The following is a 57,671-nucleotide window of genomic DNA, read 5'->3' as shown; positions in this document are numbered from 1 at the left end:
CCTCATCACACAAAAGTATTTTTGGATTACCTGCCAATGCACGTGCAATCCCTACTCTTTGCTTTTGTCCACCAGAAAGTTGTGATGGATAATTATTCTTTCTATCTTCCAATCCTACTAATTTTACTAATTCATCTACTCTTTTTTCTCTCTCATTTTTAGGAACACCTAATATCTCTAGTGGAAAAGCAATATTCTCTGCAACTGTCCTACTCCATAATAAATTAAAATGTTGGAATATCATACCTATACTTTGTCGTTTTATTCTTCTACGCTCATTATTTATTTTTCCAAAATCTTCGTCCAAAACAACAACTTCTCCGGTAGTAGCAGTTTCTAAACCATTTAACAAACGTATTAAAGTTGATTTACCAGCACCAGAATATCCTATTATTCCATAAATATCCCCTTCTTCAACTGACAAATCAATATCTTTTAGTGCGTGGACATTATTGTTATAAATTTTGTTTACTTTGTTTAACTTTATTATAGCCATAATTTCTTCTCCTTCTTCATATAAAATAAAAAAACCTTATTGCAAAAATTGCAATAAGGGCGTTAGACGCGGTACCACCTTAAATTTCACTCACAGTTACTTACATAACCTTGCCTATAACGTGGCATCACGAATAAAGTTTACTTAATTTTGCTCACTCTATTAATCATCATAACACAAACCATATTCATATATTTCATAATATGTACTTTCAGCATACGTACACTCTCTAAAAATAATCCATATACTACTCATAAGTGCTTTTATATTAAAAAGAGTATATCACTATAAAATATAATTGTCAATATAATTACAAATATTTTTTGATAATTTTAAAATGTCATTAACATAAAAAAGAAGATAATAATTAATTTACTATCTTCTTTTTATAATTTTTACTAAACTAAAACTTTATCATTTTTATTTCTTTCTGTACTAGATGATGGTTGTTTTACTACTATTTTTTTATTTTTCTTCAACTCTCGTAATTTTAATAATACCCAAAGTTGTGTAGCTATAAATAGAGAAGAATACAATCCAAATATTAACCCTATAAGCAATGTAACATTGAATGTATATATTGCTTTACTTCCTAAGACTAACATTACGACTACAGTTATTATAACTGTAATTACTGTATTGAATGATCTAGTTAACGTTTGTCTTAATGATACATCTACTATTTTATAAAGTTGTTCTTTTGAATTGATAACTTTCTCATAACGCATATGCTCTCTTATTCTATCAAATGTAACTATAGTATCATTTATTGAATATCCTACTATAGTCAGAATAGCAGCAATAAATGTAATATCTATTTCTAACCTTAGAATACTAGACATAAATATTATAACTAGTACGTCGTGAAGCAGAGCTATAATACTAGTTACACCCATTTGCCACTCAAATCTAAATGCTACATATATAATTATTCCTATAGAAGCATACGCTAATGCATAAAGAGCATTTTTAGCAAGCTCTTTTCCTATTATAGGAGAGACTACGCTTATATTTGCATCTTTACTATATTTATTACTAAAATACTCTTTTACTTTCAACGTTTTTTCTTGATTAAAGCTATCTTTTGAATGAACTGTAGCTTGCTTGTTATCTGGTGTAAATACTATTTTTTCTTCTGTAATTTGTAAGCTATCTAAATCAGATTTAATCTGTTCTTGAGTTATTTCTGAATTAGACATTACATCTATTCTAGTACCACTAGAGAAATCTATTCCTAAATTTAATTTAAATGTACTTAACGAAACAGCACCAGCTATTAAAATAGCTATACTTAAAGCAAAGAATTTCTTCATATGCTTTGTAAAATTAAGTTTATCAAATTTTGTTGGTAAGCTAAGAGAATTTATAGGCTTTTTATCAGAACTTATATCTTTCTTGCTAACTCCAAACAACCAAAGACTATTATTAAAGAAGTTTGATTTAACAATTAAGCTAAGTAATATTCTAGTTCCAAAAACAGCAGTAATAAAACTAACCAAAATAGTTAATAACAACATAGTTGCAAAACCTTTTACACTACTTGTTCCGAAAATAAATAACACTACTGCAGCTATTACTGTCGTTAATTGCGAGTCAAAGATAGTCCATAGAGATTGCTTTGCTCCATCTTTATAAGATTTCTCCAACGTATATCCTGCTCTAAGCTCTTCTTTTATACGTTCATACATAATTATATTAGCATCTACCGCCATACCTACTCCGAGAATCAAAGCGGCAATACCCGGCAATGTCAATACTCCTGATATTAAATTAAAGAATAGTATAGTAATATAAACATAAGCTATTAGCATAATACTAGCTATTAATCCTGGCAATCTGTAAAATACTAGCATAAATAGACAAATAATACCCAATGATACAATACCAGCAAACACAGTTTGATTTAAAGCTTCCGTTCCAAATTGAGCACCAACAGCATTTGAATAAATCTCTGTAAGTTTCACTGGTAATGATCCAGAGTTTAGTAAAGCTGCCATATCCTTAGCTTCATCTAAAGTAAAGTTCCCAGATATTTGTACATCTTTAGAATTAATTGTTTGTGTTACTTGTGGAGCAGAAATAAACTTATGATTACTTTTTTTAGCTTCTTCTACGTAACTATCTCCTTCTTGGTAATCCATCCAAATTATCATTAAATTTTTTCCAGCTTCACGTTTACTTATTTCTGATGTAATATTACCAAATTTTTCTCCGTCTTTTAATTTTAGAGTTACTATTGGTTTAGAATATTCATCATATCCTTGTGCAGCACCATTTTCTTGCAAGTCTGATCCATCTAACAAAACTTTATCATCTGTATCTCTAATTGTTAAATTAGCTTGTGTTGACAAGACTCTCCTAGCAGTTTCTTGATCTTTTACTCCGGCTAGCTCTACACGTATTCTATTTCCTGATTCAACAGTTATAACAGGTTCACTAACTCCCAAAATATTTATACGACGACTTATCGTATCAGAAGTTGCTTTCACAATATTTTCATCAATCTTATCCCCTTCTTTTATCGGTTCAACTTGATAAAGTACTTCAAAGCCTCCCTGCAAATCAAGACCTAAATTAACTTTTGACACATTGGGTTTATATGTCAAAAATATACTCGTTAATACTATAATTATTAAAGAAAATGCTGTAAACAATCTACCAAATTTTCTTTTATCTTTTCTTCTTCTCATTGTATTCTCCTATTTTTCTAATGAATTAACATAATTTTCAATATAGTTTAGTACTGAGAAATCATTATTATTTCCTATAACTTTATCGCACATTTTTTTTATTTCTTCTTTAGCATTACTTGGACATACACTAGTTCCAGCAACTTTTAACATATCAATATCATTAAAATTATCACCAAAAACTACTGAATCCTCTATATCTATATTATAATACTCGGCAACTCTCTTGATACCTTCTCCTTTGCTACAACCAGCAGGCATAATATCAAAAAAATTGGTAGCAGAAAATGTGGATTCTATATCAAATTTTTTACTTACTTCAGTTGCTATTTTTCTTAATAAATTATGATTTTCTGAAGTCATCATTACCTTATAACTTTTATCATTATTTCTTTTTATTTCTCCAAGTATATCCTCATTAATATTCATCGGAGTTTTTATATTATCAGGCAAATTTTTCTCAACACGCCTAATTCTAGCTAAACTAAAAGACAATGTATCGCTATATATATAATTAGCACTATATATATGAAATTCTATACTTCCATCTGTCAACTCCTTATATTTTTCATAAATATAAGTAATTTCTTCTTCGTTAAAAGATTTCTCATATATAACTTCTCCAGTCTTCAAATTCCTTATAAAACTGCCATTACAAGAAATAACTGCATCATTGAGATCCATTAAATTATAATAACTTCTTACAGCTAAATCTACTCTACCTGTCGCTATAAAAAATTTAATATTGTTATTCTGTAATTTCTTCATTACATCTTTAGCATGAGGACTTATTTCTCTATTATCATTTAAAAAAGTTCCGTCCATATCAGTTACAAACCATTTACTCATAACTACCTCCTACTTCTTGAACACTATATATTGACTAATAAAGTAATTAGCTACAATAACTATAAACTGTGTTATTATCTTACTAATAAAATCTTCAATTCCAATAAATACCAGAACCTCAACACCTACTATTTCGATAAACATAGTAAATAATCTTGACGTAAAAAATTTTGATAATTCATAAAAGACTTTCTTTATACCATATACCTTAGAAGAAAATACATATCTTGCATTTACTACATAAGCAAATAATATTGATAAAGTTATAGCCAAAAAATTTGATGGAATTCTTCCTAAACCAAGTTTAGTCAATATATAATAAGAAACTAAATTTACTAACGTTGTACAAACTCCAAAAAATAAATAATTAACTATCTTTCTATATGTTGGATTATTATAATAAAATTTTAATTTATCAACTAATGACTTCATAAACACCTCTTATAATAAACTATATAGCTCTATTTCTGGATATTTATCATTAAACCATCGCATCGCAAAATCATTTTCAAATAAAAATACATAATTATCTTGCAAGTCTTTCACTAAAACACTACGAGAAGACGACGTACTCTCTTTTACTAAATCTTCATTTTTTATCCAACGAGTAGTTTTTTGACCTATATGCTCCATAACTACTTCTGTATTATATTCATTTTTCATACGATGCTCAAAAACTTCAAATTGAAGTTGTCCAACTGCTCCTAGTATTATTTGATTAGTATGCAATGTTTTATAATATTGAATAGCTCCTTCTTGTACCAACTGTTCAACTCCCTTATGGAAATGTTTTTGTTTCAAGACGTTTTTGGCAGAAACTTTGACAAATATTTCCGGAGTAAATGATGGCAATTTTTCAAACTCTATTTTCTTGTTTTGATATAATGTATCTCCTATTTGATAATTCCCACTATCATACAATCCTATTATATCTCCGGGATAAGCTATATCTATAGTAGCTTTGTCGTCAGCCATAAAATTCGTAGAACGTGAAATCTTCATTTTCTTACTAGTTCTAGTTAACGTTACGTCCATACCTCTATTAAACACTCCCGAACATACTCTCAAGAATGCTATTCTATCTCTATGTCTTGGATCCATATTAGCTTGTATTTTGAAAATAAAACCAGAAAAATCTTCATCCATAGGATTAACTTTTTCTCCATCAACTGTATTTCTCTCCATAGGAGTAGGAGCATTGTCAACATAATAATTCAAGAAGCTAGCAACGCCAAATGAAGATAGTGCAGAACCGAAGAATACAGGTGTTTGCTCTCCATTAAGCTGCTTTTCATAATCATAATCATTCCCTGCTTCAGAAATTAAAATCATATCTTCTACACATTTTTGATACATTTGATCATTTTTTAAATTATTTTCACCAATAATATTATATTCTTCGTCAAGTTCAATAAATTCTTCATTTTCTTTAAATGGTTCTATATAATATTTTTTTCTATCCATTATTCCAAAGAAATTTTGCCCCATTCCAACTGGGAGATTCATAGGGTACGTTTCTATTTCCAATTTTTCTTCTATTTCTTCTAACAGCTCTAGGGGATCTTTTGTTTCTCTGTCGAGTTTATTTATAAATGTAAAGATGGGGATTCCTCTCATTTTACAAACTTTAAAAAGTTTCAAAGTTTGAGCCTCTATCCCTTTCGCTCCATCAATAACCATTACTGCACTATCAACAGCCATTAATGTTCGATAAGTATCTTCCGAAAAATCTTCGTGTCCTGGTGTATCCAAAATATTAATAATTTTATTATCATATTCAAATTGCATTACCGAAGAAGTTACAGATATACCTCTTTGCTTTTCTATTTCCATCCAATCACTTTTTGCGAATTTACCAGTTTTCTTCCCCTTTACTGTTCCAGCTTCTCTAATTGCTCCACCAAATAGCAACAATTTCTCAGTTAACGTCGTCTTACCAGCATCAGGGTGTGATATTATCGCAAAAGTACGACGTTTTTTTACTTGTTCTTGTATACTCACTAGTTATTTCCTTTCAATTTTTTATATTTTTTATTCGCTTCTTCTAAACATACAATAGGATCAGAATGCCAAACTTTTTTACCATTTTGTAAGATTTCATAATCTTCTCTCCCTTTTGATGCCAAAATTATAACATCACCCGGTTCAGAAATCTCTACTATTCTCCTTACTGCATCTCCTCTAAACCATACTTTCTCGTAATTTTTATGAGTTAAACCTTGTTCTATTGCTGACATCAAAACTTCAACATCTTCATCTCTAGGACTATCAGTAGTTACAATAACATAGTCCGCTTCTGAAATAATTTCTCCGATGAGAGGACCTTTTGATATATCTCTTCCTCCTCCCATACCGGTTAACAATAATGTTCTCTTCCCTTTACGTATTTCTCTAGTAGCCTCTAGTAATTTAGCATAGCCATCAGGTGTATGAGCAAAATCACTAATTATATCTATTGGCAAATCTTCTCCCAAAATTTCCATACGTCCATATAGGGGAGATAGTTTGGGCAACACATTAACTATATCTATTATTTTATAACCTTTCAACCAAATAGATATTAATGCAGCAAGAATATTACTTACCATAAAATCTCCAATAAAAGGAATCTTACAATCAAACTTTCCTTCAGGACTATGTAAGACAAAATATGTCATTAATTTGTTATTAACTTTTTTATGATTAATGTCTGTTGCATAAAAATCTGCTGAATCATCTCTTATTGAATAGGTAATTTCTTGTTGATACAGAGTTTTGGATATTAATTTGTAATAACTATCATCTTTATTAAGCACTCCAAATTTAACTTCTGACAAATTATTCCCTAAAGTAGCAAATAATAACGATTTATCATAAGCATAAGTTTGCATATCTCCGTGAAAATCCAAGTGTTCATAAGTTAAATTACTAAATACAGCTACGTCTATTGGGATATTATAAATCCTTCCTAAAACCATAGCGTGCGATGAAGCTTCAAATGTAAAATGTTCTATATTATCTTTTCGCAAATCCCCCAACTTATTATGCAAAGTTACAACATCAGGTGTAGTATTTCCTAAATAATGGGGAGTTTCATCGTTTTTACAAAATCCGTTAGTTCCCAAATACGCGCTTGTAGTATTTAATAATCTTAATATATTATGAATCAAAGATGTTATACTAGTCTTTCCATTAGTTCCTGTTACCGCAACTATATGTGGTACCTTATTAATATTATTTATTTCGTATGCAATCATGCTAGCAAGTTTAGAAACTTCTCTTTCTTTCACAACTACTACTGCACAATTTTCATAATTATATTCTCTATCTTCACTAGCAATAACCAAAGTTACTCCATTTTTTACTGCATTTTCTATATAATCATGACCATTAACAGTATAGCCAACATTTGCTACAAAGACAAAATTTTCTCTAGCTTCTTTTGAGTTAGATGTAATTCCACAAACATTACTTGGAATTTTTCCATAAACTTTCTTTATTTTTATTCTATTTATAATTTCTGCTATATTCATAAATATATCTACTTTCAAAAAATTTGCTACCTTTCATTATACTACAATATCAGCATTAGTGCTATAAATAGTTCAACATATTTTAAATTGGTATAATATAATCGTATTAAACATTTGATATAACAACGTTTCTACACTAATAAAACACTTTATATATAGTATATTTAGCGACAATTTTTTAATATTTTTCAAAAAATAATAGACACTTTTTAGTTACCAAAAAAGCCCACTGGGCTGTGGGCTTTAAAATAATCTAGTAAAATTCAATTATCATACAAGATTAGTAAAATGTTCCGAAATAAACTACCTTCTTCATTAAAAAATTTATCCATTATTTATAAATGTGCTTTTTATCTTTCCGTAGCAGTTCTAAAAACTAGAATTTGGTTAATCGAAAATTTTAATAAACCTCTTTTGCGTTTTATCGCATATATATCCAATATTTTCATAGAATTTATGTGCCGATATCCTTGTTTCTGCTGAGTTTAATCTAATAAATTGAACTGAATTTTTTTTGGCATTCACTTCTAAGTAATCCATCAGTTTCTTTCCAATACCTTTTCCTTGAAACTCTGGCAAAACAGCTAATCCCATAACATTTAAACCACAATCCGAATAAAGACTCTCATAAGTTTCAGCATGTATAAAACCAACAACTTTATGCGAATCCTCATCCTCATAAACATAAATCCAATGATTATTTATATCATTAGATAGTCGAACTATTTGCCTAAGCACTAACTCAGTAGAAGCTTTATATCCTAAAGAAATATGGCATATTTCTTGTATGGCTTGAGCATCTTCTTTTTTTATATTTCTAATCATTTTATCGCCTCATAATTTCAAATTTATATTTCCATAGCAGTTATACAAATCAGGATTTTTATAACTCTTATCTCAATAACGACTACACAATCCTTTTTTTATTTTTCTCATAAACAAACTCTCTAATTATTGTTTGATTTTTTCAAAATATAGTTTATTTTATCATATCTTTAGTATAAAAATCTACACTTTCACTACTCTAAAACGTGATGCATACAATAAACAGTAAATCTAATGATTTACTAATACACTATTAAGTATATAATTATATTTCCACTTAAAGTACACTTTAATTCAAGTACTTTTTTATTTAATAATACAAAAATACTCAAATATTACCAAAATTTGATAATAATTGAGTATAATACATTTATTTTTATTTTAGTAAATTAAAATCAACAAACTTACTTAATTTACAATAATCACAATCTTCTTTTTGACATCCTGAATTAAAATTAGCTGTTCTTACTGTGTCCCAAAATTCTTTTATTTGTGATTTTACTTTTTCTATATCTTCTTCAGTAACTTCAATGTCATGAACAGAATAACCAGAAGTGTTAGTAGTATCGTCTAAGAATACGTATCTAGTTTGAATAGTTTTATTTTCAATATCTATTGAAATAATTTTATTTCCGATAGATACTTGAGGATTTTCTTTTAACATTATGTTATAAAATACAGCTTGTCGCCAATAGTCTCTATCATATTCTAATTCTTCCACACCTCTTAACTCTGAGCCAGTTTTATAATCTACAATTCTTATAACATCTCCATCAAATTCTATTTTATCAATAATTCCATTAATTGCATACTTATCATCCAAAGTGGCATTAATTTTTCCTTCTAGCAAAACATCTTTACGACTGTTAGGAATATATTCTTCAAAAAGATTATTTATTAAATGATGTCCATAACTTCTTAAATCGTCAGCAGACATTATATCAATAATCTCCGTTTCGTGAATGTTAAGCGAATTATCAAATACTTTTATTGCATCTTCAAGATTAAGATTATCTCTATAAATTGCTTCCATTGTTTCGTGCATAACTGTTCCAAAAACTGCTCCTGTTGGTGCATGATTAACTTTTATTTTTTCCTTATGCTCTTTCTTCCCTGATGATAATCCAGCAGCTTCTGTAAGTTTTAAAACATTATCAAAATAGAAGCAATTATTACAATTTAAAAATTTATTTAAGCTACTAACACTCAAGCTATCTAGCTTATCTACCGTTTCTTTAAATGTAGCTATCTCTACTTTATTAAGATCATCATAAATAATATTAGCGTTTAACAAATATTTGCCACAATACTCACAATCATATTCATTATTAGCATGATCCCCATTACAATTAAAATCACCATTTGTTAATTTTTCAAGACAATATATAATTTGCCTTAATACTATTGCAACATCATTAGCTGTTACTTCTATAACTTCTTCTTTAATATCTCCGGGTTTCTTCCTTTCTCCTTCAACAAAAATATAATTAACTTTAATATTCTTATCTGTCGTGTCAATTTCTGAATTTGTTAATAGGATATGATAAAAAACAGCTTGCCTCCAATAATTTCCTCCTATATCCTCATTATTTTCAGGTTTATTTATTTTCTTTTTGACTTTATTGTCATGATTTCCTGTTTTATAGTCTGTAATTGTAATATTATTATCTTCTAACTCTATTTTGTCAATCTTACCAGTTATTTTAAAATCCTTAAATTTTAACAATCCTTGCCTAATGTCTTCAATATCTTTATCTTTAAAAATATCTAGGTTAATATCCCCTAATCTAATATTTGGTATTTTTTTCTCAACTGCGATTATTCCAGAATTAATATATCCTTTCTCATAAAAGTTATTAATAATATTAATTCCCCTTAACTTATTATCTCTACGTATACGCTCTGTCAAAAAGTTTTTTGATTCTTTTTCGTATATTTCTTTAAATAATTGTAATGTTTTTTCTTTTGATAATACATCTTTGTAAGATAACTCAGTTGCGTCACCACTATTAAAGCCATAAATTTCTTCGAATATTCTATGAACAATATTTCCAAAGCTCATTGACTCATTACTTTGTGCTTCGTGAGAAAGACCTTTATTAAAGTAGAAACTTAATGGACAACTCAAAAAACTGTTTAAAAGACTTGCACTTATATTAATATCTTTAACAATATCATCAACTATTTCCTGTGGAATTTTAGGTAGCATATACCCTGTATTAGCAACGTACTCATTGTCTTTTGTGTATTCGTCTATATTACTTAAATATCCTTCTAAGTCATCAATAAAACGAGTTCTTTTGTCTTCTGATATTTTTCCATCAGATTTTTTGCTATAGGATAAATGTAATTCTTTTTTAGCTCTTGTCATCGCTACATAAAACAAACGACGATCTTCAGCTTCTTTAAGTTCCTTTTCATTATCTTCATTACCAGATATGCTAGGAGGATATTTAAATGTAGTACTATTATTTTCTCCTCCAGGCCATTTACTTTTTTTTCCTGTTTTGTTTGTTCCATCTTGACATTTTAACATAAACACATAATCAAACTCACGACCTTTTGATCCGTGGGCAGTCATAAGTTGAACACATTTGTCAGATGATACTCCGGCTTGTTCGATAGGTAATTTTATCTCCATAACATTTAACATATCTACATTCACTAAACATTCACCTAAAGTAATTGTAGGTTTTATAGCCATTTCTAATGACATTATATTATAAAGTTCTCTCCAAACAGCCACTAAATGATATTTATTTTTTGACTGCATTACATAGCTATCAATATCAAATTCTCTCATTACACTTTGTAATATATACGTTATTGGCAAATGTTTTTTAGATTTTATTAACTTTATACGTAACTTCTCTAATTTTTTATCTATATTTTTTATTCGACTAATATTAATATCTTTATATTCTTTTATATCTCTAATCGCAAGAAGATCTTCTAAAGAAAGTTCAAAAAAGTCAAAATAAAGAATATTTCTTAATTGATTTATATTTCTACTAGGTTTAGCGATATAACGCAAAATAGCTAATATTTTCTGAGCAAAAGGATCTTCAAATAAATTACTATCTTTATTAACGTCAACATATATACCGTTTTCTAATAATACTTTTGCAAAATTTTCTCCGTAATTATTACGTCCATATATTACCCCTATTTCATTAGGTGATACATCATTAGCAATAAGTTCTTTAATACGAGCTAACGTTCCTAACATCTCTTCACTTTCAGTTTCATATTCGGTTAAAGTAACATTATCTCCCACATAATCTTTATTTTGACCTGATGCGATTAAGTTTTTATCTTCTCTGTTTTTATTTTTACGAATTATTGCAGTGGCTGCATCTATAATATGTTGAGCAGAACGATAATTTGCTTCCAAAACTATTTTTTTAGGATTATATTTAGTATCAAAATCAATGATATTAGTTTCACTCACATTTTGGAAACGATAAATACTTTGATCATCATCACCAACTACAAATATATTTTTAGATTGATTTTCTGACATTAATAAATCTAGCAATTCATTTTGTATAATTGAAGTATCTTGAAACTCATCAACAAAAAGATATTTTATGTCGTTAGATATTTCTTTTAAAAATTGTTTATCTTCCTTAAATACATCTATCGTCCATCTTATCATATCATCAAAATCAAAATAATTTTTCTCTTCGATAATATTTTGGTATATTTCGGCAATATCTGTTGCGGATAATAAAACGTTAAACTTATCTTCTAAATCAAAAAAATCTACTTTAAAATCTCCTTTTTTATTCTCCCCTCTGCTTATTCTATATTTATATGTTTTATAAAGTTCTTCGCCAGGCTCAGAAAATTCAATTTCTTTAATATGTTCATTAACTTCATTTCTTATATCATCTTTACTTAAGTCTTCTCTTTTCATTTTTTCAAATAAACTTAGTATACGATCTCTATCATTATATCTCTTACCAGAACTTCTATATAATTTATGTCCTTCTCTTATGTACTCATCCATAACTTCCCTTAGAATTTCATATTTTTCTATATAAGAAATAATTTTTGGTCTATCTCCGAATTTATTTGGATTAGCTAAGATTATATCGTTACAAAAAGAATGAATAGTTGACACTCGAACATTTCTTCCTTGTTCTCCAATTAAGTTGCTTAAACGATCAAGCATCTCAGATGCACCTGCTTCTGTATACGTAAGACAAACTATTTCTTCAGGTTTAGCATTATGATTTACCATAAGATTAGCAACTCTTCTTGATAATATCTGAGTCTTACCTGTTCCCGGCCCTGCAATTACCATTACAGGACCTTCAACACTATCTACGGCTTCCTTTTGTAAATCATTTAACTTGTTGTATTCTTCATTAAAATTTAAGTTATTCATCTTAAATCCTCCTATTTATTTTATTGACTAATTTTAAAATCTAAATTTCCATATTTAACGCCAACTTTTATTCTATCTCCTTTTTTTATCAGACCTTTAATTATTTTTTCTGATAATGGATTTTCTATCAACTTAGTAATTTCACGTCTAATTGGTCTAGCTCCATTTATAGGATCATAAGTTAAATTAGAGATTAACTCTATCGCCTTGTTGCTAAAATCTACTTTGTATCCTTGCTCTTCTATCAATTCTTTTTCTTTTTGCAACAATAGACTCGTAATTTTTTTAATTTCTTCCTTAGTGAACGATTTGAATGATACAATATTATCAATTCTATTTAACAATTCTGGCCTAAAAAATTCTTTAACAGCTTTCATAGTCGCATTATGAATAAGTTTATCATCTGTTGCTATATTATTAGATCGTTCAAATCCAGCATTACTGTTTTGAGCAATACCTTTAAGTCCTAAATTAGAAGTTAAAATAATTATTGTATTTGTAAAATCAACTTTATTACCCTGACTATCTGTCAAATGTCCATCATCAAAAACTTGTAACATAAGATCATAAATTTTAGGATGAGCTTTTTCAATCTCGTCAAATAAAATAACTGCATTTGGATTACTACTAACTGCTGACGTTAAAAGTCCTCCTTGATAATAACCAGCATATCCTGGAGGGGCTCCAATTAATTTTGAAACTTCATGTGGCTGCTGATACTCGGACATATCAAACCTTATGAGATCTCTTTCTGAACCACTCAATTCTTTAGATAGTACTTTAGCAGTTTCAGTTTTTCCTACCCCACTAGTACCTAAGAAAAGAAATACTCCTATCGGACGATTTGGATTTCTAAATCCAGTTTTAGCTCTTATAACTGCTTCTGAAACAGTGTTAATTGCTTCTTCCTGACCTATTACTCTCTTTGATAATGTATCTTTTAGATTAACAAGTCTAATTTTTTCTAACTCCTGTGCTTTCTCTCCTACATTTAAATCATCCGAACTAACTTCTGTTTTAGATTTTTGCTCTACTACTTTTTTTATCATATTGTCATTAACTTTTAATGAATACTCTTTAGTAGTAAAATCATTTCTAGACTTATCGAAAGTGATTACTAAATCATTTATTTTCTTTCTAATTTTATCAACCTCTACTTCATTATACTCAATTTTCTCTGCTTCTTTTAAATCTTGTTTAAGCTTATTAATTTGTTTTTGATAAGCAGAAAGCAGCTCAACTTCCTGTTTTGCTTCAATTCGTATTAATGCTCCAGCATTATCTAGGATAGTTAGTGCAGAATCAGGCAATTTTTCGTTTTTTAAATATTTTTTAGCCAAGCGTACAGAAAGTTCTATTGAATTTTCTATAAAATTAACATGGTGATAGTTTTCATAAACTGGTGATACATTTTTGACAATTTCTATTGCTTCTTCTATATTGGGTTCATCAACTACAATTTGTTCAAAACGTCTTACTAATGCTTTATCATGTGAAATTTTATCTCTCCATTCATTAGGTGTAGTTGCACCGATAATTCTAAAGTCTCCTCTAGCCATAATAGGTTTAAATGCATCTGTTAATGATTTATTATTACCTAACATATGAATTTCATCAACAAATAATACTATATCTTTCTCACGTTTAATTTCCTCAATAAATCTCAAAATAGCTCTATCATTACTTCCACGAGTAACACTATATAAACTATTCATACTAAACTGCAATATTCTTTTCCCTCTTAGTGACGGTACTTCTTCACTAACAATTTTATTGGCTAAACCATCAACAATAGCTGATTTACCTACACCACCTTCTCCTAATAACACAACATTATTTTTATCACGCCTAGTTAATGCAATTTCAATCTTGCGAATTTCCTCATCTCTTCCTATAACTTTCATTAATTCAGAATTTCTGGCTCTAAGAGTTAAATCTGTTGAAATATCTTCAAGAATAGAATAGTTTGGATTATTAAGTTTATTAAAAATTTGGGAATCTTGTATAGCTTTCTCTTCTCTTTCGTTTTCTAATTTTCCATCACAAGTTCTTCTGTGTCTATAACCAAATGTTGAAAAAGTTTCTTTTAAAGTATCTTCTGAACAATAATTCCCATTCGCTATATATTGTTTAGTAATGACACTATGAGCGTTAGAAATCGGTTCTTGTGCCATACCAATCAATAACCAATAAGAATCAATTACGCCGTCTGGAGTATTCTGTACCCTCATTTCTTCTGCAAAATCAAAAATTTGTTTTGATAATTCTGATAAAGGATATTTTTCGCATTCTGCTAAAAAATTATTAGTTTCTTGTTCTTTAATTAGTGTAATAGGCGAAGATACTATCTTATCTCTAACACGTCTTCTCCCTATTAAGCTAGCATTATATAATTCATTAATCTTATCACTAGCTTCAATATCATAATTTCTCTCACTTTTATCCAACTCCGCTTGCAACTGACTTCTAGTAATTGAATAGTTACCAAGTGCATATCCTATACCAGTATCCTGTACAGACAATACTGCCATCAAAATATCTTGAGTTTCTATTACCTTATAATCTTTATTAGCAACAATATTTTCTAAATTAAACATAGCTTCTTTTAATTGTCTACTTACTTTATAATTCTCATTAATTTTTTTTACTGACATTGGACATATCTCCTTTTTTAATTTTGTAATGTAATTATAAGCCCAATTCCCGTTTCACGTAAATAGCTAGATTGAAAATTTTTTTAAAAAATATTTAATTATTTATTAAAACCTTGAAGTAATCTATGTTTATAACAAGTATAAAAAATATCATACATCTTTTCATTGATGTATGATATTTTGAATTTATTATAAATGAGTAAAAAACTCTAAATATTTGATGTTTTTGTTTGTAATACTACAAACTAAGGTTGTAAGTAAAATTTCTATGACTAAGTAAGTTTTATTATTTATCATAGCATTGTTAAATAATTTTATATGATTTATAAATTTAAAATATGAATCACAGCAAACTTCAATTGCTAATATTCCTAATAACATATTTCAAAATATACAAAATTTTTAAAGAAACTACACTACATACGAACTGTAAGTTAACTGCAAATATTGTATATTAATTGATACAATCACCTTAGTTAGTAAAATACAACGAACATATCGTTACTAAAATTATAAATATTATTTTATATATAGATATTTTTTAATATATTTTGATGCAATAGAGTGTTGTTTATTAGGTAGGATTATTTTATTACTCTTTAAATTTTGTATTAACTATTCTAGAGAAAATAAATTCATTGATAACCCTATCTATTTCTATTACATTCTTTAAATTTTTAGAACAATTTTTTATTACAGATAAATAATTTTCTTTATATATTTATATTATCTTTAAAAATAGAATGTTTAATTTGTTTCCTTTATCCAAATACAATATATCTACTATTTAGTTAATATTAAAAAATATTATAATTTTTTTATTAATTCATCTACTGATTTTTCAAACTCATCAATTTTCTTTTCTTTGTTAAAAAATGGAAAGCCTATTATTCTATAATTATTATCAAATAGTCCATTTGTTGTTGCCTGCTTTTCTAATTCTAAAGAAAAACTTTCTTTCCATACATCTTGTTTTAACAAATGTTTTCCTTTAGTCTCAACATACCCTTGATATGTCAAATGACCATCAATTTGTTTTTTTCTAACGAACAATAAAAAGTCTGGCTCAAACCTTTCTCCAGCTTCAAATGAATAGATAGCAAGTTCGGGTATTCTTTCATTTCTGACGACATAATATTCTAAATCTTTTTCTTTTAGTTTAGGCTTTATACTGGTTTTAAAATACTTGATAAATAATTTTTCTTCACTTGTTCCATAGTTATCATTAAACACATACCAACTTTCTTTTGTTAAATCTAGTCTATATTTTTCTTTAGAACAATTGTTTTGTGAATCACCTTTGCCTCCGTTAAAATCAATTTTTTCCATATATATTTTTTTATCTTTTAATACATCTTTTAACATTCTAGGTGTAAATTCTGGAGATCCAACAAATTCCTGTTTTAAAGAACTCACATGAGAAGATATCGAAACTAATGCTTTTTTCACAGCTAAAAATATATCTTTACCTTTTAGCTCATCATTAAAATAAGTTATTTCAAGATTAGAATTTCCTATATAATTATCCGAAGTAAAAAATTCTACTTTAGATTTTAAATTTGGATATTTTTGTTTTAAAACATCAAATCTTAATTCTTCAAAGTATTCGCTAGCTCCCATCAAAATATTTAAATTTATTTCTTTGAATTTAATACTTTCAGTTTTATCACCTATTGCATTAACATGTTTAGCTTCATCTCCAAATAAATTGATGATATTCCCTCTGCCGGAAACAGCTGTATAATAATAAGTGTTTTTTTTCATACTAGGTTCAATTGACGTAATATTATCTCGTCCTTTAGGTATCCTTTTATTTGAGTATACATAACCTTTTTTGTAAAATTCACTATCTTTAAAATCTGCTTTTAAATTACACTCTAATGTAATTGGAGCTGGTGCTTGAAGTCCTGTTTCAATTAATGCCTGTTTTAATTCTGAAATATATTTAGAATCATTTTTACTATGGAAATACATCGTTTCTAAAATACGATTTTTATTTGCTAAATCTACATCATACTTACGCTTAAACTTTAATTCCTCATCTCCATCAACAAACGGACAATACCTAGCACCTCTACCAATTAATTGTGCTTCCTTAATTGTATATGTACCAATTTTACCTGCTTTTCCACTTCCTTGTCTTGTATCATAAAGACGAACAATATCAAAAAGATTTAATACATCCCAACCCTCATTTAGCATATCAACTGCAAAAATTAATCGAATGGGATTATCTTTATCTTCAAGAGAGTTAACCAACAATTGATTTTCTTTATTATTATCAGATGAACCATTCATAATAATAGAAGTATCTTCTGTAAATGAACTTTTAATAGAATGTTCTAATATTCCTAAAGAAGCATCTTTTTCTTCAAAATATTCGATAGCCTTATTTAAAACCTCAACGCCTACTAATCCTAAACTTTTAATTTCATCTGTAGTTAAATTTTTAATCCTTTTGAAAAAATCAGCATAAAAAGCTTCTGATTCTGCAATTTTTTGAGATTTTAACATTATTACAGGCTTTATATTTAACTTAAGATCTGCAAATAAAAATTTTCTATATTCACTCATAACTAAAGCAATTAAAGTTCTAGTCCATAAATCAGTATCCGTTGCAAAATTTTGAAAATCTTTCGTATAACCACTTTCTCTAAATGAGATTAAAGGATAATTAAAGACAATCTTATCTTCATATTTTTTAAGAACATTTGCATCTTTTAAATCACAAGTTGCTGTAAATTCGAGCATAATATTATTATCTTTATTTCTTTTAAAAGCTTTCATTACAGAGTTTTCCCAACTTTCTTTAACTTCCTCTTCAGCCTTAGTAGGTTTTTTAGTTAAAGAATTAATGTGATGACTCTCGTCTGATATAAACACAACTTTATTATTTTCAAAATCTTCATATGTTATAGAATTTTCTTTTGGTTCGGATAAATCTTTGTGAAGTTTTTGTATTGTTGTAAAAACAATTTCAATATCATTGTCTAATACGTTTCCACTGAAATTTTCAACTTTTTTTATTTTAATTTTATTTCCTAAATGTTCAATTACTTCATTAAACAAATACTTATTTGAAAGTGTGTTTGTAAAATTATCAATTGTTTTTTCAAGTACATTTGTCTGGTTTACAAAAAACAAAAATTTTCTATATCCCTTTGTGTATAAATAAAGAATAAGACCTGCCATTATTACTGTTTTACCACTTCCTGTTGCCATATGAAATAAGGTATATAATTCATCCTTCTTTATTTTCTCATTTTCCAAATATAAAATAAAATTTTTAAGAGCGTTTAATTGATACTTACGTAATACTATTTTTTTAGACAATCCTGTATTAATTATTTCAGGAATATCAATGTCATTTCCATATTCTCTAAGGTTATCTACTGTTTCATATAAAAATGTTCTATTCATACTAAGCCTCCTTATAGAAAGACTTTGTAAAGTTTGTATCACTTTCGCTAACTTTAAAAGTGCTATCTTCCATATCGGAGTAGTTAACATACAATTTATTTTTGTCTATTAACTTGATGAGTGCTTTTTTCTTTTCTTCAAGTGCTAGGCTTTCAAACTCTTCATCTACATTTATTAATTCATCTCTGGTAATATAGGGTACAATTTTATCGTCAGAATAAATTAATTCTTTTAATTCAGATATATTTTCTTCTGTTGCTTTATGTACTTTTTCAATTAAAGAATTTGCATTTTCTAACAGTTCACAGTATACAAATGAACCTCCACCTTGCCAATTTACAGATTTAGATATGCCTCCTTGTTCTCCTTCAAGAACCTTTTTCATTCTTTCAACTGTTATATCTTCGATATAATCCATTTGTTCAACACCAATATATCTACGTCCCATTTTATGAGCAACAGCACAAGTTGTTCCACTTCCAAGATTAAAATCTAGAATGAGATCATTTTCTTTAGTGGCAATATTTAATATATGTTCTAATAATTCTTCAGATTTAGGATTATTAAATATTTTTTTACCAAACAATTCTTTTAAAAAAGTTGTTCCTTTTTTGTTGTTTATTTCTATAACACTTTTAGCAGGTAATATATTTTCTTTAATGTAATATTTTTTATTTCCAATTTCTTTTATTTCACTATTATTCACTATTTCTTTTTTTATGACATTCTTATTACTTTTTATTAAAACTTCATCATTATTCCAATATTTTTTAAATTTTTCCAAACTCCAAGTCCAACGCCCTAAAACATTATCATCCCTTTTAGGAGGTCTTATAGGTATATATCCTAAACTAATTAAATATTCATCACTTTTATAAATTTCTTCTTCTAATGATTCCGCACTTAAGTTTTCAATATCATAATCTTCTAATGCTATTGCATGTACTACCTTATTTTCTTTTTCAAAAATTTTAAATTCTGTATATCCTAGATTTTTTATGTCTATTAATCTATTATTATTTCCTGTTATACCATTTCCTGTTCCTTCATAATAATATATTGTATATCCTAGATTTTTTCTGTCTATTAATCTATTATTATTTCCTGTTATACCATTTCCTGTTCCTTCATAATAATATATTGTATATCCTAGATTTTTTATGTCTATTAGCTTGTCATGACCTGAAGAGGCACCAGTATCCCTACCTAGATAATACTTATCTTCAAATACTTCTTTTTTTACATAATTTTTGTATGTAACCTTCAAGTCATGCCAACGTTTTATGTAGCATAAAACATATTCGTGATTTTTTTGAATACTCTTACTATCATTTTGAGTATTTCCTTTTAATTGAATTAATGTTCCATAATTATTCTCTCTACCAAATATATCATCCATTAATACTTTTAAATATGCTTGTTCGTTTTCATCGCAATGTACAAAAATTAATCCATCATCACTCAATAATTTTTTAGCTAGCTCTAGTCTGTTTTTCATAAATACAAGCCATGTTGAATGATTAAATGAATCATTATAATTAAAAGAATCATTTCCTGTATTATATGGTGGGTCTATATAAATACATTTAACTTTTCCTTCGTATCTTTTAAGGAGGCTAGATAAAGCTATAAGGTTATTACCTTTAATTATTAAATTATCTTCTTCGCTAAAAGTAATGTTCTCTTCTACACCATCTTTTGTATATCTTTTTGCATTAGTTAAGACTTTAGGGGCTAACATTCTGCTAATTTCATCGCTTGCGATAATTTCGTTATAAAAAATTTCTTTTCGTTTTTGATCATCTTTGTCTTGACCACCCTCAAGCACACAATCTTTATATGGAAAATCTAGTACTACATCATTTGACTTAGAGATAAATTCTCCGTTATGCGTTAAACCTATTTTATTCGCATATTTGGTATAAGAATCAGGTAAAAACTCTTTTGATTCAATAAACCATAAAAATTGTTGTTTATCAAAAATTAATGTTCCGTTTATATTCTTAAAAAATCTTTTTTTTACAGTTTCATCACTCAATAGTAAAGCTAGTAATGTTTCATCCATAGTCATTACATCACTATAAATCTTTGCTTTTAATAGCTTTTTATTATCTGATGAGTACCCCCCCCCCCGATTTTTTCTATCAATAATTTCTCTAATATTTCATAAATATTATTTTTCATGTATCCTCCTAATTAAAAATTAAAATATAATTTGTATTATAATTAAAAAATTTTTTATTTAATTATATCATAATTTTATATTAATTTCTCTATAGAAAATAAAGAAAATTATAATGTTATAATATACATATGACAAAGAATAAAAATAGAAAATTCCTGTATAATTGAAACAAACAAAATCAACGAAAAGGAACTCTCTCTACGTATAACATTATACTACAAAATCAAAAATATTTACCGCATACAATACAAACAAGTTTTTTCATTATTAAAACACCTATCTGTAATTAGATTTTAAAAATGAAACTTTATTTTTCTTCATATTTTTCCACTCATCTTTTAATTGCTGTTCTCCTAAACACTCATATACAAAAAGCCAATATTGATCTATTTCATCTTCTTCCAACTTTTTAGCAGCATATTCTTTCTAAATTTTCTCCTCTGATTTAAGATTATGTTTTTTTGCAATAAATAAATGTCATCAGTAGCAATATACAATCTTGTGATTCTTTAATTCTTTCAACATCAATTTCATTAATTTCAATATCTGGATCATCTGGATCACCTGAATCAATTGCATATAATAAAGCATACGAGCAAGCTTCATAGTTGTTTCTACTAATATATTTTTCATAAATCATATTTACATACTTTTTAATTTCTTCTTTATCTATCGTATACTTTTTAAAAATATGTTCACCTAGTATTGGTACAATGTATGGGTATAATAATGATAAAGACACAATAGACTTAACTAAATATTCTTGTGCAGATTTTGTTAAATTATAATCTTTAAGCAATTTTATTGCATACAATATTATTGAATTATTATCAGCATTTTCTGATACTAACTTTATTGCTAAATCTATGAAACCTTGAACTTCTCTATAATCAACATAATCTTTAAATTTTTGAAATGTTACAGTATAATTATTAATTTTATGAATCCATGTCTCAACAACACAAATTGGAAGTTCACATATTTCTGTCTTTTTATGATTAATCAATAAACCATATTCTCTCAATTCTCTATTTAAATCTAGTATAAAATTATCGGCTTCTTCCTTCGTATCAACATAACACGTATAATCATCTATGTGTCTTATGTAAGAAGAATATTTTTCTGCTAGTTTTTCATCTACTGCACATAAAATTATTTCTGATAATATATTATACGAATAATTCTCGAATTTTCTTCTGTTGATGAGTAATTTTAGAATTCTTTCTCACTATTGATTTGACCTTCTTTCTAGAAATATATATTGACTACTATTTTCTAAATTAGAATATGAAAAATGACCTAACCAAAAATTAGGTCATTTATACATGTAAATTATTCTTGGAACTTATACTACTCCTCAACGTGTAAATGATTCCTCCCATATAGAATCTATATAATATGTACTAATTTCTAAATCTTCAACATCTTCAAAGAAGTAATTATATTACTCTTTAATAGCTTTCCTGTCCAACTTTGGTGAAAAACATATGATAAATTTCATAAGTTCAACTGTTCTATCATCATAACCAGCTAAAACAATTTACACTTTCTCTACAAAGGACTCTATATCCAGAACAACTTGAATTTTATATTCACTAAGATTAGCTACCACAGAAATAAAAAGGCAGATTTGCATACAAAGCACATCACCATTACAATCAGCAAAGTACTGAATAATTGTTTTTATCCTTCATCTACTAATGTTGGATAATCAATTAACATCTTATTCTTACAGTGATAACAAGTAAACTTAAAGAAATATCAGTCAAAAATAGCATAAATAATCTCTGGAGTCTTCAAATCATAAACTCCATCAAATCTTCAAATATGTATTGTTCTCTACAATTAGTGCACTCTATTTTTGTAAAAAAGATTGTTGTCATACTACATTTCCTCATCAAAATAAATAAGTAAGCTATTTGCTTCTACTTATTTATTCGTAAAAGAATGTAAAAAATCAGCAAAAATCTTGGAAAATTGTAAAAGTTTTAAACTATCGCTCATCAGTAATAAAAACATGGATATCACTTTTTTCTTCATTAAACCAATGAATAAATATTCTTCTTCCTAGCCCTAGATTATCGATAGTTAGCTCTTCAATTTCAAAATACACCTTACCATCAGTTGATTTTTTTAAGTAATCAGATATTTGTAGTTCAAATTTAGATTGACCTGTAAATTCTTTGGAATTACGGTTAGCTGTTGGAGATTGAGGAGTAATATTCGCTTTATTTTTTTTACCAAAAAAAATATTCACTTCGTTTTTAAATTTATTCAATTCATCTGCAGTCAATAAGAAATCTTTGAATGAATCAGCAATAAGGTGACCTCGATCTTTACCTTTTACATGTGGTTTTCCATCATGGTGAACTTCAATTAAAGACTTTATAAAATAATTAGAATTTGGATTTTTCCTCAAAATTACTACTCTTTTAGAATACCCATCATAAAAAGGTAGTCGTTCTACTTCTGTATCAATCTCCCATTTATTAAGAACATTGAAATATTTTCCACTTTGAACAATTTCTAAATCTAAATTCATAATATCACTTCAATCTTAACATAGTATATCATAATTTGTATCAATTTCTATACTCATACTTTTATCTACCGTATAAGCGATTATTGAGGTGTTGCATTTCTGTTTCTACAAAATTATTGTCAATGGAAATTAAAACGTACCTATGGTTTATGGGAATAAATTATCCTACCACAAAAGCTTTCAAAACTACACCCTCATCAAAATTTCTTATCCTGATACTTCCCCACCATATAAGAAAAAGATTTACAAGCAAGAATTTTAATTATCTTTTTAATTCAAAAAGATTTTTAGGCTTTTATAAAGAACCACACACTCTACGTGTAACGAAAGCTTACTTCTATATTAATGAACTAAATTTTGTAAAGTTTATCGTCTAATGATACTACATAATAAAACTATCTACTGATATCAATAACAAATTAGTTATTATATTCCATTGTAAAAATTAACTTTGATTTTCATGCCATATTAATCTTCTTTTATTTTCCTTAAAAGTGCCTTTGCTATATGTTCTCTATCAGGGTATATAAACCCATCATCTATTCCAAACGTCCTCAATTCCTTTAATATATCACCCTTTTTATCTTTAGGAATTCTATAACAAATTAAATCGTTATCCTCTACAACCTGATATTGTCTTATTGAATAATTAATTTTCTTCTGAATCAATTCTAAATCTTGTGATTTAGTCTCAATAAATGCTGGAAAAATAAAGAGTCCTTTCTGATTAACAATTCTCTGATGATTTTTGGAAGATTCAATAATTTGTGATTCTACAATATCCTTGTAAATTGCGTTTGGATATTCCAATCGTTCCCTAGTTTTTGCTTTTTGATTTATAATTTCCATAAAATCTTGTAAGAAAACTTTTAATTCATTCAATAAATACTCCTGATAAAAATCTAACCTAAATCCAGAATTATTATCATACTCCTCATTATTTTTTTCTATATCTCTTTTCAATATATATTCAACGTAATGTGGATCACTTGTAAATTCATTTAAAAAATCAACTATTTCTTTTTTTACTTCAGTAACCTTGTCTGATTTTGATATAGTTCTTACTTTCCCTTCTTTATCAACTTCCTTCCCATCTATAGTATTCTGTAATTTAAATACTACTTTCCCTTTAGCTCTATCTTCATCTGAAGCATAATGAGTATCCATAATATGTTCTTTTAAATTTTTAGATAGCCTTTCTATTAACATTAAAACTGTTATCCTACTATCTAATAGAATTTTTTGGGTGCTCATATCGCCTATATTTTCATGTAAATATGACATAACAAATAAAAATTTATTAATTTTTGTTTGCTCTATCAAATTAAGGGCTGTTTTCACCGCGGCAGTATGACTACTACTGTACTTCACATCTCCATTATTTTTATACACATAAACTATTCCATCTTCACACCCTGTATCATCTGCATCCTCACATGCAAAAAATAGTGCTACTAATGGATTGGAAGTAATATCTAAAACTCTTGTCGGAATTCCATGATGTTGTAGATCAACAAACGTTTCAAACAAAGTAAAATTGTCAAAAATACCTGAATACCCTATTTCATGAAGAAGCTTTTCATAATATTTTTCTGATCCCTCTAATACCAACTTCTTATTTCTATAAAGACTTGGAATTCTATTGGTATACTCCTTCGTTTCCCCTCTAAAGTAATATACTCCGTTTCTAAATTTTTCATGGACAGATGTTACAAATTCAGCTATTGATTTTACTTTTATCTCTAGAGTTTGTCTATGTACTAATCGTTGTTTACATTTAAACTTTATCATTATTTTCCCCCTTACTTCTTCCATTTACTCCAATCAACTCATATTTATATTATACCTTATCACCCTTGTCATTTGTCACATTGATAACTACTTTGTGTTTCATAGGCTTACTCCTTTCTATAAGGCTTTCTCCCTTACACATCACAGGCAAAGAAAAAGGACGAGTTTTTAACCCCGCCCTAAACTTTTTTAGAAATTATTTTTTATTATCTCTTTTGCCTTGTCTAAATGTTTCTTGACTGCTGCCGATGAGATGTTCATTAAATCTGCGATTTCTGATTGCTTATATCCCTCTACATACATCAAATTAATTACTAATCTTTGTTTCTCTGTTAATAAGGAAAGAACCTCTTCCATACGTTCTGACCATTCAAACTTTTCATCTGATTCTTTATCTGCTATAGAAGCAATCATCATTTTATCCGGCTCAATAGTCCCGTCAGCATCAAAATCAAGTGATAAATTATAGTTTCTTGGAAAAGCATCATTAACTGCATCTTCTATGATGTACTTGTTAGGCTCATATCCATGTCTTTCTGTAAAGTCGCTGACAAATTTCTGTTTCCACTTTTCTATCTCAACTTTTTCTTCCTTTGTTCTTTCTGGTCGAGCATTCTTAAGGTTGTAATAAACCTCACTATCATCCAGAGAATGTAGCATTTTAATATCCAACTCTGTTACTCCATCTTCTCCTGGTTTGATAATGACTGTCTTTTCAACATACTCTCCATCTTTTGTTAACTCAGTTGTTGTGTACTTGTAGACCCCGCGGTCCTTTTGATTTGTTTTATGAATACTCATTAGAAATCCCTGTCCTTTCTGCTGATTGCAGTCAGGGCAAGGGATACAAAGAGAGCCGATACCATATGAAGTACCGACTCTTAGTCCCAAATTTAGCCATAGGAAAATAGAGGTACTTCACATAGCACCTCACAGATAAAATCCATGAGTGCTTTATGATGTATCCCATTGCCCTATAGCTAATCAGGCTTTGTGATAATTTAGTTTTGTATTATTTAATACTCTTAAATCTTATCAAACCAGTGATTTCTGTCCGTTGAAGCTTCTTCAACATAAAAAAAGTCTAATTCCCCTATATCAAGGAGAATTAGACTTTTAAAACTTAGCAATTTCTCATTTTAAATGTTGAACATACTTCAACAAAAATATTTTATTTTTTCTTGTATATTAATTTTTTGTAATAAAATAGGGCTGAAAATAATTGCAGCCCTTTAAATCATCTATATTTTTGGTTGTTTTATTAGGTATTCAAGTTTCTGATTAACCAACTCGTCATAGACATCAGAATAATCTGTTGCCCATTTAAGATGAATCATCATATCATAGGTATTGTTCTCAATACCTTTATTTCCAGGTAAATCTAAGTCCAAAGTAATCTCCGCTAACTTCAACATTTTTTTACTAACTCTAGAAGGGATATGTATCCCAAGACAAGCAGATACAACGTTAAGTTTAGTCAAATTATTGCCTTTTCTCATATTACTAATGGTTCCTTTATCTAGTCCAGTTGTATCTTCTAGAAGTCTAAATGAATAATTGCAGATACTTTTACTCATTAGTTTTTTTAACGCTTCTCCAAACTCAAGATTATTAATTGCCTTCAACATTTCTAAAGACATTTGATTTACCAGTCCATATTGGGATAATAAGTCTTCAGATATATGATCATAATAGTTAAATGTTTTATTTGCTAAAGCTGATGGCAAAGATACATATTTAAGGTTCCCATTATTGTCCGTTATAAATTGTAAGAAACATTCTTCTTCATTATTTTTAGCATAATCTGTTAGAGAAAGACCACCTGATGGTTTCTTTTCCACATAGTCATCTGTATTTAAACACAAATGATTCTCTACATAGGCAAAAGCATCACTCTCGATAATAGATGCAACAGCATCACTTTCCTTATACCATGAACTTAGCTGTGCCGTCGCTATATTAGTAACTACTTTTTTATCTTTTAAGTCTTCTTTAGTTAGAACAACGTCAATTTGCTTATAATCTTTACTTTTATAATTTTCTTTTAATGCTTCTTCATAATCTAGTTCTATAAATTGGTCGTTCCCATTATTTAAAAGAAAATGTCTTAAATATCCATCTATATACATGAATAGACGATTATTAGAATAGCTTTCTCCATATGACTCCTCGAAGAATTTCTTAGATTTCTCTTTATCGCAACTTCCTTTTAACTCATCAAATGTTCCATATTCAGAAATAGTATTCTCAGTAACTTCTTTCTTAAACAGATATCTTAAAAGTTCTTCAGAACACCCTAAATTTTTAACAACTCTTTTTATTTTATTATTTTCGAGCTTGCTAAGCATTTCATTGATATAATCATTAAAAGTTTTATTTGGATTCAGCTTAATATTTCCAGATTGAATATCATAAAGTAATATTCTTGCGAGCTTTTGCTTATCCTGTGGGAGCATTGAAAATGAACTATGAAGTTCTTTTCTTAACTTTTCGACTTCTTCTCTTGAAACATCCTCAGCTAATAACTTTATATATTTTTCGAATCTAGAATTCATGTAATCTTTATCAATTTTTTCACTGTCGTGTTCTATAATTCTAGTATCAATATCAAAAGGAACATCATCTTTGCCAAAACCTCCACCACTCTTAGGCAATTCATTATATCTAGATAAAAGTTTCAAATAATCTTCTTCTGAAAAGATTATAACAATAGTAGAACCCTCGTTTTCATATTCCTTAATTCTCCACTCAAATCCCTGAATTAAAGCAGCATCCAAATGTTTTGAGAATTTATTAAACTCCTTCGCAAATTTTGCCTTTACACTGTTTTCTCCAGGTAGTTTTTCAAAATTTTCAATTCCAGCATTTTCAAATATGCCCCTCATATCCTCAAAGCTATTATTCATATTTCTAATATTACCAGGTAATTTATCAACAAATAATCCTAGTGGGATATCTCCAGAATAGGCTTTAACAGCTTCTTTTAGATTTTTCTCCATTGTATTAGGTCTTCTATACCATTTTATAATTCCAAATGGTTTTTCTTTTTTGTTGTAAATCCTATTAGTCCTTGAAATAGCTTGAATTAAATTTTCATATTGAAGCATTTTATCAAGATATAATGTATTAACTCTCTTAGAATCAAATCCTGTCAACATTTGATTTACAACAATTAAAATATCAATGTGCTCATCTCTATTGATATTTTCGTATGGCTCCTTATGAGAAAGTCTCCTACTAACATCTTTTCTAAATTTATCATAAGTTGGAATTGTAAATGACATATCATATTTTGTATTATAATCTTCCAGCATTTCTACAATGCCGTCCTCTTTATCCAAAGATGTTTGTCCTTCATTATCAATACTAGGATCAAACATGGCCGTAATATTAAGCTCTGGCATTTCTATTTTCATAAGCCTATAATAGGCTACTGCTTCAGGAATACTGGAAGTTGCAAAAATAGCATGAAACTTATTATTGTTACTATATAAAGGCCACTTACTCTTTATATCATTAATTACACCCTGTCTGTATTCTTCAGTTTCATATTGTTCATTTGGCACATAATCTTCTATGCCCTTGACACACTTATTATTTATTAATTCTTCACACATTCCTACTTTAGAAGAATCCATAAATTTCATAAATACTTTCTTTTTCTTTTCATCAGACATAGCTTCAGTAATGGACTCCGCTTTTGCCTGATGTAAAGCAACACTTTGTCTTATATCTGAATCAGGATAAACTTTAACCATATATGGATCAAATCCCAACACATTTCCGTCTCTAATACCATCAGATAAAGTGTATCTATGAATTTCATCTCCAAAAATTGTTGGCGTAGTACTATCTTTCTTTATATTAACTTCTTGAATAGGTGTTCCAGTAAATCCAAATATAAGTGCATTTCTAAAAGTTTTCTTTATTGTTGTTAGCATCTCTCCAAATGTAGATCTGTGGCACTCATCTACAATAATGACTAATCTCTTTTTAGCAATATACTTAATATCATCGACTTTTAATGCATTTGTGTCCTCGCTAATATTGGATAATTTTTGAATTGATGTAACTATAAGTGTATTATCATAGTCATCACTTTTCAGCTTGCTAATTAATACATTTGTATTTTCTGTAGCTTGCACCGATTCATCATCACTCTTAAAAGCTCTATATTCATTTAAAGATTGAGTAGCAAGTTCTTTTCTATCTACAAGAAAGACAACTTTATCAGCATCATTTGAAGATGCAATAAGCTGTGCAGACTTAAAACTAGTCATAGTTTTCCCAGATCCAGTTGTATGCCATATATGTCCACCTAATTGTTTTCCATCAAACCACGTGTTTTTAGCCACTTTCTCGGCTATACCATTTGCAGCATAATATTGATAGGATCTCATAACTTTTAAAATACCGTCACTACTATCCGCAACAGTATAAAAACCTATTAACTGATGAGCCATAGGAATATTTAGTAAGTTAGCTATTACATCTGACCAATGATTTATTGGTTCATTATTAAAGTCTGCCCAATGAAAATAAAAATCTTGATTGAACTTTGTTTCCCCAGGGTTCGCAAAATACACTGTCTCTTCAGGCTGCATTGCTACAAATATTTGAACTAGAGAGAATAAACCCTTGAAAATACCTTCATAAGAATATTTTTCAATTTGGTTATACGCCTGACTAACCTCTATCCCACTTCTTTTAAGTTCCAAATGTATGACGGGCATACCGTTAATAAGAAGCATTAAATCTCCTCTTCTATCGTTTAAGATCGAAGATTTCGCTTTAAATTTGGGTTGGCAAGCAATTTGATATCTACTCTCGCCAAAGGCAATCTCCTGCCTATCATAAATTTTTAAGCTGACCTCTTTACCAAAGTGTAACTCATCATCCGGATTATCCCTTTTTATTGCAACACTCTTCCCATTAATAAAACCGTTAAGTTTCATCGGACTTTGAAGAGAAATAATCTGCTCCAAAATTTGATCCATTTCTGTTCTGGTTAAAGGTACACCATTTAACTTATCTATTTGCTGATTATTCATAAATAAAATTTTAGCCCAGTTTTGTATAAGTTTTTCTTCTGTAGGGTAATAAATAACTTCTTCTTCCCAGCCATATTTTATTAAGCTTTCAATAACTGCTTTTTCAAATTCATCTTCTGTCTTAAATAGCACTTTCCTCACCTCCTATACAAACATTTTATCCAATAGTGATGACTTGATATTTTTTAATTTTTCCAACTTTTCCCTGTTTAGCTCTATGAGTTTATCAATTTTAGAAAAATACTCCCCTATTGCTTTTTGTTCCTGATAATCACGAGATACATAAACCTCCAACTCTTTAAAATCAGGATATTTTAAATTCCAGTTATCTGAAGTAATCCCTTTGGAATAAATTTGAAACATGTGTATAATATCAGTTCTCTTAAATAGGTATGAGAAACATTTAGAGTCAATTCCTTCATTGGGATTAAGAACAGTATATGCAGGACTTACTATTCCTTCAAAAGGTGAATAACCACTTGCCCCTTGCCACATTCTCATAGAATTGTAAGCAATATCACCGATATATACTTTTTTATATTTGGTCTTATTATCATTTGAATTGTTTTTCCTATTCAATTCAGAAAACTTTTTAATCCCCTGATTGATCGTAACTGACAAAAGTTCTCCATCTGGAAAGCTCTCTGTTCTTTCCGAAAAACAATCTCCTAACTTTTTCTTTTCCCAATCTCCACTAAACCCATCAAATCTTATTTCAGGAGTAGTTTCTCCTTCTTTAGGGAATAGTTTATACATCATTGATTTTTTTAAATCGAGTAGCTTTTCATACTTACACTGATGAAGAGTGATAAGGTTATCGAGTTTGAAAAAGTATTTACCTATTACACTTTGCTCTTCCTTATTCGGGATATTGAAAGTCAAATTTTCTAGTACAGATTGACTTATATTTTTATTAGCACTATTTGTTGCCTGTGACATTATTTGATTACGAACTTGTATAGTCGCAAAAATAAATTTCTTAAAATCATTATTTAAACCATATTCATCTCTAAAACGAATTAAAAATCCTGAATATGTTGTATTCTCAAGATTATCTGAAATTAATGCTGCTTCCCCAACACCTTCAAGCTTTACAGAAGAACGAACAAATAGCACATCTCCTTTCTGTAGAGAATAATCTTTAAGATGTTTTTCAGAAGCTTCTGCAAAATCTAAATTATTACTATCTACAACGTTATTTCCAAATACATTTTGTAAATTTACAAATGGATAGCCATGTCCCATTGCTTCTTTAGAAAAGTTCATCCCATTCTTTAAAGTTCCTAATTCTCCCAACTTACGCTGTTCCCAAGTTTCAGTAAAACCTTCAAACCTCATTTCTGGTACATTTTTATTATTTTTCATTTTGTACCTCCAATAATTTTTGAAGTTCCCTTATTCCGGCTAAGTCTTTTTTACTACCTTTTAATTTATTTGACATAGTAATGAAATCTTCTTGAGCGCTGTTTAGATCTTCTTCTATTTCAACAAAGGTTTTAGCATACTTTTTATGCAAAACTCTTATCTTTCCTTCAAGATCAACTAATACGTTTTGTCCCAATTCATATATTCCTGATACTAGTGGTGCTATCCATTTCTTATAAAGCAAATCTAAAGATCTTTCTTCATCTAAATTTTCAATAACATCTTTTGTTTTTAGATGCAGTTTTTCTCTTTTATTTTTTAAATCAGCTTTTAATGTAGACTCTTCTTCAATAAAATACACAACTTTTTGAAGTTTACTTTCTAGCGAATCGTCCTCAAATTTAAAGTTCTGTTGAATTTGCGCTATTCTTTTATTGATTACTGTATTTGTGTATTTGCCACTTGCCCCTTTTTCCATCAAATTCCATTCAATATCATTATTTTCTTTAACATATTTTTCTTTTTCTGTTTTTGTAGACAATTCAAGATAGCCCTTTAATATCTTAATTTCTTTGGTTTCTACCTCATCACAGGTTTCCTTCATATATTTTTTAACTTCAGCATTTACAAAAGCACTATTGTCCTCTTTTATATAATCCGCGTCTTTTTCCTCTTCTTCTAGTGAATCTAGTATTTCCTCATATTCAGAAGCTATTTCAGTAAGCCTGTTTTCTATTGACTTGATTTCTTCAACTTCATCTTTTAATAAATTTTCCTGAACTAATTCAAAAGGTAGTATCCTACCTCTCCAGCCTTCTTGAACTTCAGGAACTTCTTCATCATCTTCCTTTTTCTTTTTGACTACCATATTGGGGTCGACTAAATTGATGACTTCAAATCCCTCATCAAGAATCATTTCAAGATCGGCTTCAGTACCATTCCAGGTATCAGCAAAAATCTGATACGCTTTATACTTATCTATTAGTTCTACGCTATCTAATCTTTTGAAAATGTCTCTTATAATTTTTTCTCTTTCTTTGGCAATTTCAACGTCTAAAATACCATCAATCAAATCTTCTTTGAGTGTTTCCTTAAACCCACTAAAGGCATTTCTATAGCTTTTAATGTATTTTTTTGATGATTCGTGTTCTTGAATTATTTGAGACAGATTTTCAATATTTAAATTGAAGTATTCTCCATCATTTGAGCTAAAAATTTCATCTTTTACCCCTTTCAGTTCATCCCAATAACCATTTAATTCCATGAGTTCGGAATTTGGAATGCCACCAAACATAGTTGCATATAAATCATACTTTTCTGCTGGTTCAGATGAATCAACATAACGAGGGATGTTAAGATTATATTCATTTTTCCTTATTTCATCTATCGATACTACTTTAGAATATTTTTCTATACTTACCCTTTCCCTTATTGTATCTGTAATTTTTCTAATATCTGAGTCTCTTAGCTTATTACTTTTTCCTGATTTTTCAAACCCTTTTGATGCATCAATAATTAATACATCATTGTTTGCTTTATTGTGCTTTAAAACCATAATAATTGTTGGAATTCCAGTTCCAAAAAATACATTTGCTGGTAGACCAATAATAGTATCAATCTTATTTTTTTCTATTAGATTCTTTCTTATTTCACCTTCAACATTTCCTCTGAATAACACACCATGAGGTAAAACAATAGTCATAATCCCGTCTTGCTTTAAATGGTATAAATCATGGAGTAAGAAAGCATAGTCCGCCTTTCCCCTCGGTGCCAATCCGTAAGACTTATATCTTGGATCGTTCTCCTTATTTTTAGGAGTCCATTTTTGTGAATAAGGTGGATTTGAAACAACAGCATCCACCTTAACTAATGTATAAGTACTATCTTTTCTATCATCTTCAAAAAATGGCCAATCATCTTCTAAAGTATCACCATTTCTAACGTTGATATTAGCAGGCTTAATATCTCTCATTACCAAATTCATACGAGTTAGGTTGAATGTATTTTCTTTTAATTCTTGTGCATAGTAGTCTATCTTATTATCACTATCTAAATATCTGTTCATTGCTTTTCCAATATTTATGAGTAACGAACCGCTTCCGGATGTTGGATCATAAATTTGAATTTTATCTCTATCTTTTAGCTCCTGTGCAATTATTTCAGACATCAATACAGATACCTCATGTGGAGTGTAAAATTCTCCCGCTTTTTTTCCAGCATTAGCAGCAAACATAGAAATTAAATATTCGTATACAAAGCCCAATACATCATAGTCTTGACTTCCATCCATAGGAATCCTTTTAATTAAATTTAATAATGATCTCGCAGCTTTGGTTTGTTTTGCAGCACTTTCTCCTAATTTAGAAAGTCCACTACTTAAAGTCTTGAAAATATTTTCAAACACTTTTTTATATGCATTATCTATATTTCTATCAAAAGCAGATAAGGCATCTCTTACATTTGCAATTTCAAAATCTCCACCTTTTGATAGCCAAGTTGAATATAAATTTTCATAAGCAATAAAATAACCTAAATTGTTTCTTACATATTCTGCGTACTGTTCATCCTCTTCATTTATTTTTTCTATATCTTCTTGAGATAAACCTTGATTATTAAAAAATCTCAATTCTTTATCCGATAAATACTTATAGAAAATAAATCCTAAAATAAAATCTTTATACTCACTTGCTTCTATTTTTGAACGCATCTGATTTGCCGACTCCCAAATAGTAGATGCTAATTGTTGTTTATCCATATTTATAGTTCCTCCATTAATATTCATTTATATCAATTCCATTTTCTAATAGCCTTTCAAACCTCTCGTTAGAAATAACTATTGCCATTGGTTTACCATTTTTATTTATGAATCCAACATCATCATCTGATACAAGGCCTCTCAGTATTTTCGATGATTGTCCTCTATTAAATTCAGCAATATTAAAATGCTTCATCGGTTTCTTTACATTTTTCTTTTTAGGCACGCTAACACCTCCATTTAGACAACATTATCCACCATTATTTTACTACATTTTAATTATAATTACAATATTAAAAAGCATTTAAAAAGTAATTACTTTTGAAATGCTTTTTAACCAGACTTTCAATATAATTATTTACACATTTTTACAAGCCTCATAATAACAATCCAACCCACAATACCTCCTCTTTCCCATTCATACACTTTGAAGGTCTCACCACAGTTTTGGCAAACAACTTCAATTTTAGTTGTCTTTTTCACTTTATCTCGATTAAGATTCCACCATTGAATTTCGCATTCCTTACAACAAAATTTCCTGACCATTCTCTTTGGTACTAGTTCTAATGGTTTACCACTAGCCACATTTCTCATCAGACTACCTCCCTTGCTTAAATACATCACTCTAAAGGTTTCATAAGTCAAGCGTTTTATTGGCATTGACACCCTCTCATTAAAAACCCTTTAAATAAAAAAAGACACCCTTGGCATAGGTGTTTGATGTGAACCCCAAAAGTTAGAGTAAAATCTAACATTTTTGGGGTTCACTCAGTTTCAAAGTGAAAATATGGAGTTCAATTATCCCCCGTACCACAAAGCTGTGGACGTATCTTAAAACGTGTATTTTAAACGGTTTTGCAGTTTTTTAGGTTTAAGGAATTGTATCCATTTGACTAGAATCATATCTAGTTTCATACTGTCTTGGATACAATGACACTGTAACTTTCACACTCCGACACTGTAGCTGTACTCTGAAACTTTAACTTTTGGGCATGAAAAAAGACACCAATCTCTGGTGCCTTGTAGTTTATTTATTGAGTTCTAAATATTTATCATTTGCTATAAGTAACTTTTGATAATACTCATCATAGCTCTTGCTAAACTTTCTTATCAGCGGAATAGCTATTTCATAGTATTTATTATCTTCCATATATTTTTGCAGTTTATCTTGAATGTTTTTCATTGGGATATTTTGATATTCATCACTATTTTTATAATCTTGATATAAAGCTACCATATCCTTATTTTCTTCTATCCATTTCTCAGAATTCTCTATAGCCTTAATTTTTGATTCATTAACTTCTTTTAAAGTCTTCATATCATAAGTAGAGCTATCTTCTTCTATATACTCTTGCTCTTCTTTACTCAGTGTAAATGAAGGCAAACTATCTTAATATGCTACAAACTCCTTATATGCAACTTTCCCCTCTTTATACAGTGTTTCATTAAAAAATGGTTGATAAGTAGAAAATATTAGCTGTCCAAAATATCCAGGAAATGCATTTTCTAGTTTTTCGTAAATGCTTTCTTCTGTTTCTATCAAAGCTATTTTACTCTCAATTATATTCTGATTTTCTTTCTTAACTATCAGTTCAATAACTTCTTTTCTCTTTTGTTCAATTTCTAACTGATGCTCTTTTCTTCTAAGAATAGAAGATAGTGAGCTACCATTGGATGATAAACATTCTTCAATCTCAGATATACTCAAACCAACTTTTCTAAACAAAGATATTTTATTTAGAATTTCTAAATCTTTATCACTTAATCTCGATAGCCATTTTCTGATTTTAAAGGCTTAATCAAACCTTTATCTTCATAATACTCGATTGCTTTTCTAGTTAAACCGGTTTTTTCTTGGATTTCATTTCTAAGCATGGTCTAACACCTCCTTGATTAAAGGATACTCCAGTCCCTAACGGACAGGTCAAGGCTTATATTAATATTTTTCTCCTCAATACGGTACAGTATCTTTCCTTCTGCAAAAATCCACGTATCTGGGTGGGTGCAAGTGGGTGCATTTTTTCTTGTTATCCATCCCCTAGTGTCAACTCTATTCTGTGGATATGTTCCCGCTTACTGCTTTTTCCTCATAAAAAACTAAGCTTTCTCAATCCTATCGACATCTTTTAACGATAGCTTTTAATTAAGCCTTATTTTTCTACACTTTATTTACTTAGTGGGTGCAACTCTTGACATCAATACAACGCACTCAACATGCACTGTCTGTGGAAACATATCTACTGGTTGAACATCGCCTACTTTATAACCAAAACTTTGCATTATATTTATATCACGAGCTAAGGTTGCAGGATTGCAACTTACATAAACTATTTTTTTTATGTTCATATCGTTTAGGCTACGCAAAAAACTCTCATCACACCCTTTTCTAGGTGGATCTACAATTACTACATCTGTTTTTTCTTTGTTTTTTATTAAATCTTTAATAACATTTTCTGATTTTCCTAATAAAAATTGTACGTTGTCAATATTATTATTCTTTGCATTTTCTTTGGCATTATTGATAGCTGCATCTACTACTTCTATCCCATAAACTTTTTTTGATTTTTTGGCAACAGATAAACTTATTGTCCCTATACCACAGTAAGCATCAATTACAGTATCATCTCTCTTTACATCAGCTAGTTTTATCGCTGTATCGTATAGCAATTCTGTCTGTATAGGATTTACTTGATAAAAAGATTTTAATGAAATATTAAATTTTAAATCTCCCAAATAATCAGATATAAATTCATTTCCATATAAAACTTCCGTATACTCTCCAAATATAACGTTAGTCTTTTTATCATTAATATTAAGAATAATACTCTTAATTCTATTATCTAAACTAACAATTTCATCAACAAACTCTTTTAATCCTACAAATTTTTCTTTCGCAATAATTCCAATCATAATTTCCGTCTTATTACGATTTGTTCTTAGCATTATATGTCTCAAAGCTCCTTGATGATTATTTTCATCATATACAGATAAATTAAAACTCTTTATTATTTCTCTAATATCATTAATTAAAACATTATGCTCATCATACTGAATTTTGCAATTATAACTATTAATAACGGTGTGTGTACGTGGTTTATAATATCCCATTTTTATTTCATTATTTATTTTTTGAACAGGAACTACCGATTTATTTCTATAATTGTAAGGATTTTGCATTCCCAAAGTTTCTAAAACATTAACTTGACCTTTTCCTACAATTTTATCCAAAATATTTTTAACTTTATTAGTTTTAAATTTTAATTGTTCTTCATAAGATAAATGTAATAGATTTGCTCCCGATGTTTTTTCAACAACGTCTACTCTATTAGGAGATTTTTTTATTATATTTATTAATTTTGCATACCCCAAATTTTTCTTTAATTTGGTAACTTTAATTTCTACTTCTTCGCCAACTACGACATCTTCTACAAACAATGGAAAATTGTTAATTTTTACAACACCTAAGCCATCGTGTGTATAGTCTGTAACAATACCTACGAAATTATCATTTTTTTGCATAATATTCTCCTATATTTCTCTTTCAATAATAATTAATTTTACCATAAATTTGAAAAATAAGAAATATTAAGAAATTTTTGAACTTTTATTTTAATTTAATATAATATACTAATATAAAATTATATAGATATTCACTTCTACAACTACAAATATTTGATAAGTTTAATAAAATACAAACTAAAATTATTAAGATAAATACAATAACGTTTTCTTAAATTTTTTCTAAAAAATTAAGTTTTTTCTATTGCTTTTTATTATAAATATGTTATAATAATCAATGAAGTAAGTAATTACTTCAAATGTTCTTTTATTATAAGTATCCCTAGCTTATAATAAAGACTTTTCATATTTACTCCCTTATTTCTACCTTACACTTTTGTAGGGTAGGTTTTTTTTATATAAAGATACATTAAATCAATATACATTTTAAAAAGACAATAAGATAATAGTTAATTATCAAAAAATTAAATTTTAACTTTATTACATAGATATTATCCAAAAAATAGCGACAAGTATATACTTGTCGCTATTTTTTTTATTAATTATTACTAACTACAGTTTTTTTAGCTTTAAATAAATTTTTTCTTTTAGTGATCAATAATACAACAAAAAATATTAACCCTATTATAAATGCTTGCATACCTGATATAGAAACATCAAAATATACAGCAAGAAAATAACCTACTAAACTATCTATCGTTCCTATTATAATACTAAGTATTAACATATTTCCTAGTTTATCAGTCAATAATCTTGCGGTCAAAGCTGGTCCTACCATAAAAGCTATTACTACAATTACACCAACCGCTTGAAATGCTCCAAAGCTAGTAACTGATACTAATGACATTAATAGATAATTCATAAATGTTATAGAAATACCAATAACTTTTGCATATTCACTATCAAATGTACTAACTTTAAATTCTTTGTAAAACAAACTTATAATAGTTAGATTTATAATAAATATTATTGATAGTATAACCAATGCTTTAGGTCCAAAATCATAATTAACTGTCTCAAACCTTTCGAATGGAACAAATGTTATATCACCAAAAATTATATGTTCAACATCTAAATGGACATTTTTTGCAAATTTCGCTATTAAAATTACTGCAGTTGCAAATAGAAAAGGAAATACAATTCCTATGGCGGAACCTTTATTCACCAGCTTTGTGCTATACAAAAGTTCTGTAAGCCACACAGTAAGTAGTCCTGTTAATATAGCGAAGATAACGACTATTGGCGAACTAATATTACCATCACTAGCAAAAAATCCTAAAACAATACCTAGAAGCACAGTATGAGAAATTGCATCTGTCATCATACTCATTCCCCTTAACACCAAAAATGTTCCAGGCAAGGCACAACAAGCACATACCATTATTCCTACCAAAATAATTTCAATATTAGCTCCCATATTAACTCTCCCTCCTACTAGATAATTTATTCATATCTGTAATTATTTTCTGCTGCTCTTGTTTTCTATAAAGATATTTTCTAAGGATACCTCTTTTAGGAGAAAATACTAAACTAACTAACACAAAAAAACTTAATATCAAAACAATTACTGGTCCTGTCGGTAAATTCAAAGAACTAGAGCTTATTACAGTTCCAAGTAACCCAGAAATTCCTCCTACAAGTGATGATATAATAGTCATTTTTACCAAATTATCTGTCCACTGTCTAGCAGATACTGCAGGAACTATAATTAACGAACTCATCAAGATAACTCCAACCATTTCTAATCCAATAACAATACATATTACTGTTAAAAATGATAAAAGTAATTCATAAAATCTAACTCTATTTTTATATATTATCTTTGCATAAGTGTAATCAAATATTACTAACTTAAATTTATACCAATAACTTATAAGTACTATAAGAACTAATAATGATATACCACTAATTAAATAAATATCTTCTTTTAAAATAGCAGCAGCTTGTCCAAAAATAAATTTATTTAATCCTGCCTTATTAGCTCCGGGTAAAACCTTTATATACGTTAGTAATACTATACCTAAACCAAAAAACATCGATAAAACTAGGGCTAAAATATTATCTAACTTAATAGATGTTTTTTTCGCTGTGTAATTAATTAACATATTAGCTATTAACCCTGATCCTAAAGCTCCAAGAAGTAAAATTACTAATTCTTTTTCGCGAGTAATTATATATGCAAAGCATATCCCAGGTAATGCAGCGTGAGAAATTACATCACCTATTAAACTCTCTTTTTTTAGTACAGAAAAAACTCCTACTGCTCCGCACACTCCACCTAATAACGTCGCTCCTAAAGCAACTATTTGAAAAGTATAACTTTGTAATAAACTAGTCATTTTCTTACAACTCCCTCTGCTTAAAATAATTTAATTTTGGAGAGTATGTGTTACTTATATTATCATCGGTAAAAACATCTGTTACTTTTCCACTAGCTATAATATTTTTATTAATTAATACAACATTATCAAAATACTCTTCAATAGTTTGTAGGTCGTGGTGAACTATTACTATAGTTTTTCCCTCATTTACTAATTCACGTAGAATTGATACTATCATCTTTTCGCTGTGTGCATCAACCCCTTGAAATGGCTCATCTAATAAGTAGAGATCTGTTCCTTGAGCTAATGCTCTTGCAAGAAATACACGTTGTTTCTGACCACCTGATAAATTATTAATTTGACGATTAGAAAATTCTTCAAGGTCAACTTTTTGTATTGCTTTTTCTGCTATTTCTTTATCTTTTTTTGTTGGACGTTTGAATAATCCCAAATTTTGATAACGTCCCATCAATACTACATCAAAAACTGTCGCAGGAAAATCCCAATCTATACTAGACGTCTGAGGCACATAACTCAATAAATTGTTAGTATTAGAAGTTATACTAATTTCTCCAGTAAGTGGTTGTATAAGCCCTAATATAGTTTTAAATAATGTTGATTTTCCGGCACCATTAGGGCCTACTATTGCGGTTAATTTTCCCTTTTCTATTTCTACATTTATATCCCAAATAACTGGCTCAACATCGTAAGCCACTGATAAATTCTTTATTTTTATTTTCTTATTTTCCATAACTTACTTTTTCCTTACATCATTTTTGTTTCCTTAAGGAAACTTTATATTTATTTTACTACAATTACATTATTTTGTAAATTAAAATTTTAAATAAAAAATGTTTATACACATTAAACACATAAGTTTAATTGTGTATAAACACTTTTTATATTTATATTTTAATACCACCATAATTTTTCGTGGCGACGCCCTATTTGTAATGCTAGATCTTTTTTGTTTTGATCTATACCATTAATATATAATTTACCACTAGTATACATATCTACCATTTCATTAGGTACGCTTGATATTACTATGTTACCATTATTAACATTTTCTATTTGAGTAAATTTAATAGAGTAGTCTCCTTCTGGCAAATAATCAAAATACCAACGTAGAGTATAGGTTTGAAGTGGCAATTCCCAGTATAGTTCTCTATATACAAATGTAGTTTCTCGAACTACATTATTAGTCTTCTTATCTATTATCTCTACCTTATATTTGGAATTGTTATTTTCGTCATAAGCTGATATATATCCTCGAACATAATTAAACGACATTGTCGCTTTAAATGTTTGCTCTACTTCTGTATCTTGATTAACTCTTACTATTCCATCACGCAAGTATTTGTCTGTAGCATAGACACTTATTCCATTAATTACTCGTGAGTCATAATCTAAATTCATTGAATAACTAGGACGTAAAAAACTATCTGATATTAGCTGAATACTAAATACTAAACCAAACGCTATGTAAAGTTTCTTTTTGTAATTATCGAACATAGTTTTATTATTTTCTTCTAAAAATATTATTATTCCTTTAGTAGATAAAATAAATATTATCGGCATCCATGCATAAACATACCTAGGCTTAGCCTCCCATATTAAATGAAACATAAATACCCCGAATATGATAATTTGGAACAAAAACATTGATGTAATATAGTTTTTACGACGTTTGTACATATAATATACTAACATAAAAATAATTACTGCATAGAGCATTTGTGATGTGTAGACAAAGATACTATTGTTACTACCGTAGAATAATTGCCATAAAAAGCTATCTCCTTCACGTAAAGCACGTGTTCCATTAGTGTAATTTATCGTACCATCGCTCCAATTTCCTCTAATTTTTAAAACAAATACAAGTAAGTTTAAAAATATTGGTCTGTGTATCAATCTATTAAAAAATAAACTTAAATCATCTGCCATCTTGTCTTGACTTAAATAAGTATATTGAAAATCCTGCCAGTTATAACTTCCTCCTTGAATACTCATACCCATCATTACCCAATGCATCATAGGAAATTTATAACCTTCATCAGTGAAAAATCCATAGTATGACCAAAGCATATCAAACATCTTTCCAAAAATAACAAATCCGAATAAAAAGGTTACAATCAATAAAATAATTTTTTTATACCATTTGAAAAATGCTAAATATACTAATAATGCTGGCAAAATAATAATAATATTTGAACGTAAATTCCAACCAAAAGCAATCAACAATGCAACAGCAATGATATGTTTACTTCTAAAAATAAAACTACCATCTGATGGTATTAAAACATACATTATTAGAGCTACCATAATAATCATTAATGTATCAGAATAATAAAATAAACTATACATTTGAAATGGTACATATAGTAACATAAGTAGCAACACTATTGTTTGTTTATTTTTATCCAATAACTTACCTGCTGTTTTATAAGTTAAAAACATTGTTGCGCTTGTTATTAAAAAGCAGAACAAGTGAAGCATAAAAACTTCTGATAAATTTAAAAAGTTAGCTATTCTATATATCCAATATAAAATTATAGTAGGCGTAATATTGTTTGGATAAACTAAAAAGTATCTTTCTCCTGAAAATTTTCCGTAATTTAACATATAATGAGCTTCATTTTCAATTTCTGCTCCATCAGAAAAATTAAGAGTATCCATAGTCAATATAATACCCTGAAAAATTATATAAGAAACTATAATATATAGATTATACTTTTTTAGTGTTAGTTCGTCGCTTGCTAAAATCTTTTTAACTAACTGTAACAACAGCATTAAAACTACTGGTATCCCTAGCAATAATACTATCGGGTTTAATATTCTCTCATACACAAAAGGAGCAACGGTAATCCAAATCAAAGCTAAAGCAAACAAACAAATAAAAGTATAAGCGAAAATATTATGTAAAATTTTCCTCATAAATTATACCTCTGACCCTACTAAAGATTTTACAAACAGTCTAGGAGACAATTGAACAAGAATTTTATGACTTATACTGTCAAGTTTGAAATAATATCTTTTGTTAGCTATAATATTAAAAATTTTATTTTTACTTTCACTAGATAAATCTTTGCTTGCTAATTCTGCATATAAATAGCCACATAATAAATAACAGGCTTCATTATAATATTTTGATTCAACAAAATCTTCTATTTTATTAATAGTCATCATCATTCTCATATAACTTGATTGTACTATAGCTTTATTATCATGCTTCTTCGAATAATTTTTCTTTGTATAACTAGTTTCTGTGCATAACTGAATTTTTTTTACTTTATCACATACTTTTATTTTAAAATATAGATTTTCTCCTACTAAAATATCTGCATTAAAACGTAAGTTATATATATTTAAAAATTGTTTTCTAAATATAAAGGAGCTTAACGTACTATCTAATTTGTTTTTGTACTCCATTATTTCTGCTGATAATAGTTCTATTCCGTTAGTTTTTGAATTTTTTTCAAAATATTCCTTCATAAACGATAGATTATCAGCATTAGCCAATACTACAACATCAGAATGAGTATGATTTATTGTGTAATACATAGCTTCCAAATAGTTTTCTTCTATTTTCTCTATATTTTCTTCTATAAAAACTATATATTCTCCTCTTGCATAATCGATACCTATATTTTTCGCTGCTGATTTTGATCCTAATTGTTTTTTAATATAATTAATATTTCCATAGTTTTTGTAACTATCAAAAACTTTTTCCATAACATCTGTTGACAAATCATCTATTATAATAATTTCAAAATCCTTAAACGTCTGTGCAAATAAATTATTGATATTTTCTATTAAATTATCCACTTTTCTATAAGAATTTAGAATAACTGATACTTTATAATTTATATTAGAAGTCTTTATATTTTTAATCAAAATTTCATCGCTAATAAGAACTGTGTCTACAAAAACGTCTTTTGTTTCATTCAAATCTTTCGTCATATTCATACCTCTACAAGACTTTAATTACTTTATTATATCATAGTATATTATTTATTAAAACTTTTCTAATAACAAAAATAAAAAGTATAAGACAAGACGTCCTATACTCTTATATTAAAAATATATTTAATTTATCTTATATTAGAAAGCTTTTATTTAGAACTAAGATTGTTGAATTCTTCTTCTGTCATGTAGCTTGATATTGCACCTGTTTTTGTAGTAGTTAATGTCGCATAATTAGTAGCAAAGTTGGCTAAATAATTAAGTTTTTCTTGATTTATATCACCTATATTTTCAAGTTCTAATAATTTTGATAAGAATGATCCTGCAAAAGCATCACCTGCTCCAGTAGTATCTATAACATTTACTATTGGCACAGCTGTCTTAACTGAAAGATTATTACTATAAACTTCTGAACCTTTTTCTCCTTTTGTATATAAAACATATTTTATATGACTGAAATCTTTATGTAATGCTTCTTTTATATCTGTAGTTCCCGTTAAAAATTCTAATTCGTTATCAGCAACTTTAATAATATCAACATAAGGTAAAAATTCTTTTATAGTTTCTAAGTATAATTTATCATTATTCCATAAATTAAATCTTAAATTAACATCAAAGCTAACTAAAATTCCTCTTTTCTTAGCTTCTTTCAATAACAATAAGTGACTATCTTTTGATTCTTCTTGAATAGATATACTAGCAAAATGTACCGCTTCTATTTCTTGAAAATCTACTTCTTTTACATCATTCTCACTAATTCTTAAAGCAGATGAACCTTTAAAATAAAAACTAAAAGTTCTATCTCCTGTATCATCTAATGCTACAAATGCCAGTGGTGTAAATGTATCATTTTTTCTAGATACATATTTTGTATCTACACCTTCTTTTTCTAAAACATTCTCTAAAAAATCTCCAAATCCATCATTCCCCAAAGATGTTAGTAGATAGCTTTTTTGTCCTAGCTTAGAAGCAACACATGCTACATTAGCAACAGATCCTCCAGCTTCTTTTTTAAAAGCAGATACTTTGTCTATTTTTCCATTTTCTGCACCAATAAAGTCTATTAACATTTCTCCTATGCATAAAACTGCCATATATTTTCTCCTATTATTTTATATTTATAGAATTTAATTTATATGCTTCAAATTTATCTGAGTTTATATTTGTAATATGATTTTTAGGATAATATCTTGAAGAGAATGATAGTTCACCGTCGTTAATAAATATCTCAAATGATGAATTATCAAATATTATTTCTATACTTCTTAAATCTAATGACAATGATCTATTATCACGACCGTAGCCACTTTCGTTAAGATTAATATTTAGTTCTCCATCCTCATAAGCTATATCCAAACTATCAATAGTAATTTTAAAATTATTCCCTGTATCTTGTTTGAAATACCAACTTCCTAAATCAAAACTAGGACTTTCTATTCTATCTCCAAACAATTTTTTTACAGATTTGTGTATTGATTGGTATAATTTACCATTTTTAAAATTTAAAACACGTGGAATAGTTAAGCAGTTTTGGTAACCAAATTGTGATGTTGGATTAGTGTAACTACTATCAGGCACATACATCCACGCATACATTATTCTATTTCCATCTTCATCTATAAATGTTTGTGAAGCATAAAAATCATGTCCATAATCTAAAATTTTGAAATTATCTATTTTTTCAATATTTTCTATACCTTCACTAATTGTAGAATACCCTATTTGATAAACATTTTTGTTATCTGGATACATATTAGCAATACCTTGGGGTGAATATAATAATAATTCTTCTCCATCTACTTCTATATAATCAGGACATTCCCACATATATCCTAAATTTTTCGTAGGATATATAGTCTTATAGTACTCCATATTTTTATATACTAATAAACAACCAAAATCATTACTATCCCTTGCCCCTAATATTAAATATTTGTTATTATCTTTTTCAAAAACCTTAGGATCTCTAACGTGATTTGACATATTAGGATAATCATCTGTACTTAAAAGTAATTCTTTTTCCGAAAATGTCTCAAAATCTTTTGTTTCTAATTTAATAGTATTATGACCACGTCCATTGTGAACGTAGTCATAATTACCTTTATGTTTAACATTTCCTGTATAATAAAGTACTACTTTATCTCCTTCGATATTCGCACTTCCTGAGTATACTCCCGATTTATCAAATTCTCTATCAGGTTTTAGAAATACTCCTTTATCATCATAATTGATCAAATCTTTACTAGTATAATAATACCATAATTTCAAACCACCTTCTACTTCGTAAGAATATTGATGAAATATATGATACGTTCCTCCAAAATATACTAGCCCATTAGGATCATTCAGCCATCCCTTAGTAGGTTCTAAGTGTAAGCTTTGTTCCCAAATGTTATTTTGCATCAACTAACTCCTTTTTCGTTTTAAAGAAATATGCTGTTACTAAAAATGCAACAGTGAATGATATTATAAGTCCTATTAAAAATGCTGTCCATTGTGAAGGTCTAATTGATAAAAATCCTGGTAATCCTGCAGCACCTAAAGCTACTGCTAATACTTTGTTAAATCCTAACCAAGCACTTCCTATTGCACTACCTGCGATAGCTCCGTAGAATGGATATCTTAAACGCAAGTTTACCCCGAACATAGCAGGCTCTGTAATTCCTAGTGCTGCAGAAATTCCTGATGCAGAAGCAAGTGATTTTATTTTAACATCTTTAATAAAGAACATTACCGCAAATACCGCTCCTGCCTGAGCAATATTATTCATAGACGCTATCGGGAAGATAAATGATCCTCCTGTCCCATTTGATACCGCATCAGCTATTAAAGTAGTTTCTATAGCTATAAATGAATGATGCATACCAGTAATAACTATAGGTGCGTAGAACAGTCCGAATATTCCTGCTCCTACAAATCCTAAACTGTAATATAACCAAGATAATCCATCTGCTAATAAATTACCTGCTTGACGTAATAATGGTCCAGTAACCGCAAATGTTAAGAAACCTGTAATAAATAATGACAATAACGGTGTTGTTAAGTTATCTAAATAAATTGGTGTTACACGTCTTAAATATTTTTCTATAGTCGCTAGAACAAAACTCATAACAATAATAGGTAATACTGTACCTTGATATCCAATTTGCTCAATTGCTAATCCAAAAATATTCCAAACTGGAATTTCACCTGCTGCGCGAGCTGCAACTTCATTATATGCATTAACTAATTGAGGATGCACCATAATCATACCTAACGCAGCTCCTAGATAAGGGTTACCTCCAAATCTTTTAGTTGCTGAAAATCCAATTAATACCGGTAAGAAAACGAAAGGGGCATTAGCTAATAAATTAACTAAATCTGCCAATGATGCAATATTAGGATAAATTTCTAATAAAGTTTTTCCCTCTGCAAAAATATCTTTTGCTGTTAGAAGGTTATTAATACCCATTAACAACCCACCTGCTACAATGGCAGGTATGATAGGAACAAATATATCGCTCAACATTTTTACAAAACGTTGTGCTAAATTCCCTTTAGTTTTTTGTTTTTCTTGTTTTGAGCCTGAAGTTTCTCCACCAGTTACTTCGTTATAAGCTGCATAAACTTGTTGTACAAGTCCACTACCAAAAATTAATTGAAGTTGTCCATTAGTGAAAAAAACACCTTTTACTCCTTCAATATCTTCTAACTTCTTTTGATCATAATTTGATTCATCGTTCAACTCTAACCTTAAACGAGTTGCACAGTGTGTTGCACTTTGAATATTATCTTGACCACCACTAAATTCAATTACTTCTTTAGCAATCTTTTTTAAATCCATGTCCTCTTCTCCTAATAATTTTATAAATGGTAACGTTACTTTTCTAATTCTATATTAATTTTAAAAAAAAGTCAACAACCTAGTATAAATTATTTATCATCTTTTTTCTTGCTATTATTTTTTTTTTAGTGTATAATCTATGAAAATATTATTTATATAAGGAGATTGTCAATATGTTTACTATGAACTTATCTAGTTTGGAGTCCCCACACCTCATTTGTTCTAATGACGATGAATATTCCCAGGACTTCAATACCGAGATTGATTATGAAGATGAAATTTTAAATGATTATGCAGACGAAAAATTCAATTCAAGCGAACTATTTATGGATAGCTTAGATGATGATTTTTATAATTATTCTCAAGAAATGAAACTTTCTTTGGAATATTCTTACGATACAGAAGACTCTGAGTATGATGAGTTTAGCATATCTACCGATCAAATTATGTTAGAAGATGCAGCCGATTCATAAAAAAACACTTAACTTAGAATTTTATTAATCTAAGTTAAGTGTTTTTTATTTAGTACTTAATTATTAAATATTGTTCAAAATAATTTTTCTAATTTCATTTAAAGACTCTTTAGAAGCTCTGTCTATTACCCTTGATCTATCTCCATTAAATTGGCATTTTTTGGTAATTATTTCTCCTTGATAATATAATCCTATGTACACTAATCCTGCATCTATATCTCCATCTGCATATCCTGTAGTAGATATTGCTATATCTGTTTTTGACTTTTGGGCTAAACCTTGTACCATTTCATAAGCTACTTCGGAACTAACTACACCATATTTTGCTATTGTTTCTTCTTTGACACTCAAACTATTAATTTTTGATTGATTAGAGTAACTAACTATACTTTCTTTTAGTGAATTAGAAATTCCTGCATTTTCTACTAAAAGTGATGTAATATGCCCACCTGTTAATGATTCAGCTAATGATATATTTAAATCATTATCAATTAATAATCCTGCTACAACTCTGTGTAGCTCACTTTGACTATCAGCAATAGTTTCATCTCCTATTAAATAAATATATTCTCCTACTAAATTCTCTAATTCTACTATTTTTTGTTCTACTAAGTTCTCACAAATTTCTTTAGTCTCACCACTTGCAGTAACTCTTATTAGCACTTCTCCTGTTTTTGCATAAAGTGCCACCGTTGGATTCGTCTGATTATCCAATATAACTTTTATTTTATCTTCTAACAATGATTCTCCTATTCCATAAAATCTTATGTATTTAGAAACGAATTTTTGATCACTTAATTTTTCTAAATAAGGTTTGACAGATTTTACAAACATATCTTTCATTTCTCTAGGAGGACCAGGCATCAAAATTATTCTACGACCATTATCTTCCAGTATAATTCCCGGAGCAGTACCGCAAAAATTTTCTAAAATAATAGCTCCATTTGGTATCATAGCCTGTTTTTTGTTATTATTAGTAAGTACGTTGTTTTTACTGTATTTTAGAACATAATTTTTAATTTTCTCCCACGAGTAATCATCTAAATAAAAATCTCTATTGAAATATTCAGCTGCACATTCTTTAGTTATATCATCATCTGTTGGACCTAATCCTCCAGTTACTATAATAGTATCACTACTATTAAACGCTCTATCAAACGTTCTTAATAATCTTCCCTTGTTATCTCCTACCGTTGTATGCTTGAATACATTTATACCTATATTAGCTAATTCTTTGGATAAATAGGCAGTATTTGTATTTACAATATCTCCCAACAGTAACTCTGTTCCGACTGATACTAACTCTACATTCATAATCACACCTCTTTTCTATTGATACTTTTATTATACTCTTTAAATAAAAAAAATAAAAGGTAAATAATAATTTATCTACCTTTTATATTTTATTTCTCTATTAAAATGTCTTAAATGTACTAAATGGATAGTAACGTAAAGCAACCTTACCTACTATCGAATCTTCTTTAATAAATCCAAAAACTCGACTGTCTGTACTGTTAGGTCTATTATCTCCCATTACAAAATACATTCCTGCTGGGACAGTTTTTGATTGCGTACTCTTTAAATATTCAATATTGAAATCTGGAGTTAGACTTTCTGTACTTCCACTAGCTGCTAGTTCTTTTTTCTTCTGATCCAAATACGGTTCATCTACCTTTTGACCATTTATATATAGGACATCTCCAATAACTTCTACAGTATCGCCAGGAACACCTATAATTCTCTTAATATAGTCATCTGTTTCGTTAGCGTGAAAAACAATCTCATCTCCTCGTTCATAATTACTACTAATTTTGTTAATAAACACTTTATCATTATCTGCAAAAGTGTAGTCCATAGAATGTCCTTTAACAGTATAAGGTGCAACTAAATAAGTAGTAATTCCAAAGTATAGAGCAATAGACACCACTACTACTATTATCCACTCAAATATTTCTTTTATAAATTTCACTATATTTCCTCTTTTATATAAAATTTAACTTTTAAAGTATATTTATACTTAACTCTGTAATTATATCATAGCTAATTATTTATTACTAGCATTTAAATACATTTTTAAATCAGTAATAATATTATTGCTATCTTCTAACCCTAAGTTATATATTTCTTTGATTTTATTAACATCTTTTTCTAATCGTTTTATCTTTATTTCCTTACTAGGTTGGATAACAAAAATTTCTTTATTATCTCTAAGATTATATATCTTATCCAACGTTTTATTATAATTATTTGGACGAGCTTTAATCAAGTCAGCTAGTTTTCCATATTTTTGTTTTGCTATCTTGTATAATATTTTATTTTCTTTTTCTTCTTTTCGATAATTATATGGTCTAGTAAGAACTACTACTATTTTATCACAATCCATAGTTAGCATCTTGTCAATAGGTATGCTATCTGCTATACCTCCATCTAAATATCTACCACCTTCTATCTCTACTACTTTAGATATAAATGGAAGAGCTGAACTAGCTCGCAATACTTCCATTTGTTCAAAAACATCTTTAATCTTAATATATTCAGCTTCACAACTATCTATATTAGTAACTGTTGCGTAATAATCAATATTAGATTTTGCAAATTCTTCTTGATTGAACACATCTAATCTTTGCGGTAAAACGTAATAAGCAAATTCCTTATTAACCATATTTCCTGTTTTGACTAATGATTTTAGGCTCATATACATTGGGTGTTTTATATATTTAGTATTATAATTTAGCGCTCTTCCTCTTTGTTTTGATACATAATTCACCCCGAATAATGCTCCTGCAGAAACCCCTATAATACAATTTATATCTATATTATTATCCAAAAAAGAATCTAGCACTCCTGCAGTATACATACCACGCATACCGCCTCCTTCAAGTACTAATCCTACTTTCATAATATCACCTCACTTAAAATATACTCTCCCTTAAGATATTATAATATAATATCAACATTAAATTTAATTTATATTTTAATCAATCATATCACTCAGTATATAAGAATAAACTAAATCATAAGTTGCTTTAACAGAATTCTCATGAGTTCTTTCGTAAGCATGACTAGATTCAATCCCTGCACCTAATAGTCCGTGTTTAATATCAGCTCCAGCTCTCATAGCTGCTGAAGCATCACTTCCATAATATGGGTAAATATCTAATTTATAAGGAATATTATTCTCTTCACACAATTTTACGAAATGATTTCTTAAATCATAATGATATGGTCCGGAACTATCTTTGACACAAATAGAAACTGTATATTCATCTGTATGCTGACCATCTCCCATAGCCCCCATATCTACTGCCAAATATTCACAAACTTTATCACTAATATTTGAATTCCCACCGTATCCTATTTCTTCATTATTTGAGAAATAAAAATGTGTTGTATAAGGTAATTTAATGCTATTGTTTGCAATATCTTTTAAAATATTAATTAATATCGCAGCACTTACTTTATCATCAAGATGACGTGATTTTATAAATCCACTTTCTGTAACTATTGTTCTCGTATCAAATGAAATAAAATCACCTACTTGAATACCGCTAGCCAAAGTTTCTTGTTTTGAACTAGTTTTTATATCCAAACGAATTTCCATATTTTTATCATTTCGTTCCGCAGTTTTTGCATCTGAATATACGTGAACGCTATTTTGATGTAATAATATTGTTCCCGTTATTTTCTTACCATTTGTTAAATGAATTGTACAATTCTCTCCTTCTATAGAGTTAAATGTAAATCCTCCAACCAATGTGAATGCAACTCTTCCATCAGCTTTTATATCTTTAACCATAGCCCCTAATGTATCAATATGTGCTGTTATAAAGCGTTCTTTTTCTACATTATCTCCTTCAACGGTTAATAGCAATCCACCTTTTTTGGTTATGACAGACTTGTACCCAAAACAACTAAGTTCCTCATAGATATAGTTTATGATATCCTTTGTATATCCCGTTGGTGATGGTATAGATGTTAATTTTTCAATATAGTTAATAACATTTTTCATAATATTATACTCCTCCAAAATAAATTTATATCTCTTATTACAGTATACACATTTTATCGAAATAAGTAAATTTATTCTTCAAAATATTCCGAATCTCTCAAAGTAAAAATTACTTCTGTTTTTTCTGGGTACGCACTAAGTTGCGTTGCAAATTCCATATCTGCTTGTTTCTTCGGACGAATATTTATAGTTGCATCATATCCCAAATCTAATAATTTATTGTATAGCATTTTTATTTCTGCTATATCCTCAACTACAATTTTTGGTTTTACTGAATACGTTGCACATTCTCCAAACCACGTTACTTCTTTAGAAAAATCTACAGGAGATGTTTCGTTTATTTTCAATTTAATAGCTATTTCGTAGTCATATCCTTGATTTTCTATTATATTAGCTAACTGGCGAGTTTTATCATAGTTATCTGCATTTTTTATTTTTAGACTAGCTTTATAACCTATTCCTAACAATGTTAAATTGTTAGCTATAGTAAAAGGATCTACTTCCTCATAAGTAGGCTTAAATTTAACGTTCACTAAATAACCCATACTCTGATATTTCTGATGTAATTCTATTAATTCATAACCTTCTTTATCTAACAAAAGTTCTTTTTTATTTGTAGTTACCTGTTTATTGTCTTCTATAGCTTCCTCTCTTGGAAAAATAATTTGTAATGTATATAACATATTATATCCTTTCTAAAAAAATTTGGACTAAATAGTTATTACCTTCAGTCCAAATTTGCTTATATATTATTTATTTTGTGTTCTTTTACCACGTTTGTCAAAAAACTTTTTATCTGTATATTTTTTTTCGTTACGCTTTTTATCATCATTCTTACTTCTTTTTCTTCTATCATTTTTATATGCTCTTGAACGACGACTTGATTTTTGTTCTTTTCTAACTAAAGGTTTTTCGTATGATAACTCTACATCAACATCTTTTTTCGAATTAATTAATTTATTAAGCAATGTAGCAATTATTTTTTCTGCGTTACTTTGTGCCATTAATTTATTTGCAAGACTATTTAATTCACTATAATCATCTGCTAAGTCTGTTAATATATCTTCATAAACTCTGTTATGTCTGGCACGTTTAATCTCTTCATCGGAGAATGGTCTTAACATTTTCAGACGTTCTCCTTTTTGATTTTCAATATCTCGTAGATAAGGCATCTCAACAGGGTTCAAAAACGTCACAGCTACACCTGATTTACCTGCTCTTCCTGTTCTTCCTATTCTATGTGTATAACTTTCTGTATCTTGAGGTATGTCAAAATTATATACGTGCGTTACATCACTAATATCAATTCCTCTAGCAGCAACATCAGTAGCTACTAATATTTGTAGTGAGCCATTTTTAAACTTTCTAAGTATTTCAAGCCTTTTGGATTGTGTAATATCTCCATGTAATCCTTCTGCTAAATAACCTTTTGCAACTAACGCACTAGATAATTCATCAACGCGTCGTTTAGTTCTTCCGAATATAATTGCCAAATTAGGATTATGAACGTCTAAAAATCCTATTAATGTTGATAGTTTTTCATTTTCGCGGATAATAGTAGCACACTCTGTTATATCTGGATTCAACTCTTCTACACTCATTGTTTTTATTAATTTATATTCTTTCATAAATTGAGTTGATAATTCTTTTATTGCTGATGGCATAGTCGCTGAAAATAATAATGTTTGATGATCATTTTCTATCTTTGATAAAATAAACCTTACATCATCTATAAAGCCCATATTTAACATTTCATCTGCCTCATCTAATACTAGATGAGTTAAACTGTTTAACTTTAATGTTTTTCTGTTTATATGATCTATTATACGTCCGGGAGTTCCCACTACTATTTGTGGTTTCTTTTTTAAATCTTTAATTTGACGTTCGATGCTAGTTCCACCAAAAATTATACTAACCTTTATATTTTTATTTTTCGCCATTAAGCGTAATTGTTCTCCTACTTGTTGAGCTAACTCTCTAGTAGGAGCTAAAACTAATGCTTGTAAATTGTCATTAGACCTTATACTTTCTACAATAGGTATCCCAAATGCTCCTGTTTTTCCAGAACCTGTTTGTGCTTGGGCTAGCACATCTATTCCTGACAAAACATAAGGAATCGTCTCTTGTTGAATACCCGTTGGCTCGACAAACCCCATAGCAAATAAAGAATTTAACGTTTCTTTACTCACTCCTAGTTCTTCAAATGTTGTCATTACTTTCTCCTTACTTTTATTATTAAGTCATAAATTTTAAATAACTTTACTATTATAACAGAAATAAAGAAAAAACTCTAGTGTAAATTATATAAGACTAAAATTCCAATAAAATTATAAATTATAACATATTATAATTTTATTAAAAGTCTAGTCTTATACAATATGTATTAATTACATCACTGGCTTTAAGAAATCCGACCAAGATTCGTAACTATTAATATTTTTTGCTTCAGTTGATGATAGCCATTCAATAGTTAAAGTATCATCCTCTGCTACTTTAACTTTGTTCTTATCTACTTCACAAATATATACCAATCCTATATGAACTTTTCCTACCTCTTCTTTATCGTCATTAATTAACCCAATAAATTCTATGCTATTCAAAGCTTCATCAATATTTATTGCTACTTCTTCTTCTATCTCTCTAGCTGCATTGATTTTTATAACGTCATCTATATTTTTATTCGGTATATCATTCATATGTCCACCTATTCCAACAGACGCTTTACCATGAAGTCTAGCTTCTCCACCTCCAACAAGACGTTTATAAACCAAAATTTCTTTACTCACTTTATCTTTAATTATCGTATATCCTATTAATTGTTTATATGTAGGATCTTCTTCCATATCTCCACGACGTTTAACCTCATAACTTTTGAACGTACTAACGATTTTTTGTACTCTAGCATCATCTTTTGGTAAAAATCCATAAAAAGAATTTTCTTCATTATTAAATATAACTTTTCTATCAACCACTAAAATTTGTTCATCCCATTTACTCATCAAATAATCACTCCTAAAATTTCTATATAACTATGTATTAAAGTATAACATAAATAAGAATGTTATAAAAGTTATATTAAAAATTATATGCTAGTCTATTATGTATATTCCAAAAGAATTATAAAAAAGGATAGATTCTAAATATATAGAAATCTATCCTTCTTTAATCTATAATTTTTTAAACATATTTCTTTTTTATTACTTTGAAGTAATAAGTTACCATTAAAATTGCATAAATTGCTAAACCGAATAACCAAGCTATCCAAAGCCCATAAACTCCTACTTCTTTTATAAATACTAAATAATATGCTAATGGTAATCCTATAACATAAAACCCTGTAAACATAAAAATACACGTAGGAACAACTTTTTTATAGGCTCTCATAACACCTATCAATGAGGCAGAAAAAGAATCAAAAATAAGAAATGCGATTACAAAATATAATAATTGTGATGCAATATTTAAAAATTCTGGATCTGTTCCATACAAATAAGGTATTTTTTTGTCTAAAATTGTTATAACTGTAGCAACTAGTATAGAGAAAACAATAGAAATAACCATACCTATTTTCACATATTTATCCGCTATTTTATATTCTTTTGCCCCTATATGATAAGCAACAATTATTGTTAACGCTCCTGATATACTCATCGGTAGTGCGTATAAAAATCCACTAAAATTCAATGAACTTTGATGAGCAGCTATTGTCGCAGTATCGAATCTTGAAACCATAAGTGATAATACCGAAAACATAAAACTTTCTAAAGCTACTGCAATTACCATAGGAATACCTAACTTAAAAATTTCAGGCCAATGTGATAATTTTATTCCCTCTAATTTGAAAATTTTATATTTATTAATTTTAGGATGATTTAATACTACTATTAAAGCCATTATAAATGAAATAATATAAGTTATGTTTATGGCAATGGCAACTCCAGCTCCTCCCAATTCAGGAAGACCTAATTTACCAAAAATAAATACATAAGACAAAGCTACACTAATAGGGACATAAATCAGCATAATTCCCATAGATATTCTTGTAAGACCCAAACTATCAATAAAAGATCTAAGAACTACATATAAAGTTATCGGAATAATTCCAAAACTCTGGTATTTCAAAAATCTAGTAGTTATAGCTCCAATATCTTCTCTTATACCTAACTTTGTTACTACAAAATCAGAAGATAAATTTAATATTAAAGCTATTGTTACACTTAATATTAGTGAAATATAAATAAATTGTCTAACTTTAGTAGGAACTTGATCTTCCTCTCCTTTTCCTATTAGCTGAGAAACGATAGGTATCAAAGCTACTACTAACGTAGTTAAAACAGAAAGTATTGGTGTCCAAATATTAACCCCCATACTTAGTCCTGCTAAATCTGTTGAACTATAATGACCAGCCATAAAAGTTCCAATCATTCCCGATGAATATGAAATCATTTGATATATTAGGACTGGCACTAATAATTTTACAAAAACAATAATTTGTTCTTTCGTTGTATTTGCATTATACATAACAATCCTCCATAAAATATCTTGTAAATAAAATAAACCGACCAACAATGATCGGAAATAAAGACAAAATGCAACCGAGAGTTGAATAATTATACCAACCGTTAGTTCAGTCGCCAGCTCAACTTTGACAAATTCTTACACCCACAAAATCCTTACTTAATGCTGCTTCTTTCCAGACCTGACATGGTTCATAAGTTTTGCGTCATAAGGTGCCTCAGTATCAACACTACGTGCTAAACTCGACATTACTATAATTACCCGAATCTCGGTATTCAGCCTTGCTAAAGCGGATTGCAAGTACAGGGCACCGCTAACTCCCCACCTAGCATTATAATATTATAACAAACCTCAGATAACTTTGTCAATAATTAGTAATTCAATTATAAAAAGAGATTGTAGAGTTACAATAGAAGTGAGACAAAAGGAAGAAAAAAGAAGAGCAAATCCAGTATAATGAAATAACCACAAATCAAAAAAAGGAAATTACTCTTATGAAAACAATTATATCAGA

The 57,671-nt window shown here is 28.5% G+C and carries 42 protein-coding genes and 1 other RNA gene (1 of these 43 running past the window's edge); 1 reads left to right on the top strand and 42 read right to left on the bottom strand.

What is annotated here, in order from left to right; all coding sequences use genetic code 11:
* From AC1XWJ_RS00215 to AC1XWJ_RS00055, 33 genes are all read right to left on the bottom strand, one after another.
* Positions 1-490, bottom strand: partial view of a methionine ABC transporter ATP-binding protein gene (locus AC1XWJ_RS00215; protein ID WP_483334264.1) — the 5' portion only. Its footprint begins 524 nt before the window's first position; the window shows 490 of its 1,014 coding nt (coding positions 1-490); the start codon lies at positions 488-490; its stop codon lies beyond the left edge, outside the window.
* A 404-nt stretch (positions 491-894) separates the two neighbouring features.
* A complete protein-coding gene (gene secD / locus AC1XWJ_RS00210) occupies positions 895-3,186 on the bottom strand; it encodes a protein translocase subunit SecD (protein WP_483333753.1) in 2,292 nt (763 codons plus the stop codon).
* A gap of 9 nt (positions 3,187-3,195) precedes the next feature.
* Positions 3,196-4,035: an HAD family hydrolase gene (locus tag AC1XWJ_RS00205; protein ID WP_483333752.1), complete on the bottom strand. Its 840-nt coding sequence runs from the start codon at positions 4,033-4,035 to the stop codon at positions 3,196-3,198.
* 9 nt (positions 4,036-4,044) lie between these two features.
* On the bottom strand, positions 4,045-4,467 hold the full coding sequence (locus AC1XWJ_RS00200) for a GtrA family protein (RefSeq protein WP_483333751.1): 423 nt from the start codon (positions 4,465-4,467) through the stop codon (positions 4,045-4,047).
* Positions 4,468-4,476: 9 nt separating this feature from the next.
* A complete protein-coding gene (locus AC1XWJ_RS00195) occupies positions 4,477-6,036 on the bottom strand; it encodes a peptide chain release factor 3 (RefSeq protein WP_483333749.1) in 1,560 nt (519 codons plus the stop codon).
* Positions 6,036-7,547 (bottom strand): Mur ligase family protein, encoded by a 1,512-nt coding sequence (locus AC1XWJ_RS00190; protein WP_483333747.1) that lies wholly within the window; start codon positions 7,545-7,547, stop codon positions 6,036-6,038. The genes AC1XWJ_RS00195 and AC1XWJ_RS00190 overlap by 1 nt, the downstream gene beginning before the upstream one ends.
* Positions 7,548-7,934: 387 nt before the next feature.
* Positions 7,935-8,372 carry a GNAT family N-acetyltransferase gene (locus AC1XWJ_RS00185; protein ID WP_483333746.1) on the bottom strand — a complete coding sequence of 146 codons (438 nt, stop codon included), beginning with the start codon at positions 8,370-8,372 and terminating at the stop codon, positions 7,935-7,937.
* A 376-nt stretch (positions 8,373-8,748) separates the two neighbouring features.
* Positions 8,749-12,765, bottom strand: a complete 4,017-nt coding sequence (locus AC1XWJ_RS00180; RefSeq protein WP_483333744.1) for a UvrD-helicase domain-containing protein — start codon at positions 12,763-12,765, stop codon at positions 8,749-8,751.
* A 20-nt stretch (positions 12,766-12,785) separates the two neighbouring features.
* Positions 12,786-15,419, bottom strand: a complete 2,634-nt coding sequence (locus tag AC1XWJ_RS00175) for an AAA family ATPase (RefSeq protein WP_483333743.1) — start codon at positions 15,417-15,419, stop codon at positions 12,786-12,788.
* A gap of 807 nt (positions 15,420-16,226) precedes the next feature.
* A complete protein-coding gene (locus AC1XWJ_RS00170) occupies positions 16,227-18,839 on the bottom strand; it encodes a DEAD/DEAH box helicase family protein (RefSeq protein WP_483333741.1) in 2,613 nt (870 codons plus the stop codon).
* A 1-nt stretch (position 18,840) separates the two neighbouring features.
* Entirely contained in the window at positions 18,841-20,904 is a 2,064-nt protein-coding gene (locus AC1XWJ_RS00165; protein ID WP_483333740.1) for a DNA methyltransferase, read from the bottom strand.
* 396 nt (positions 20,905-21,300) lie between these two features.
* Positions 21,301-21,429, bottom strand: a complete 129-nt coding sequence (locus AC1XWJ_RS00160; protein WP_483333739.1) for a hypothetical protein — start codon at positions 21,427-21,429, stop codon at positions 21,301-21,303.
* Between the two features lie 46 nt (positions 21,430-21,475).
* The gene (locus AC1XWJ_RS00155; protein WP_483333737.1) at positions 21,476-22,030 is read right to left on the bottom strand and encodes a hypothetical protein; all 555 of its coding nucleotides are present in this window, start codon (positions 22,028-22,030) and stop codon (positions 21,476-21,478) included.
* A gap of 987 nt (positions 22,031-23,017) precedes the next feature.
* Complete coding sequence (locus tag AC1XWJ_RS00150) at positions 23,018-23,566, bottom strand: DNA/RNA non-specific endonuclease (protein WP_483333736.1); 549 nt, start codon at positions 23,564-23,566, stop codon at positions 23,018-23,020.
* 468 nt (positions 23,567-24,034) lie between these two features.
* Positions 24,035-25,357, bottom strand: coding sequence for an FRG domain-containing protein (locus tag AC1XWJ_RS00145; protein WP_483333734.1), 1,323 nt, complete (start codon positions 25,355-25,357; stop codon positions 24,035-24,037).
* A gap of 189 nt (positions 25,358-25,546) precedes the next feature.
* Complete coding sequence (locus tag AC1XWJ_RS00140; protein ID WP_483333732.1) at positions 25,547-26,158, bottom strand: RNA polymerase sigma factor; 612 nt, start codon at positions 26,156-26,158, stop codon at positions 25,547-25,549.
* A gap of 440 nt (positions 26,159-26,598) precedes the next feature.
* Positions 26,599-30,540, bottom strand: coding sequence for a type I restriction endonuclease subunit R (locus tag AC1XWJ_RS00135; protein ID WP_483333731.1), 3,942 nt, complete (start codon positions 30,538-30,540; stop codon positions 26,599-26,601).
* Between the two features lie 12 nt (positions 30,541-30,552).
* Complete coding sequence (locus AC1XWJ_RS00130) at positions 30,553-31,773, bottom strand: restriction endonuclease subunit S (protein ID WP_483333730.1); 1,221 nt, start codon at positions 31,771-31,773, stop codon at positions 30,553-30,555.
* Positions 31,763-34,555 (bottom strand): type I restriction-modification system subunit M, encoded by a 2,793-nt coding sequence (locus AC1XWJ_RS00125; protein ID WP_483333728.1) that lies wholly within the window; start codon positions 34,553-34,555, stop codon positions 31,763-31,765. The genes AC1XWJ_RS00130 and AC1XWJ_RS00125 overlap by 11 nt, the downstream gene beginning before the upstream one ends.
* Positions 34,545-34,754, bottom strand: a complete 210-nt coding sequence (locus tag AC1XWJ_RS00120; protein ID WP_218837610.1) for a type II toxin-antitoxin system Phd/YefM family antitoxin — start codon at positions 34,752-34,754, stop codon at positions 34,545-34,547. Before AC1XWJ_RS00120 ends, AC1XWJ_RS00125 begins: the two co-directional genes overlap by 11 nt.
* Positions 34,755-34,882: 128 nt before the next feature.
* On the bottom strand, positions 34,883-35,188 hold the full coding sequence (locus AC1XWJ_RS00115; RefSeq protein ID WP_483333727.1) for a hypothetical protein: 306 nt from the start codon (positions 35,186-35,188) through the stop codon (positions 34,883-34,885).
* A 367-nt stretch (positions 35,189-35,555) separates the two neighbouring features.
* Positions 35,556-35,912: a hypothetical protein gene (locus AC1XWJ_RS00110; RefSeq protein WP_483333725.1), complete on the bottom strand. Its 357-nt coding sequence runs from the start codon at positions 35,910-35,912 to the stop codon at positions 35,556-35,558.
* A 6-nt stretch (positions 35,913-35,918) separates the two neighbouring features.
* Complete coding sequence (locus AC1XWJ_RS00105; protein ID WP_483333724.1) at positions 35,919-36,236, bottom strand: hypothetical protein; 318 nt, start codon at positions 36,234-36,236, stop codon at positions 35,919-35,921.
* Positions 36,237-36,289: 53 nt separating this feature from the next.
* Positions 36,290-36,403: a MerR family DNA-binding transcriptional regulator gene (locus AC1XWJ_RS00100; RefSeq protein ID WP_483333723.1), complete on the bottom strand. Its 114-nt coding sequence runs from the start codon at positions 36,401-36,403 to the stop codon at positions 36,290-36,292.
* 294 nt (positions 36,404-36,697) lie between these two features.
* Complete coding sequence (rlmD, locus tag AC1XWJ_RS00095; protein ID WP_483333721.1) at positions 36,698-38,047, bottom strand: 23S rRNA (uracil(1939)-C(5))-methyltransferase RlmD; 1,350 nt, start codon at positions 38,045-38,047, stop codon at positions 36,698-36,700.
* Between the two features lie 538 nt (positions 38,048-38,585).
* On the bottom strand, positions 38,586-39,464 hold the full coding sequence (locus tag AC1XWJ_RS00090; RefSeq protein ID WP_483333719.1) for a metal ABC transporter permease: 879 nt from the start codon (positions 39,462-39,464) through the stop codon (positions 38,586-38,588).
* Position 39,465: 1 nt separating this feature from the next.
* Entirely contained in the window at positions 39,466-40,386 is a 921-nt protein-coding gene (locus AC1XWJ_RS00085; RefSeq protein WP_483333718.1) for a metal ABC transporter permease, read from the bottom strand.
* 4 nt (positions 40,387-40,390) lie between these two features.
* A complete protein-coding gene (locus AC1XWJ_RS00080) occupies positions 40,391-41,119 on the bottom strand; it encodes a metal ABC transporter ATP-binding protein (protein WP_483333717.1) in 729 nt (242 codons plus the stop codon).
* A 161-nt stretch (positions 41,120-41,280) separates the two neighbouring features.
* A complete protein-coding gene (locus AC1XWJ_RS00075) occupies positions 41,281-43,305 on the bottom strand; it encodes a glycosyltransferase family 39 protein (protein ID WP_483333716.1) in 2,025 nt (674 codons plus the stop codon).
* Positions 43,306-43,308: 3 nt separating this feature from the next.
* Positions 43,309-44,331 carry a glycosyltransferase family 2 protein gene (locus AC1XWJ_RS00070; RefSeq protein WP_483333715.1) on the bottom strand — a complete coding sequence of 341 codons (1,023 nt, stop codon included), beginning with the start codon at positions 44,329-44,331 and terminating at the stop codon, positions 43,309-43,311.
* Between the two features lie 152 nt (positions 44,332-44,483).
* On the bottom strand, positions 44,484-45,428 hold the full coding sequence (locus AC1XWJ_RS00065) for a carbohydrate kinase family protein (RefSeq protein ID WP_483333714.1): 945 nt from the start codon (positions 45,426-45,428) through the stop codon (positions 44,484-44,486).
* A 13-nt stretch (positions 45,429-45,441) separates the two neighbouring features.
* The gene (locus AC1XWJ_RS00060) at positions 45,442-46,737 is read right to left on the bottom strand and encodes a glycoside hydrolase family 32 protein (protein WP_483333713.1); all 1,296 of its coding nucleotides are present in this window, start codon (positions 46,735-46,737) and stop codon (positions 45,442-45,444) included.
* Positions 46,727-48,157, bottom strand: coding sequence for a sucrose-specific PTS transporter subunit IIBC (locus tag AC1XWJ_RS00055; protein ID WP_483333711.1), 1,431 nt, complete (start codon positions 48,155-48,157; stop codon positions 46,727-46,729). Before AC1XWJ_RS00055 ends, AC1XWJ_RS00060 begins: the two co-directional genes overlap by 11 nt.
* Positions 48,158-48,330: 173 nt before the next feature.
* Here AC1XWJ_RS00055 and AC1XWJ_RS00050 point away from each other — a divergent pair, with 173 nt between their 5' ends.
* Positions 48,331-48,630, top strand: a complete 300-nt coding sequence (locus AC1XWJ_RS00050; RefSeq protein WP_483333710.1) for a DNA topoisomerase IV — start codon at positions 48,331-48,333, stop codon at positions 48,628-48,630.
* Positions 48,631-48,693: 63 nt separating this feature from the next.
* Here AC1XWJ_RS00050 and AC1XWJ_RS00045 read toward each other — a convergent pair whose 3' ends face one another.
* The 9 genes from AC1XWJ_RS00045 to ffs all read right to left on the bottom strand — a co-directional run bounded on the left by AC1XWJ_RS00045 (position 48,694) and on the right by ffs (position 57,491).
* Positions 48,694-49,944 (bottom strand): competence/damage-inducible protein A, encoded by a 1,251-nt coding sequence (locus tag AC1XWJ_RS00045; RefSeq protein ID WP_483333709.1) that lies wholly within the window; start codon positions 49,942-49,944, stop codon positions 48,694-48,696.
* 100 nt (positions 49,945-50,044) lie between these two features.
* Entirely contained in the window at positions 50,045-50,599 is a 555-nt protein-coding gene (lepB, locus tag AC1XWJ_RS00040) for a signal peptidase I (RefSeq protein ID WP_483333708.1), read from the bottom strand.
* A 75-nt stretch (positions 50,600-50,674) separates the two neighbouring features.
* Positions 50,675-51,529 (bottom strand): patatin-like phospholipase family protein, encoded by an 855-nt coding sequence (locus AC1XWJ_RS00035; RefSeq protein ID WP_483333707.1) that lies wholly within the window; start codon positions 51,527-51,529, stop codon positions 50,675-50,677.
* Between the two features lie 75 nt (positions 51,530-51,604).
* Complete coding sequence (locus tag AC1XWJ_RS00030; protein WP_483333706.1) at positions 51,605-52,639, bottom strand: M42 family metallopeptidase; 1,035 nt, start codon at positions 52,637-52,639, stop codon at positions 51,605-51,607.
* Between the two features lie 71 nt (positions 52,640-52,710).
* Positions 52,711-53,322: a hypothetical protein gene (locus AC1XWJ_RS00025; protein ID WP_483333705.1), complete on the bottom strand. Its 612-nt coding sequence runs from the start codon at positions 53,320-53,322 to the stop codon at positions 52,711-52,713.
* A gap of 66 nt (positions 53,323-53,388) precedes the next feature.
* Positions 53,389-54,852: a DEAD/DEAH box helicase gene (locus tag AC1XWJ_RS00020; RefSeq protein ID WP_483333704.1), complete on the bottom strand. Its 1,464-nt coding sequence runs from the start codon at positions 54,850-54,852 to the stop codon at positions 53,389-53,391.
* A 174-nt stretch (positions 54,853-55,026) separates the two neighbouring features.
* A complete protein-coding gene (locus AC1XWJ_RS00015) occupies positions 55,027-55,638 on the bottom strand; it encodes a DNA mismatch repair protein MutT (RefSeq protein ID WP_483333703.1) in 612 nt (203 codons plus the stop codon).
* Positions 55,639-55,816: 178 nt separating this feature from the next.
* On the bottom strand, positions 55,817-57,160 hold the full coding sequence (locus tag AC1XWJ_RS00010; protein ID WP_483333702.1) for an MATE family efflux transporter: 1,344 nt from the start codon (positions 57,158-57,160) through the stop codon (positions 55,817-55,819).
* A 66-nt stretch (positions 57,161-57,226) separates the two neighbouring features.
* Positions 57,227-57,491: signal recognition particle sRNA large type (gene ffs / locus AC1XWJ_RS00005), an RNA gene on the bottom strand.
* Positions 57,492-57,671: the final 180 nt, after the last annotated feature.

The sequence above is a fragment of the Gemelliphila sp. 1F1 genome (genome assembly GCF_056897515.1).
This window is presented reverse-complemented; position numbering and strand designations above follow the sequence as displayed.

Coding starts and splice junctions, on each gene's coding strand:
- AC1XWJ_RS00045 (WP_483333709.1), bottom strand. CDS start 49,944: ATGAATGTAGAGTTAGTATCAGTCGGAACAGAGTTACTGTTGGGAGAT.
- AC1XWJ_RS00175 (WP_483333743.1), bottom strand. CDS start 15,419: ATGTCAGTAAAAAAAATTAATGAGAATTATAAAGTAAGTAGACAATTA.
- AC1XWJ_RS00190 (WP_483333747.1), bottom strand. CDS start 7,547: ATGAATATAGCAGAAATTATAAATAGAATAAAAATAAAGAAAGTTTAT.
- AC1XWJ_RS00180 (WP_483333744.1), bottom strand. CDS start 12,765: ATGAATAACTTAAATTTTAATGAAGAATACAACAAGTTAAATGATTTA.
- AC1XWJ_RS00065 (WP_483333714.1), bottom strand. CDS start 45,428: ATGGCAGTTTTATGCATAGGAGAAATGTTAATAGACTTTATTGGTGCA.
- AC1XWJ_RS00185 (WP_483333746.1), bottom strand. CDS start 8,372: ATGATTAGAAATATAAAAAAAGAAGATGCTCAAGCCATACAAGAAATA.
- AC1XWJ_RS00165 (WP_483333740.1), bottom strand. CDS start 20,904: ATGGATGAAACATTACTAGCTTTACTATTGAGTGATGAAACTGTAAAA.
- AC1XWJ_RS00205 (WP_483333752.1), bottom strand. CDS start 4,035: ATGAGTAAATGGTTTGTAACTGATATGGACGGAACTTTTTTAAATGAT.
- secD (WP_483333753.1), bottom strand. CDS start 3,186: ATGAGAAGAAGAAAAGATAAAAGAAAATTTGGTAGATTGTTTACAGCA.
- AC1XWJ_RS00010 (WP_483333702.1), bottom strand. CDS start 57,160: ATGTATAATGCAAATACAACGAAAGAACAAATTATTGTTTTTGTAAAA.
- AC1XWJ_RS00060 (WP_483333713.1), bottom strand. CDS start 46,737: ATGCAAAATAACATTTGGGAACAAAGCTTACACTTAGAACCTACTAAG.
- AC1XWJ_RS00130 (WP_483333730.1), bottom strand. CDS start 31,773: ATGAAAAATAATAAAAATGTACCAGAAATGAGGTTTGAAGGTTTTACT.
- AC1XWJ_RS00035 (WP_483333707.1), bottom strand. CDS start 51,529: ATGAAAGTAGGATTAGTACTTGAAGGAGGCGGTATGCGTGGTATGTAT.
- AC1XWJ_RS00140 (WP_483333732.1), bottom strand. CDS start 26,158: ATGAGTATTCATAAAACAAATCAAAAGGACCGCGGGGTCTACAAGTAC.
- AC1XWJ_RS00055 (WP_483333711.1), bottom strand. CDS start 48,157: ATGGATTTAAAAAAGATTGCTAAAGAAGTAATTGAATTTAGTGGTGGT.
- AC1XWJ_RS00015 (WP_483333703.1), bottom strand. CDS start 55,638: ATGAGTAAATGGGATGAACAAATTTTAGTGGTTGATAGAAAAGTTATA.
- AC1XWJ_RS00170 (WP_483333741.1), bottom strand. CDS start 18,839: ATGAATAGAACATTTTTATATGAAACAGTAGATAACCTTAGAGAATAT.
- AC1XWJ_RS00085 (WP_483333718.1), bottom strand. CDS start 40,386: ATGACTAGTTTATTACAAAGTTATACTTTTCAAATAGTTGCTTTAGGA.
- AC1XWJ_RS00020 (WP_483333704.1), bottom strand. CDS start 54,852: ATGACAACATTTGAAGAACTAGGAGTGAGTAAAGAAACGTTAAATTCT.
- AC1XWJ_RS00150 (WP_483333736.1), bottom strand. CDS start 23,566: ATGAATTTAGATTTAGAAATTGTTCAAAGTGGAAAATATTTCAATGTT.
- AC1XWJ_RS00025 (WP_483333705.1), bottom strand. CDS start 53,322: ATGTTATATACATTACAAATTATTTTTCCAAGAGAGGAAGCTATAGAA.
- AC1XWJ_RS00100 (WP_483333723.1), bottom strand. CDS start 36,403: ATGCTTAGAAATGAAATCCAAGAAAAAACCGGTTTAACTAGAAAAGCA.
- AC1XWJ_RS00080 (WP_483333717.1), bottom strand. CDS start 41,119: ATGGAAAATAAGAAAATAAAAATAAAGAATTTATCAGTGGCTTACGAT.
- AC1XWJ_RS00050 (WP_483333710.1), top strand. CDS start 48,331: ATGTTTACTATGAACTTATCTAGTTTGGAGTCCCCACACCTCATTTGT.
- rlmD (WP_483333721.1), bottom strand. CDS start 38,047: ATGCAAAAAAATGATAATTTCGTAGGTATTGTTACAGACTATACACAC.
- AC1XWJ_RS00030 (WP_483333706.1), bottom strand. CDS start 52,639: ATGAAAAATGTTATTAACTATATTGAAAAATTAACATCTATACCATCA.
- AC1XWJ_RS00125 (WP_483333728.1), bottom strand. CDS start 34,555: ATGAATATTAATGGAGGAACTATAAATATGGATAAACAACAATTAGCA.
- AC1XWJ_RS00145 (WP_483333734.1), bottom strand. CDS start 25,357: ATGATAAAGTTTAAATGTAAACAACGATTAGTACATAGACAAACTCTA.
- AC1XWJ_RS00090 (WP_483333719.1), bottom strand. CDS start 39,464: ATGGGAGCTAATATTGAAATTATTTTGGTAGGAATAATGGTATGTGCT.
- AC1XWJ_RS00075 (WP_483333716.1), bottom strand. CDS start 43,305: ATGAGGAAAATTTTACATAATATTTTCGCTTATACTTTTATTTGTTTG.
- AC1XWJ_RS00070 (WP_483333715.1), bottom strand. CDS start 44,331: ATGACGAAAGATTTGAATGAAACAAAAGACGTTTTTGTAGACACAGTT.
- AC1XWJ_RS00200 (WP_483333751.1), bottom strand. CDS start 4,467: ATGAAGTCATTAGTTGATAAATTAAAATTTTATTATAATAATCCAACA.
- AC1XWJ_RS00115 (WP_483333727.1), bottom strand. CDS start 35,188: ATGCCAATAAAACGCTTGACTTATGAAACCTTTAGAGTGATGTATTTA.